Annotated in this window: 37 protein-coding genes and 1 tRNA gene; 16 read left to right on the top strand and 22 right to left on the bottom strand. The window is 71.9% G+C overall.

Annotated features, from left to right (window positions below):
• The first annotated feature begins 179 nt into the window (after positions 1-179).
• Positions 180-3,059: a SpoIIE family protein phosphatase gene (locus ACYF6T_RS37120; protein WP_461702153.1), complete on the top strand. Its 2,880-nt coding sequence runs from the start codon at positions 180-182 to the stop codon at positions 3,057-3,059.
• A 91-nt stretch (positions 3,060-3,150) separates the two neighbouring features.
• Positions 3,151-8,613: a CHAT domain-containing protein gene (locus ACYF6T_RS37115; protein ID WP_461702151.1), complete on the top strand. Its 5,463-nt coding sequence runs from the start codon at positions 3,151-3,153 to the stop codon at positions 8,611-8,613.
• A gap of 80 nt (positions 8,614-8,693) precedes the next feature.
• Here the strand turns inward: ACYF6T_RS37115 and ACYF6T_RS37110 are convergent, their stop codons facing one another.
• Positions 8,694-9,098 (bottom strand): pyrophosphohydrolase domain-containing protein, encoded by a 405-nt coding sequence (locus ACYF6T_RS37110; protein WP_461702149.1) that lies wholly within the window; start codon positions 9,096-9,098, stop codon positions 8,694-8,696.
• 120 nt (positions 9,099-9,218) lie between these two features.
• On the opposite strand from ACYF6T_RS37110, the gene ACYF6T_RS37105 reads away from it, so the two are divergent.
• Positions 9,219-10,217, top strand: a complete 999-nt coding sequence (locus tag ACYF6T_RS37105) for a TAXI family TRAP transporter solute-binding subunit (protein ID WP_461702147.1) — start codon at positions 9,219-9,221, stop codon at positions 10,215-10,217.
• Here ACYF6T_RS37105 and ACYF6T_RS37100 read toward each other — a convergent pair.
• Both ACYF6T_RS37100 and ACYF6T_RS37095 read right to left on the bottom strand, forming a co-directional pair.
• The gene (locus ACYF6T_RS37100; RefSeq protein ID WP_461702145.1) at positions 10,207-11,610 is read right to left on the bottom strand and encodes a sensor histidine kinase; all 1,404 of its coding nucleotides are present in this window, start codon (positions 11,608-11,610) and stop codon (positions 10,207-10,209) included. The genes ACYF6T_RS37105 and ACYF6T_RS37100 overlap by 11 nt on opposite strands.
• A gap of 10 nt (positions 11,611-11,620) precedes the next feature.
• On the bottom strand, positions 11,621-12,307 hold the full coding sequence (locus ACYF6T_RS37095; RefSeq protein ID WP_461702144.1) for a response regulator transcription factor: 687 nt from the start codon (positions 12,305-12,307) through the stop codon (positions 11,621-11,623).
• Positions 12,308-12,593: 286 nt separating this feature from the next.
• Between ACYF6T_RS37095 and ACYF6T_RS37090 the strand changes: the two genes are divergently transcribed.
• From ACYF6T_RS37090 to ACYF6T_RS37060, 7 genes are all read left to right on the top strand, one after another.
• A complete protein-coding gene (locus ACYF6T_RS37090; protein WP_461702142.1) occupies positions 12,594-13,373 on the top strand; it encodes an amino acid ABC transporter ATP-binding protein in 780 nt (259 codons plus the stop codon).
• Between the two features lie 65 nt (positions 13,374-13,438).
• Positions 13,439-14,278 (top strand): glutamate ABC transporter substrate-binding protein, encoded by an 840-nt coding sequence (locus tag ACYF6T_RS37085; protein ID WP_461702140.1) that lies wholly within the window; start codon positions 13,439-13,441, stop codon positions 14,276-14,278.
• A 111-nt stretch (positions 14,279-14,389) separates the two neighbouring features.
• Positions 14,390-15,055 (top strand): amino acid ABC transporter permease, encoded by a 666-nt coding sequence (locus tag ACYF6T_RS37080; RefSeq protein WP_461702139.1) that lies wholly within the window; start codon positions 14,390-14,392, stop codon positions 15,053-15,055.
• Complete coding sequence (locus ACYF6T_RS37075; RefSeq protein WP_461702138.1) at positions 15,052-15,954, top strand: amino acid ABC transporter permease; 903 nt, start codon at positions 15,052-15,054, stop codon at positions 15,952-15,954. Before ACYF6T_RS37080 ends, ACYF6T_RS37075 begins: the two co-directional genes overlap by 4 nt.
• A gap of 180 nt (positions 15,955-16,134) precedes the next feature.
• On the top strand, positions 16,135-17,739 hold the full coding sequence (locus tag ACYF6T_RS37070) for an FAD-dependent monooxygenase (protein ID WP_461702137.1): 1,605 nt from the start codon (positions 16,135-16,137) through the stop codon (positions 17,737-17,739).
• A 277-nt stretch (positions 17,740-18,016) separates the two neighbouring features.
• Positions 18,017-18,550 (top strand): cupin domain-containing protein, encoded by a 534-nt coding sequence (locus ACYF6T_RS37065; protein WP_461702135.1) that lies wholly within the window; start codon positions 18,017-18,019, stop codon positions 18,548-18,550.
• Positions 18,541-18,948, top strand: a complete 408-nt coding sequence (locus ACYF6T_RS37060) for a rhodanese-like domain-containing protein (RefSeq protein WP_461702157.1) — start codon at positions 18,541-18,543, stop codon at positions 18,946-18,948. Before ACYF6T_RS37065 ends, ACYF6T_RS37060 begins: the two co-directional genes overlap by 10 nt.
• 30 nt (positions 18,949-18,978) lie before the next feature.
• On the opposite strand, the gene ACYF6T_RS37055 is transcribed toward ACYF6T_RS37060, so the two are convergent.
• The 3 genes from ACYF6T_RS37055 to recA all read right to left on the bottom strand — a co-directional run bounded on the left by ACYF6T_RS37055 (position 18,979) and on the right by recA (position 22,601).
• On the bottom strand, positions 18,979-19,905 hold the full coding sequence (locus tag ACYF6T_RS37055; RefSeq protein ID WP_461702156.1) for a sugar ABC transporter substrate-binding protein: 927 nt from the start codon (positions 19,903-19,905) through the stop codon (positions 18,979-18,981).
• Between the two features lie 652 nt (positions 19,906-20,557).
• Positions 20,558-21,469: a recombination regulator RecX gene (recX, locus tag ACYF6T_RS37050; protein WP_461702134.1), complete on the bottom strand. Its 912-nt coding sequence runs from the start codon at positions 21,467-21,469 to the stop codon at positions 20,558-20,560.
• A gap of 4 nt (positions 21,470-21,473) precedes the next feature.
• The gene (gene recA / locus ACYF6T_RS37045) at positions 21,474-22,601 is read right to left on the bottom strand and encodes a recombinase RecA (protein ID WP_461702133.1); all 1,128 of its coding nucleotides are present in this window, start codon (positions 22,599-22,601) and stop codon (positions 21,474-21,476) included.
• 315 nt (positions 22,602-22,916) lie between these two features.
• On the opposite strand from recA, the gene ACYF6T_RS37040 reads away from it, so the two are divergent.
• Positions 22,917-23,756 (top strand): hypothetical protein, encoded by an 840-nt coding sequence (locus tag ACYF6T_RS37040; RefSeq protein WP_461702131.1) that lies wholly within the window; start codon positions 22,917-22,919, stop codon positions 23,754-23,756.
• A gap of 21 nt (positions 23,757-23,777) precedes the next feature.
• On the opposite strand, the gene ACYF6T_RS37035 is transcribed toward ACYF6T_RS37040, so the two are convergent.
• Together ACYF6T_RS37035 and ACYF6T_RS37030 are read right to left on the bottom strand one after the other, a co-directional pair.
• Positions 23,778-25,253: an AI-2E family transporter gene (locus tag ACYF6T_RS37035; RefSeq protein WP_461702129.1), complete on the bottom strand. Its 1,476-nt coding sequence runs from the start codon at positions 25,251-25,253 to the stop codon at positions 23,778-23,780.
• A gap of 60 nt (positions 25,254-25,313) precedes the next feature.
• Positions 25,314-25,508 (bottom strand): DUF3046 domain-containing protein, encoded by a 195-nt coding sequence (locus ACYF6T_RS37030; RefSeq protein WP_461702128.1) that lies wholly within the window; start codon positions 25,506-25,508, stop codon positions 25,314-25,316.
• An 80-nt stretch (positions 25,509-25,588) separates the two neighbouring features.
• On the opposite strand from ACYF6T_RS37030, the gene ACYF6T_RS37025 reads away from it, so the two are divergent.
• A complete protein-coding gene (locus ACYF6T_RS37025; RefSeq protein ID WP_461702126.1) occupies positions 25,589-26,533 on the top strand; it encodes a prenyltransferase/squalene oxidase repeat-containing protein in 945 nt (314 codons plus the stop codon).
• Between the two features lie 10 nt (positions 26,534-26,543).
• Here ACYF6T_RS37025 and ACYF6T_RS37020 read toward each other — a convergent pair whose 3' ends face one another.
• From ACYF6T_RS37020 to ACYF6T_RS37010, 3 genes are read right to left on the bottom strand one after another with little or no spacing between them, the layout of a single operon-like run.
• Positions 26,544-26,852 carry an AzlD domain-containing protein gene (locus ACYF6T_RS37020; protein ID WP_461702124.1) on the bottom strand — a complete coding sequence of 103 codons (309 nt, stop codon included), beginning with the start codon at positions 26,850-26,852 and terminating at the stop codon, positions 26,544-26,546.
• Positions 26,849-27,598, bottom strand: coding sequence for an AzlC family ABC transporter permease (locus ACYF6T_RS37015; protein ID WP_461702122.1), 750 nt, complete (start codon positions 27,596-27,598; stop codon positions 26,849-26,851). Before ACYF6T_RS37015 ends, ACYF6T_RS37020 begins: the two co-directional genes overlap by 4 nt.
• A 10-nt stretch (positions 27,599-27,608) precedes the next feature.
• Positions 27,609-28,457, bottom strand: a complete 849-nt coding sequence (locus ACYF6T_RS37010) for a helix-turn-helix transcriptional regulator (RefSeq protein ID WP_461702120.1) — start codon at positions 28,455-28,457, stop codon at positions 27,609-27,611.
• 287 nt (positions 28,458-28,744) lie between these two features.
• Between ACYF6T_RS37010 and ACYF6T_RS37005 the strand changes: the two genes are divergently transcribed.
• From ACYF6T_RS37005 to ACYF6T_RS36995, 3 genes are read left to right on the top strand one after another with little or no spacing between them, the layout of a single operon-like run.
• Entirely contained in the window at positions 28,745-33,829 is a 5,085-nt protein-coding gene (locus tag ACYF6T_RS37005) for an ATP-dependent helicase (protein WP_461702118.1), read from the top strand.
• Positions 33,830-33,854: 25 nt separating this feature from the next.
• Entirely contained in the window at positions 33,855-34,679 is an 825-nt protein-coding gene (locus tag ACYF6T_RS37000; RefSeq protein WP_461702116.1) for an Fpg/Nei family DNA glycosylase, read from the top strand.
• Between the two features lie 32 nt (positions 34,680-34,711).
• On the top strand, positions 34,712-35,476 hold the full coding sequence (locus ACYF6T_RS36995; protein WP_461702114.1) for an SDR family NAD(P)-dependent oxidoreductase: 765 nt from the start codon (positions 34,712-34,714) through the stop codon (positions 35,474-35,476).
• Here the strand turns inward: ACYF6T_RS36995 and ACYF6T_RS36990 are convergent.
• The 9 genes from ACYF6T_RS36990 to ACYF6T_RS36950 form a co-directional block, all read right to left on the bottom strand.
• Positions 35,424-35,693 (bottom strand): hypothetical protein, encoded by a 270-nt coding sequence (locus tag ACYF6T_RS36990; protein WP_461702112.1) that lies wholly within the window; start codon positions 35,691-35,693, stop codon positions 35,424-35,426. The two genes, ACYF6T_RS36995 and ACYF6T_RS36990, sit on opposite strands and share 53 nt — an antisense overlap.
• 259 nt (positions 35,694-35,952) lie before the next feature.
• Positions 35,953-36,333, bottom strand: a complete 381-nt coding sequence (locus ACYF6T_RS36985) for a helix-turn-helix domain-containing protein (RefSeq protein ID WP_167997591.1) — start codon at positions 36,331-36,333, stop codon at positions 35,953-35,955.
• 109 nt (positions 36,334-36,442) lie between these two features.
• Positions 36,443-36,988: a CinA family protein gene (locus tag ACYF6T_RS36980; protein WP_461702109.1), complete on the bottom strand. Its 546-nt coding sequence runs from the start codon at positions 36,986-36,988 to the stop codon at positions 36,443-36,445.
• Positions 36,985-37,707 (bottom strand): CDP-diacylglycerol--glycerol-3-phosphate 3-phosphatidyltransferase, encoded by a 723-nt coding sequence (pgsA, locus tag ACYF6T_RS36975; RefSeq protein ID WP_461702108.1) that lies wholly within the window; start codon positions 37,705-37,707, stop codon positions 36,985-36,987. Before pgsA ends, ACYF6T_RS36980 begins: the two co-directional genes overlap by 4 nt.
• Positions 37,704-39,173: a 30S ribosomal protein S12 methylthiotransferase RimO gene (gene rimO, locus ACYF6T_RS36970; RefSeq protein WP_461702106.1), complete on the bottom strand. Its 1,470-nt coding sequence runs from the start codon at positions 39,171-39,173 to the stop codon at positions 37,704-37,706. Before rimO ends, pgsA begins: the two co-directional genes overlap by 4 nt.
• 94 nt (positions 39,174-39,267) lie before the next feature.
• Entirely contained in the window at positions 39,268-40,107 is an 840-nt protein-coding gene (locus ACYF6T_RS36965) for a helix-turn-helix domain-containing protein (protein ID WP_461702104.1), read from the bottom strand.
• Positions 40,108-40,353: 246 nt separating this feature from the next.
• Complete coding sequence (locus ACYF6T_RS36960; RefSeq protein ID WP_461702102.1) at positions 40,354-43,056, bottom strand: DNA translocase FtsK; 2,703 nt, start codon at positions 43,054-43,056, stop codon at positions 40,354-40,356.
• A gap of 124 nt (positions 43,057-43,180) precedes the next feature.
• Positions 43,181-43,861, bottom strand: a complete 681-nt coding sequence (locus ACYF6T_RS36955; protein ID WP_461702100.1) for a response regulator — start codon at positions 43,859-43,861, stop codon at positions 43,181-43,183.
• Positions 43,862-44,105: 244 nt separating this feature from the next.
• The gene (locus ACYF6T_RS36950) at positions 44,106-49,568 is read right to left on the bottom strand and encodes a HAMP domain-containing protein (RefSeq protein WP_461702098.1); all 5,463 of its coding nucleotides are present in this window, start codon (positions 49,566-49,568) and stop codon (positions 44,106-44,108) included.
• A gap of 378 nt (positions 49,569-49,946) precedes the next feature.
• Between ACYF6T_RS36950 and ACYF6T_RS36945 the strand changes: the two genes are divergently transcribed.
• A complete protein-coding gene (locus tag ACYF6T_RS36945) occupies positions 49,947-52,697 on the top strand; it encodes a SpoIIE family protein phosphatase (RefSeq protein ID WP_461702096.1) in 2,751 nt (916 codons plus the stop codon).
• 61 nt (positions 52,698-52,758) lie between these two features.
• Here the strand turns inward: ACYF6T_RS36945 and ACYF6T_RS36940 are convergent.
• Positions 52,759-52,831 (bottom strand) — tRNA-Thr (locus tag ACYF6T_RS36940).
• 76 nt (positions 52,832-52,907) lie between these two features.
• Positions 52,908-53,570 (bottom strand): DegT/DnrJ/EryC1/StrS family aminotransferase, encoded by a 663-nt coding sequence (locus tag ACYF6T_RS36935; RefSeq protein ID WP_461702154.1) that lies wholly within the window; start codon positions 53,568-53,570, stop codon positions 52,908-52,910.
• Positions 53,571-53,684: the final 114 nt, after the last annotated feature.

The raw sequence follows: 53,684 nt of genomic DNA, 5'->3' as shown, positions 1-53,684 counted from the left end.
CAGGCCCATCCAACTCAGGCACCAACGTCGCCAACCTGGTCACTTACCCGTAGAGTCCACCAACCCGCCTGCCGCCTCCACTAGTTGGCTCGGAGACAGATCCATGGAGGTGACGGAAGCGGTCTGTGAGAATGCGGGAAACAGGTTTCGAGTCAAAACAGGAACGATAAGTTCCCAGCATGGACGCACGGCTCGCTCTCCTGAACACGGTGGCCCCCGGAGTCACGGAGAGCGAGGTCTTCCGGCTGGCGCTCCAGCACGCGGTCGGAGAACTGGGCGCCCTCGGCGCGACCGTGCACCTGCGGGGTCCGATGTCCGCACTGCGCCTGGTCTCCTCGGCGGGCCTTCCGCCGGCCCTGGTGCGTGACTGGGAGATCGTCGACCAGGAAAGCCCGCTCGCCCCGGCCCACGCGCTGCGCCAGGGCCGGGCCGTGTGGCTGCCGCTGCCCGAGCGGGACGCCGACCGGCCGGGCAGCGGTCTGGCCGCCCTGCCGCTGCTCAGCGGGCGGCGCAGCATCGGCACGCTGACCGTTCTGACGGGCGAGCGGGGCGAACCCGCGCCGGAACAGTGGGACTTCCTGCGCCGGGTCGTCGCCTGGACCGAGGACCGCATGGCCCAGGCCCCGCCCCCGTCCGGCCCCGGCCACACCGGCCTGCGCGGCGAGCGGCTGCGGCAGGCCCTGAAGGAGGTCCGCGTCGGCTCCTGGGACTGGGACCTGCGCACCGGCGCCCTGATCTGGGACGAGGCGGCGCTGGCCCTCTACGGCACCCGGCCGGCCGACTTCACCGGCAGGATCGACGACTGGATGCGCAGCGTCCACCCCGACGACCTCGCCCCCACCCTGGCGGCGCTCCAGCGGGCGATCACGGAGCGCACGGTCTACGAGGCCGAGTTCCGGGTGCGGCGCCTGGACGGCACGTACGGCTGGACGCAGGCGCGCGGCCGGGCGACGTACGACGAACACGGCGAGCCGTTGCGGATGATCGGCGTGGGCTGGGAGAGCAACGAGTCGCGGACCGCCCGGGACACGCTCAGCCGGGCCCTGCGGCACATGAGCGACGGCTTCCTCGCGGTCGACGACGAGTGGCGGATCACCTTCGCCAACCTGGAGGCGGAGCGCTTCCTGGGCTTCTCCGAGGAGGAGTTGTTCGGGCGGCTGCTGTGGGACGTGCCCTCGGTGCGGCAGGTGCCCGGCATGGAGAGCCGCTGCCGGCACGCCTCGGTCGAGGAGAAGCCCACCGGTTTCGACGTGTCCATACCGAGCTGCGGCAAGCGGCTCCATCTGCGGCTGGTGCCCGGCCCCGACGGGCGCACCCTGTACTTCACCGACGTCACGGACAAGCGCCGGCTGGCGGAGGAACGCCAGGCGGCGGAGCACGCGGCGGCCGAACGGGCAGTGCGGATAGCGGACCTGACGACGGAGCTGGCCAAGGCGACGACCTCGGCGGACGTGGTGGAGGCGGTGGCCCGCCGGGTGCTGCCGCCGTTCTCGGCGACCGGCCTGGTGGTGCAGGTGCGCGAGGACGACCGGCTGCACCACGTCGGTTCCGTCGGCTACCCCGACGGCTTCCTCCACGTCCTGGAGAGCCGCGCACAGCACAGCCCCAACCCGTTCTGGGACACGATCCTCACCGGCACCCCCCAGTTCCTGTCCTCCCCGCGGGAGTTCGCCGACCGCTACGCCAGCCGGTCCGACCTGCCCGACTACGCCGGCAAGCAGTCCTGGGCGTTCCTCCCGCTGACCGCGTCGGGGCACACCTTCGGTGTCTGCGCCGTCTCCTTCGACCACCCGCGCCGCCTCTCCGACGAGGAACGCACGCTGCTGACCACCATCAGCGCCCTCGTCGCCCAGTCCCTGGAGCGGGCCCGCCTCTACGACGCCGAGCACACCCGCTCCCGCGAACTCCAGCGCAGCCTGCTCCCCCAGGGCCTGCCCGACCTGCCCGCGTGCACGGCCGCCGCCCGCTATCTGCCGGCCGGGCACGGCACCGACGTGGGCGGTGACTGGTACGACATCATCCCGCTGTCCGGCGGGCGGGTCGCGCTCGTCGTCGGCGACGTCATGGGCCACGGGCTGCCGGAGGCGGCCACCATGGGCCGGCTGCGCACCGCCGTGCACACCCTGACCGACCTCGAACTGCCGCCCGACGAGATCATGGGACACCTCAACGACATCGTCTCCGGCATGGGCGAACTGTCGTACGTCACCTGCCTGTACGCGATCTACGACTCCACCACCCGCACCTGCTCCCTCGCCCGGGCCGGCCATCCGCCGCCCGCCCTGGTCCGCCCCGACGGCAGCGTGCACTTCCCCGGAGCGGATGCCGACCCGCCGCTCGGCGCCGCCGAACCGCCCTTCGAGACGACCGAGTTCGAGGTGCCGGACGGCAGCCTGCTGGTGCTGTACACCGACGGTCTGGTCGAGTCGTCGAAGCGGGAGATCGACGAGGGCATGGCCCAGCTGGCCCGCCTCCTGCGCACGGCCCACGAGGACGGCACGGCGGCGGACCTGGAGGGCCTGTGCGACACGCTGACGGCCGGTCTGCTGCCGGCCGACGCGGCCGACGACGCGGCGTTCCTGGTGGCCCGGCTGCACGCGCTGGCGGAGGAACGGATCGCCTCCTGGTGGCTGCCCGACGACCCGAAGGCGGCCGGCCGGGCCCGCCGGTACGTCCGCGAGCAGCTCGCCGTGTGGGGCCTGCCGTCCCTGGCTCCCACCGCCGAGCTCCTGGTCAGCGAGCTCGTCGGCAACGTCGTCCGGCATGCCAGGAGCCCGGTGCGGCTGCGGCTGCTGTACGGCGCCGAGTTGACCTGCGAGGTCTTCGACGGCAGCCAGACGATGCCCAGGATCCGCCGGGCCAAAGAGACCGACGAGGGCGGCCGGGGTCTGCAGTTGATCTCGGCGCTGTCGGCCCGCTGGGGCGCGCGCTACACGCCGACCGGCAAGTGCATCTGGACCGAGCAGCCCCTGCTGTGCTCGGAGAGCGCGGAGGAGCAGCTGACCGCCCTGTTCCTGAACGCGGCCGAGCTGGACGGGGACTGGGACACGATCATCTGACGTGCGGGCGCCCACCGCAGTTGTCCACAGCCCTCCACGCGCACGAACACGCTCTGCCACACTGGCGGCACGTCGAGTGCACGGGGGACTCATGACGCAACGGGACGAATTGCTCACCGCGGTACGGACGCGGCTGCAACGGGTGGGTGAGACGAGGTCGTTGGCGGCGGCGCTGGAGCCCGCCGCCGGGACGGAGGCACGCGCGCTCACCGAGGCGGTGGGAGACACGCCGGATCCGCAGGCGGCGTTCGCGCTCGGCTGGCTGCACTGGTACCGGCACCGGGGACTCGCCGACGACGCCGAACTCGACGCGTCGGCAAACTGGTTGACGCAGGCGTTCGTCGCCGGAGCGGGCGTCGACCACCTTCCGCGGCCGCTGCTGCCGACGCTGGCCGAACGCGCCTACGAGGTCGCCTCGGCCGAGCTGTTCAGGCTGTCCGACGCCTACGACCGGGAACAGGTCGCCGCGCTGATCGCCCTGTGGCAGCGCATCGTCCAGGCCACGCCGGACGACCAGACGCGCAAGTGGACCTGCCTGGCCAACCTGGGCGGGGCGCTGCGCCTGCAGTTCACCGGCTCGGGCGTGCTCGCCGACCTCGACTCGGCGATCGTCGCGACCGAGGCGGCGGCGGCCGGCATGCCGTCCGACGCTCCGGCCAAGTGGGGCGTCACGGCCAACCTGGGCGTCATGCTCCAGGGGCGGTACGAGCGTTCGGGCGTGCCGGCGGACCTGGACCGGGCGATCGCCGCGCTGGAGGAGGCGGCGGCGCTCGCGGGAGAGGCGGCGGACACCGGTGTCGACGGAGTCCTGGTCAGCCTCGGCAACGCGTTGCGCATCCGCTACGACCGCGACGGCGCGGAGGCCGACCTGAGCGCGGCGATGGCCGTCACCGAGCGGGTGCTGGCCCGCAGTCCGTCCGACGCGTCGGCGCTGGGCAACCTCGGGATCATGCTCGGGGCCCGGTTCGAGCGCCACGGAGCGCCGGCCGACATCGACCGGTCCGTGGAACTGCTGCGCTCCGCGGTCGCGGCGACCCCGGCGGGCTTCCCGAACCGCTGCGGACGGCTGGCGAGCCTGAGCAACGCGCTGCGGCTGCGCCACTCGTACAGCGGATCGCCGCGCGATCTGGACGAGGCGATCGAGGTGGGGCGCGCCGCCGTGGACGCGGTGGCGAGGACGGACCCCAGCCGGGGGATGTTCCTGTCGAATCTGGCCGCCTTCCTGCAGATCCGGGCCGACCGCACGGGCAGCGCCGACGACCTGGACCGCGCGATCGAGGCCGCCGAGGCCGCCGTCGCGGTCCTCCCCCACGACAGCCCGCACCGCCGGGGAGCCGTCACCAACCTCGGCCGGATGCTCAGGGACCGCTCCCGGCGCGGTGGTTCGCCGGACGACCTGGACTCCGCGATCGCCCTGCTCGAACGCTCGGTCACCGCGGCGGGCAGCGCGCGGGAACGCGCGCGTGCCCTCGGCGACCTTGCCATGATGCTGAGCCGGCGTGCGCAGGCGACCGGGTCCGGCGCCGATCTGGACCGGGCGATCGAGTCGGCGCGCACCGCCGCGCGGACGGCGCCCGACGAGGACCCCGACCGGGCCGAGCATCTCTCGCGGCTGGGCGTCCTGCTGCGCGACCGCTACCTGACGGCGGGCGTCGAGTCCGACCTGGACGAGGCCGTCGAGGCGAGCCGGGCCGCCGTCGACACCGGGCATCCCGACGCCCGCACACAGGCCAACCATCTGTCGAACCTCGCGGCCATGCTCGACACCAGGTTCCAGCGCACGGGCGCGCCCTACGACGTCGAGGAGGCCATGACGGTGGCCAGGGCGGCGGTGGACCTCGCCCCCGCGGACGATCCCCACCGGCCGGTGTACCTGTCCAATCTCACCGCCATGCACCAGTCGCGCTTCGACCTCGGCCAGCCGGTCGGCGACCTGGACTCCGCGATCGACTCCCTCTCCACCGTGCTGGAGACCACGTCCCGCACGGACTCCCAGCGGTCCGTGTACGTGCGCAACCTGGCGGCACTGCTCGACCTGAGGTACGGGCGGACCCGGTCGAAGGCCGATCTCGACGACGCGATCGCGCGGATCGAAGCGGTCGCCGACCTGGTCCCCGCGGAGGTGACGACGTTCCCCGAGGGCGGTGACGACGCGACGGCGACGCAGGTCGCCGCGCTGCTGCGGGACGAGCACGCGGTGCGGGCCCGGCAGACCCTGGCCAGGCTCCACCTCCTCCGGGGCGGCGAGGCCGACCGGGAAGCCGCAATGTGCCTGTACCGCGTGTGCTTCCTCGCGGGTGCCACCGACATCCCCACGTCGATCGCCACCTGGGTCGCGGAGTTCTTCCAGCGCGTGCCCCTCGCCCTGCTGGCACGGGCTTTCCAGGGCGAGGCGCCGCCGCATGTCCTGGAGGCGCTCCCGGACATGTGCCGGCGGATCGTCGACGCCCTGCCCGCCGACCACGCGACCCGTGGGGAGGCCGTGTACCGCACGGCCATGGCCCACTTCGCGCGGTTCCAGTTCGGCGGCTCGCTGCCGTCGCTGGACACGGCGATCGACACGCTGCGGGACCTCCTCGACTCGATGCCCCCGGACGATCCCGACCGGGCCGGCCGGCTCAGCATGCTGGGCAACCTCTACGGCGCACGCTACGAGCGGACCGGCGACATCGCCGACCTCACCCCGGCGGTGGACGCGGCCCGGGCGGCCGCCGAGGCCACCGGGCAGGTCGACCACCTCTACGCCCTGGTGGCGGCGCTGCAGAACCGCTACCAGGGCAGTGGCTCGTCCGCCGACCTGGACGAGGCCGTCGACATCAGCCGCGAGATCCTGCGCCACACCCCGGACGACGACACACACCGGCTCCGGCGCCTCACCATGCTGGCCGACCTCCTGCGCCACCGCTACGAGCACCGGGTGGAGCGGGCCGACCTGGACGAGGCCATCGCGCTCGGGCAGCGCCTCGCACGGGAGTACCCGGACGACGGTGCACAGGCCGAGTACCTGGGCGACCTGGCGAAGGCCCTGGAGGACCGGTACGAGCTCACCGGTGACCTCGCGGACCTCAACCTGGCCGTGGAACACCGCCGGACCTGTGTACGGCTGGCCGCCGGCCGCCAGGTCCGCGCCGGGGCCCTGTCGGGTCTGGGTTCCTGCCTGCGTCTGCGCTTCCGGCGGACCGGTTCGACGGCCGACCTGAACGAGGCGATCGACGCGCTGCGCACGGCGGTCGGCACGACTCCCTCCGACCATCGGCTGTACGCGAGCCGGTTGTACCGGCTGGCGATCGCGCTGCGTCTGCGGTTCGAGCGCACCGGGGCGCTGACCGACGCGGACGAGGCCGTGGAGCTGGCCCGCAGCGCCGTGGAGCGCACTCCGCCGGGGGACACCGACACCGGGCTGCATGTGTCGGGCCTGGGCACCGCCCTCCTGATGCGCTATCTGCGCGGGGGAGCCGACAGCGATCTGGACGAGGCGATCGAAGCACACGAACGGGCCCTGGCGGACACCCCGCCCGGTCGCCTCAACCACGCCCGGTTCGTCTCCAACCTGGCCATGGCCCTGTGGGCGCGCTACGAGCGCACCCGCGAGCCGGCCGACCTCTCGGCGGCGATCGACAGCGCGCGCACGGCGCTGGCCGCCACACCGCCGGGCTCGCCCGACCACCCCTGGCAGGCGGCCAACCTGGGCGAGGCGCTGCGCAGCCGCTACCGGCTCACCCGGGACCCCGCCGACCTGGACGCCGCGATCGACCAGTTGCGCACCGCCGTCGACGGCACTCCGAGCGACCACCCGCAGCGCACGGTGTACCTCTGTGTCCTGGCGGACCTCCTGCGCCACCGCGACGGCCAGGCCGCACCGGCCCTCTCCCTCTACGAGGAGGCGGCCAGGAGCGTCTCGGCGACACCGTCCCTGCGGGTGAAGGCCGCCGCCTCCGCCGCTTCCCTGCTGGGCCTCGCCGACCCCGCCCGCGCCGCCGCCCTCCTGGAGGACGCCGTACGGCTCCTGCCGGAGGTGGCGCCGCGCCATATGCGCCGCAGCGACCAGCAGTACGCCCTCCAGGGCACCTCCGGACTCGCCGCCGACGCCGCCGCGCTGACCCTGGCCGCCGGCCACGAGGCCGGTCGCGGCGCGGACCGGGAGACGGCCGAACGCGCGTTGCGGCTGCTGGAGGCGGGCCGGGGCGTGCTGCTCAGCCAGGTCCTCGACACCCGCCGCGACCACACCGACCTGCGCGCGAGCCATCCCGGACTGGCGGACCGCTACGAGCGGCTGCGCGACCTGCTCGACCAGCCGCTGGACGAGGGGCCCGCCGCACCGCAGGAGCGGCACCGGCGGGCCGACGAGTTCACGGCGCTGCTGGAGGAGATCAGGGCCCAGGACGGGTTCGCGTCGTTCGGCCTGCCGCCCACCGTCGATGAACTGCTCGCCGAGACGGCGCACGGCCCGGTCGTGGCGTTCAACGTGAGCCGCTACCGCAGCGACGCCCTGCTGCTGACCCGGGACGGCATCACCGCCCTCGCCCTGCCGGGCCTCGACCAGGACACCCTGGCCGAGCAGGTCGACTCCTTCTACGCGGCGCTGCGCGGGTGTACCGACCCGGACGCCGACCCGACGTCGCGCCGGGCTGCCCAGGCGCGCATCCACGAGGTGCTGGCCTGGCTGTGGGACAGCGCCGCCGAGCCGGTGCTGCGGGCGCTCGGCCACACCTCCTCCCCCGGCGCCGACGACGCCTGGCCGCGCGTGTGGTGGATGCCCGGCGGCCTGCTCGGGCTGCTTCCGCTACACGCGGCCGGGCATCACCGGGCCGAGCCGCGGCGTACGGTCATGGACCGGGTGATCTCCTCGTACACCCCCACCGTCCAGGCCCTGCGCCACGCCCGCCGCCGTCCGAGCGCGCCGCCGGGGCCGCCCGGACCGCCGAGGGCCCTCATCGTGGCGATGCCGACCACGCCCGAGGTCCCGGGGCAGCTGCGGCACGTGCCGGCGGAGACGGCGATGCTGAAGGAGGAGCTGTTCCATCCGGTGCTGCTGGAGGAGCCGGCGCCCGGCACGACGGCCTCCGCTCCGCTGCCGACCAAGGCCAACGTCCTGGCGCGGCTGCCCGGTTGTCCGATCGCGCACTTCGCCTGCCACGGGGCCAGCGACCCGGCGGATCCCTCCCGCAGCCGGCTGCTGCTGCACGACCACGACAGCGATCCGCTCACGGTGGCCGGCCTGGCGCCCGTCCGGCTCGACCACGTGCAGCTGGCGTACCTGTCGGCCTGCCGCACGGCGGTCACCGACATCGCCGACCTGGCCGACGAGTCCATCCATCTGACGTCGGCCTTCCAGCTCGCCGGGTATCCGCACGTGATCGGCACGCTGTGGGAGATCAACGACATGATCGCGGTGGAGGTCGCCGGGCGTTTCTACCGGGCCCTGCACGCGGGACGCTCGGTGCCCGACGTCTCCGACGCGGCGGACGCCCTGCACCACGCCGTGCGCGCGGTGCGCGACAAGTACCCGGCGCTGCCGTCCCTGTGGGCCGCGTACCTGCACGCCGGGGCGTGAAGCCGGCCGGCCGTCGGCGGCGCGCCACGGACCGGGATGATGGCCGCGGGCCGCCCTCACGGCCGGTCATACCCCGCGGCTCATGCCCCGCCCGGTATCCACCCCTGCCGCCGCAGCACCGCCGACACGTCCGGGGCCTCGTAGTGCTCGCCCTTGAGGATCTTGCCGTCGGCGCGGCGGACGACGCGGCCGTCGGGGCCCACCTTGGTCATGTTGGAGCGGTGGATCTCGGCGATGACGGCGTCCAGGTCGATGCCGTGCACGAGGGCCGTGCCGTAGGCCACGTAGACGACGTCGGCCAGTTCGTGCGCGAGCCTGTCCAGCGGCCCGGTGACCGACACCTCGACGACCTCCGCGGCCTCCTCGGCGAGCAGTTCGCCGCGGTGGGCGGCCAGCTCGGGCGCGACCACGGTGGGGGAGGCGCGGGCGTCGAGGCCGACGGCGAGGTGGAAGGCGCGGACGAGTTCGGCGGGCGATGAGCTCATACGGCGACTGTATCGGCCGCCACTGACAGTGACCGCCGGCCCGCGGACGGGCGGCCACGGGCGGCGCCCGGTGCGCTCCGCCCTGGTCAGGACCGTGCACCGGCTGGCAGGATCGCCCGCATGTCCTCGTTGTTCCCCCGGATCGGCAGACGCCGGGCCCTGCAGGCCGCCGCGGCCGGCTTCGTCGCGTTCGGCCTGCTGCTGTGGTGGCTGCTGCCCCTGGGCGAGGACCCGCCGGGCGGGACGATCGAGTTCAGCACGGGCACGAAGGCCGGGGTCTACCAGCAGTACGGCCTGCTCCTGCGCCACGCGCTCGACCAGGACATGCCCGACCTGACGGTGCGGCTGCAGACCTCCCACGGCTCCCAGGAGAACGTGCGCCGGGTGGCGACCGGCAGGTCGGACTTCACGATCGCCGCGGCCGACGCGGTGGAGACCTACGAACTCGACCACGCCCCCGGCGCCGCCGCGCTGCGCGGAGTGGCCCGGCTGTACGACGACTACGTGCAGCTCGTCGTCCCGCGCGACTCGGCCGTCACCTCCGTCGCGGACCTGCGCGGCAAGCGGGTGGCCGTTGGGCCCGCCGGCTCGGGTGTGCGGCTGATCGCGGAGCGGGTGCTCAAGGCGGCCGGCATCGACGCGAAGAAGGACATCACTCCCGAGGCCGACGGGATCGACACCGGGCCCGAGCGGCTCAGGAAGCACCAGATCGACGCGTTCTTCTGGTCGGGCGGGCTGCCGACGGAGGGACTGCAGCAGCTGTCGGAGAGCTTCACCTTCCGGTTCGTGCCGATCGAGGCGAGCCTCGTCGCCAAGCTGCACGAACAGGGCGGCGCCACCCGCTACTACCGCGCCACCAACATGCCGGAGTCGGCCTACCCCAGCATCCAGAACGGCCTCGCCGTGCCGACGATCGCGGTGGCCAACCTCCTGATGACCCGCGCGGACGTCGACTCCCGGCTGACGGAGTGGGTCACGCGCGCCGTGATCAAGAGCCGGGACCACATCGGCAAGGAGGTCCACTCCGCCCAGCTCGTCGACCTGCGCACGGCGATCTACACCGACCCCCTGACCCTGCACGAGGGCGCCCGGCGCTACTACCGCTCGGTCAAGCCGTAGGACTGTTCCTCGGCACCGACACCGTCACCGTCAGCCCGTGCGGCTCGTGATGGGCGTAGGAGAGGGAGCCGCCGCCCGCCGCGAGCAGGACCCGGGAGATAGACAGGCCGAGGCCGGAGCCCTTGATGTTCTGGTGCCGGCCACTGCGCCAGAAGCGGTCGCCGATGCGGGCGAGTTCCTCGTCGGTCAGACCGGGGCCGTGGTCGCTGACGACGACGGTCGAGGTCTCGCCGTCGGCCGCGACGCTCACCTCCACGCGCTCGCCCTCGGGGGTGAACTTGACGGCGTTGTCGATCACCGCGTCCAGGGCGCTGGAGAGGGTGATCGGGTCGGCCCAGGCGGTGGTCGGCGGGCAGTCGCCCACCAGCCGTACGCCCTTGGCCTCGGCGGTCGGCGTCCAGGCGGCGACGCGCTCGGCGGTCAGCGCGCCGATGTCGGTGACCCTCAGGTCGGCCTCGGTGTGCTCGGCCAGGGCGAGGTCGAGCAGGTCGTCGAGCACCTCGGCCAGGCGCTTGCCCTCGGTGCGGACGGATGCGATCTCCTCGTTGTCCTCCGGCAGTTCGAGTGCGAGCAGTTCGATGCGCAGCAGCAGCGCGGCGAGGGGGTTGCGCAGCTGGTGCGAGGCGTCGGCGACGAAGGCGCGCTGCTGCTCCAGCACGTCCTCGACGTTGTCCGCCATCTCGTTGAACGAGCGGGCCAGGCGTCTGAGTTCCGGGGGCCCGCCGGCGGCCGCGACCCGGGACTTGAGCCGGCCGCTGGCGATGGCGTGGGTGGTGGCGTCCAGGACGCGTACGGGACGGAGGACCCAGCCGGTCAGGCGCAGGGCGGCGCCGACGGCCAGCAGCATCGCGGCGACCTCGCCCGCGCCGATGACCAGCCAGCCGTGCAGGATGCGCGCACGCATCGGCCCGGTGGGCGAGTCGGTGACGACGACCGCGACGACGTCGCCGTCCCGGATGACGGGCGAGGCGACGACGAGCCGGTTGCGCTGCCAGGGCCACACCTGTTTCGGGTCGTGGCTGCGGCGGCTGAGCAGCGCCTCCGCGAACGCCTCGCGCACCACCCCCGAGTTGGGCAGGAAGAAGCTCGCCGGTGCCTGGGCCATGGGGATGTCGGTGCGGCAGAACACGCCGGCGCGGATGCCGTAGACGTCGTGGTAGCTGACGAGTTCGCTCTGCAGGGTCTCCAGGCGCTCGTCCGTGGAGGTGCGCGTGGAGCTGCAGGCGTCGGTGACGAACTGGGCGAGGGCGGCGAAACGGGCGGTGTCGTCGATGCGGTCGACGACGACCTTCTGCTGCTGGGCGGCGGCCACGCTGACGGCGAGCGGGATGCCGAGGGCCAGCAGCACCGCCGCCATCAGGACGATGAGCAGCGGAAGGAGACGTGTACGCACCCCGTGCCCGCTAGGCGGCCGGGGCGACGAGCCGGTAGCCGACGCCGCGCACGGTCTCGATCAGCGCCGGCATGCGCAGCTTGGCGCGCAGTGAGGCGACGTGCACCTCCAGGGTGCGCCCGGTCCCCTCCCAGCTGGTGCGCCACACCTCGCTGATGATCTGCTCGCGGCGGAAGACGACCCCGGGGCGCTGCGCGAGCAGGGCGAGCAGGTCGAACTCCTTGCGGGTCAGTTGGACGACCGAACCGTCGACGGTGACCTGCCGGGTGGGCAGTTCGATGACCACGGAGCCCAGGCGCAGCGCGCTGCCCTCGCCGTGCGCTGCGTCCTCGTGGGCGGTGCGCCGGCTGACGGCGTGGATGCGGGCGAGCAGTTCCCCGGTGTCGTACGGCTTGACCACGTAGTCGTCGGCGCCGAGGTTGAGGCCGTGGATGCGCGAGCGCACGTCGGAGCGGGCGGTGACCATGATCACCGGGGTGCTGGTGCGCTTGCGGATCTTGCCGCAGACCTCGTAGCCGTCCTGGTCGGGCAGGCCCAGGTCGAGGAGGACGACGCCGAAGCCGTTGCCCTCCGGGACGAGCGCCTGGAGGGCCTCCTCGCCGCTGCGCGCGTGGGTGACGTCGAAGCCGTGCCGCGCCAGGACCGCGGACAGAGCGGCGGCGACATGGTTGTCGTCCTCGACGAGGAGCAGTCTCATCCGGGCCCCCTTCGGTTCATCGGCCGTACGAACAGGATCGGTACGCACGCGTGCCCACGCGCGCGTGCACCATGGCAGTCACGCTGATGGACGACGACGCCGTCAAGTGGGTTCCGGTTGCGGACCGCTTCCGTTACCCGGCCGATACGCACCTGGTGACCTCTGCTACGACACGTGTCCGATTGCTATCGGATCGTGATGCTCAGATCTCCCTCAGATGTAATGACGCTGGTGGAAGCGGGTCACTACTGTCCTCGGAAACCGAGCAGGACGGAGCCCGATAGCGATGACCGAAGTGTCGGTGGCCAAGGAAGACGCGGTACCCCAGGCCGGAGAACTGGTCGTCCTGAAGAGCGTCAACAAGCACTTCGGCGCGTTGCACGTGCTCCAGGACATCGATCTGACGATCGCCCGCGGGGAGGTCGTCGTGGTCATCGGGCCGTCCGGGTCCGGCAAGTCCACCCTGTGCCGGACCATCAACCGGCTGGAGACGGTCGACTCGGGCACGATCACGATCGACGGCAAGCCGCTGCCCCAGGAGGGCAAGGAGCTGGCCCGGCTGCGGGCCGACGTCGGCATGGTCTTCCAGTCCTTCAACCTCTTCGCGCACAAGACCGTGCTCGACAACGTGATGCTGGGCCAGATCAAGGTCCGCAAGGCGGACAGGAAGCAGGCCGAGGAGAAGGCCCGCGCGCTGCTCGACCGGGTGGGCGTGGGCACGCAGGCCGACAAGTACCCGGCGCAGCTCTCCGGCGGCCAGCAGCAGCGGGTGGCCATCGCGCGGGCCCTGGCCATGGACCCGAAGGTGATGCTCTTCGACGAGCCGACGTCGGCGCTCGACCCGGAGATGATCAACGAGGTCCTCGAAGTGATGCAGCAGCTCGCCCGGGACGGCATGACCATGATCGTCGTCACCCATGAGATGGGATTCGCACGATCGGCTGCAAACCGCGTGGTGTTCATGGCGGACGGCCGGATCGTCGAAGAGGCTGCGCCCGACCAGTTCTTCAGCAACCCGCGCAGCGACCGTGCCAAGGACTTCCTGTCGAAGATCCTGCACCACTGACGTTTCCGGGCCGGCTTCCGTCACCGCAGGCCATTTCTCTCTTCACCACCCGAAGGATGTTCACCATGAAGCTCCGCAAGGTCACCGCCGCCTCGGCCGCCGTGCTCGCCCTCGCCGTGGCCGCCACGGCGTGCGGGTCCAGCGACGACAACGACAGCGGCTCCTCCAGCGGCGGCGGCAAGATCAAGGTCGGCATCAAGTACGACCAGCCCGGTCTGGGCCTGAAGGAGCCGGACGGCTCCTTCTCCGGCTTCGACGTGGACGTGGCGACGTACGTGGCCGGCAAGCTCGGCTACAAGCCCAGCCAGATCGAGTTCGTCGAGACCAAGAGCGCCGACCGCGAGAACGCCCTGCAGCGCGGTGACGTCAAGTTCATCGCGGCCACCTACTCCATCACCGACGAGCGCAAGCAGAAGGTCGACTTCGCCGGTCCCTACCTGCTGGCCCACCAGGACCTGCTGGTCAAGAAGGACTCGGACATCTCCAAGGGCACGGACCTCAACGGCAAGAAGCTGTGCTCCGTGACCGGCTCCACCTCGGCGCAGAACGTCCAGAAGACGATCGCCCCGAAGGCCAACCTCAAGGAGTACAGCGGCTACTCGGAGTGCATCGCGGCCCTGCAGAGCGGTGCCGTCGACGCCGTGACCACCGACGACTCGATCCTCGCGGGCTTCGCCGCGCAGGACAAGTACAAGGGCCAGTTCAAGCTCGCCGGGCTGAAGCTCAGCAACGAGAACTACGGCATCGGTGTGAAGAAGGGTGACACCGCGACCGTCAACAAGATCAACGACGCGCTGACGTCGATGGTCAGCGACGGCTCCTGGCAGAAGGCGGTCGACAAGAACTTCGGTCCGGCCGACTACAAGAACGAGCCCGCGCCGAAGATCGGTCAGATCGTCAAGTAAGGCAGGGCCGGCTCCCCAGGGTTCCCCGGTGCGCGCCGTCGCCTCGCGCGATCACGGCGACGGCGCGCCGGGCCCTTCTCGTACGCCATCCACCCGGAAGCGCGGGACATCGTGTTCGACTTTCTCCAAGGCTATGACGTCCTAGGGGCGTTCTGGATGACGGTGAAGCTCACCGTCCTCTCCGCCGTCGGCTCCCTGGTCTGGGGCACCCTGCTGGCCGCGATGCGGGTCAGCCCGGTTCCGCTGATGCGCGGGTTCGGCACCGCCTACGTCAACATCGTGCGGAACATCCCCCTCACGGTCATCATCCTGTTCACCTCGCTGGGCCTGGCCGACATCTTCGGCGTGACCATGGGCGCCTCCGACTTCAAGGTGCAGGGCTTCCGGCTGGCGGTGCTCGGTCTGGTCGCCTACACCGCGGCCTTCGTCTGCGAGGCCCTGCGGTCCGGCATCAACACCGTGCCGCTGGGCCAGGCCGAGGCGGCCCGGGCCATCGGGCTGAGCTTCAGCCAGACGCTGCGGCTGATCGTGCTGCCGCAGGCGTTCCGCTCGGTCATCGGCCCGCTGGCCAACGTGCTGATCGCCCTGACCAAGAACACCACTGTGGCGGCCGCGATCGGCGTGGCCGAGGCCGCCTACCTGATGAAGTCGATGATCGAGAACGAGGCGCAGACCCTGCTGATCGGCGCGGTCTTCGCCTTCGGGTTCGTGGTGCTGACCCTGCCCACCGGGCTCTTCCTGGGCTGGCTGGGCAAGCGACTGGCGGTGAAGCGATGACCTCCGTCCTCTACGACGCTCCCGGCCCCCGGGCCCGGCGGCGCAACGTCGTCCTCTCGGTCGTCTTCGTCGTCCTGCTCGCCCTGCTGCTGTGGTGGGTCTGGAACACGATGGACGACAAGGGCCAGCTGAAGTGGTCCCTGTGGCAGCCGTTCACCACCTCCGAGGCGTGGACGACGTACCTGCTGCCGGGCCTCGGCGACACCCTGAAGGCCGCCGCGCTGTCCATGGTCATCGCGCTTCCGCTGGGCGCGGTCTTCGGCATCGCCCGGCTGTCGGACCACCGGTGGGTGCGCATCCCGGCCGGCGTCGTGGTCGAGTTCTTCCGCTCGATCCCGGTCCTGCTGCTGATGCTGTTCGCCAACGAGTTCTACGCCCGCTCCACCAGCGTCGGCAGCGAGGACCGGCCGCTGTACGCGGTCGTCACCGGCCTGGTGCTCTACAACGCCTCGGTGCTCGCCGAGATCGTGCGGGCCGGCATCCTCGCGCTGCCCCGCGGCCAGACGGAGGCCGCGTACGCGATCGGGCTGCGCAAGGGCCAGACGATGACCAGCATCCTGCTGCCGCAGGCGGTCACGGCGATGCTGCCAGCCATCGTCAGCCAGCTCGTGGTGATCGTGAAGGACACCGCGCTGGGCGGTGTGATGATCGGCTACACCGAGCTGCTCAACACGCGCAGCACCCTGGCGGCCAACTACGCCAACGTCATCCAGAGCTTCGTCGTGGTGGCGATCATCTACATCGTCGTCAACTTCCTCCTCACCAGCTTCGCCAGCTGGCTGGAGGGAAGGCTGCGGCGGAGCAAGCGCGGCACGGGCGCGGTGGTCGGCGTCGGAGACGTCGAGGAACTCAACGCGGCCGAGGTCGGCGGCGGCTACGGGACCGGCGCCGCGGCCTGATCTGATGATCGGTCAACCCGCTTGACCCACACGGAGGCAGTGGCGTGATCGCCACTGCCTCCGTCACTTGACGCAAGCACCGGCAATGGGTTGCATACGTTCTGTGATCGTGCACCCTGCTCCAACTTCCTGTTCACGTACGTCCTTCAGGACACCGCCGCGGGCAGGGGGCGCCACGCCGTGGACCCGGTGATCATCGTCGGAGCGGGGCCCGTCGGGCTCACGCTCGCCCTGGCTCTGGCGCGCCAGGAAGTGCCCTCGGTCGTGCTCGACGAGGGTCCCGGCAAGGACGAACCCCGCCTCGCCCGCACGGTCGTCCTGCGCGAGGACACCGCCGCCCTGATGCAGCGGCTGACCGGTCTGGACATGGACGAGGCCGGTGTGCGCTGGGCCGGATGGCGGTCCCTGCGGCGCAAGCAGGTGATGCGCGAGATCATCTTCGACGACGACACCGACCCCGCTCCGCTGCACATCGCCCAGCACGTCCTGACCGACGCCCTGCGCCAGGCCCTGGTCCACGAGCGGCTGGCCAAGGTCGCCGTGGACAGCCGCCTCGACGGCATCGAGCAGGAGCCCTCCGGCGTCACCGCCCACACCCGCGGCCCGAAGGGCACCTGGTGGCGCGGCAGTTACCTGGTCGGCTGCGACGGCCCCCGCTCGACGGTCCGCAAACTCCAGGACATCCGCTTCCCGGGCCGTACGGCGGTGGAGCGACACGCCGTGGCCGCACTGCGCACGGAACTTCCGTGGGACCGCGAAGCGTTGCTCCATCGGATGCCGCCGTGGCGGACGTCGGGACCCTCGGGCGGGGAGGTGGCCGGACGCCCGCTCCCGGACGGGGTGTGGCGCCTGGACTGGCTGCTGCCGCCGGGCAAGGACCTGGTCACGCCCGAGCTGCTGGTCGCCCGCATCCGAGAGACCCTGGCCGGCTGGACGGAGGGCGCCACACCGTCGTACGAACTCCTCGACACCGGCGTCCACACCGTGCACCACCGGCTGGCCCGCCGCTGGAGGGCCGGCCGGGTCTTCCTCGCCGGGGACGCCGCGCATCTGCTCGGCGCGCTCGGCACGCAGGGGCTGGACGAGGGGCTCCGGGATGCCGACAACCTCGCCTGGAAGCTGGCCTCGGCCTGGCACCACGGGCCGCACGAGGCGCTGCTCGACAGCTACCAGGCGGAGCGGCGCGCGGTCGTCGCCGCCCGGTTGCGCGCCGCCGACCAGGCCCTGCCGATGCTGCGCGGCGGCGGAGGGCTGCGCGCCTACGTCCCCGGGACGGCCCGGGGCCACGACGCGCTGCTCACGGACGGTCACCTGGGGCGCGGGGTGCTGGGCGCGCCGGGGGCGTACGCCGCCTCGCCGCTGGCGCCGCGGCACCTGGAGGGAGAGGTGCCCTTGGGCACGGAGCCGGGGGCGCCCGTCGCCGATGTGCGGGTGACCGCGGAGGACGGCTCCTTCGTCCGGCTGCGGGACCGGCTGGGCCGGGGGGCGCTGCTGGTGGTGCTGATCGCGCCGGGCACGGGCGTGTGGGACCGCAAGCACTGGGTCACCGCCGGGGTCATGCCCCGGCTGGCGGCGGCGGTCACCGCGCTGCCGCGGCCCGCCGAACTGCTGGTCGCCGAGAGCTATCCGGGGGCGGCGGCCCACACCGTGTTGCTGGTACGGCCGGACGGTCACCTGGTGACGGCACTGGCCGGCGTCCGCCCGGCCGATCTGTACGCGGCGGCGGAGGCGGCGCTGGGAGGACCGGCGACGGAGGGGGCCGAGGCGGGGGCCGGGGCGCGTTGAAGCCGCGTACGGCTGTCGTTCGTCTGCCCGCCGTACTCACCGTCACCGTGCGGTCCACATAGTGACGGTGAGTTGACCGTTCCTGGCCGTCATGGTGTACTCCGGATCGTGACCGACACCTGTGTGCGCCTGTGGCGGAGGGTCCATCTGGACCTCGTCCGCTACCCCGGCTGCCTGTGTCACGTGTCCTGCTGAATTCGCATCCCCTTCCTCACCCACGCGCGCCGCTTTCCGTCGTCGCGCGTGCTCCGCGAACTCTCTTTCAGGACGGTGTCACGTGTCTGTCTCCCCTGCCGCGTCCGCGACCGCGCCGGTCTCCGTGCCGACGCAGGCCGACCTCCTCGACTTCGTGCGGCGCGTCGCCGCCGACGCCGAGCTGATCGACTCGCTCCCGCTCGACCCGGAAGGCCGCACCTGGGTGCGGCTGGAGGGCCCCGGCGGCAGCGAGGCCTGGCTGATCGGCTGGCCGCCCGGCACGGGCACCGGCTGGCACGACCACGCCGAGTCCGTCGGCGCCTTCGTGACGGCGGCCGGTGAGCTGAGGGAGAACTCCCTCGCCGCGCGGCTGCCCGCGGACGGCTGGAAGACCCTGGAACTGACCGACGGGGTGGACCGGGAGCGGCGGCTGCCGACCGGCAAGGGGCGGGCCTTCGGCCGGCACCACGTCCACGAGGTGTTCAACGAGTCCGCCGACCGGCACGCGATCTCCGTCCACGCCTACTACCCGCCGCTGCCGCAGATCCGCCGCTACAGCCGCGTCGGCCAGATCCTGCGGCTGGAGCAGGTCGAGCGACCGGAGGACTGGCAGTGAGCGACCTGGGCGAACGACCCGTCGGCATCGACGAGTTGCTGGAGCGGGTGCGGGCGGGCTACGCGCGTGTCGAACCGGAGGAGGCGTACGAGGCCGCCCGGGCCGGTGAGGCGGTGCTGGTGGACATCCGGTACGCGGCCCTGCGCGAGCGCGACGGGCTGATCCCCGGTGCCCTCGTCGTCGAGCGCAACGAACTGGAGTGGCGCCTCGATCCGCAGGGCAGCCACCGCCTGCCCGAAGCCACCGGCCATGACCTGCGGATCGTGGTCGTCTGCAACGAGGGCTACGCGTCGAGCCTCGCGGTGGCGTCCCTGCACCAGTTGGGGTTGGGCCGGGCCACCGATCTGGTGGGCGGGTTCCAGGCGTGGCGGGCGGCGGGGCTGCCGGTGACGCCGTAGGCGGTCGGGGGCCGTCGGCCTGGCGGGCGGTCAGAAGTAGCCGTCCGCCTGGCAGTACAGCGGGGCGGTGTCCGCGTTGTCCTTGGTGATCAGCTCGGCCGGCGTCCGCGCGATCTTCTCGGCCTTGCGTCCGCGCAGCAGATCGATCGCGTTGGTCACCGCCAGCTCACCAGTGTCCGCGGCCGAGTTGGATACCGTCGCGGCGAAACGGCCGTCCTTGAGGGCGGCCAGTCCCTCGTCCGTGCCGTTGACGGTGACGATCTTGACGTCCTTGTGGCCGGCCGCGTCGAAGGCCTTGCGGACGGCGAAGCCCATCTCCTCGTTGGCGACGAAGGCGTAGTCGAGGTCCGGGTGGGCCTGGATCATGTTCGCGGCGACGGTCCGGGCCTTCACCGGGTCGAACATGCCGGGCTGGTCGGCGACGACCCGGGCGTTGGCCGGGAGGGCGCCCCTGAAGCCGTTCACCAGCAGGTCGGAGGCGGCGCCCGGGGCACCGGCGACGATGCCGACCTCGACGTCCTTGCCGCCGGCGTCCTGTTGGATCCATCCGGCGTCCAGCCGCCCCACCTTCTTCAGGTCGACGACGACGGCGCCGAGGATGCCGGAGGTGTCCTGCGGCACGACCGAGGTGAGGAAGACCGGTATCCCGGCCTTCTTCGCCCTGGCGATGTCTCCTTCCAGCGCGTTCACGTCGACGGTCTGCACGATCAGCGCGTTCACCTTGCGGGCGATCATGTCGTCGATGTTCGCCAGCTCGGTCGCGGCGTCCTGGTGGGAGTTGGCGGTCCGGATCCGGGCGAGGTTGCTGTTGGCCGCCTCCTCGACGGCCTTGCGCAGGCATGTGTGGAACTCGGTGCCGCCCCCGTTGACGAACCCCAGCGTGATCGTCCCCTCGACCAACGGCTTCGCGTCGTCCCCACCGGGCATCAGCCCGCACCCGCCGAGCAGCAGGACCATGCCGAAGACCGACAGGCTCAGGCGTCCAAGCGAGGTTCTTCGGAACTGGGCTTCGACCACGACGAGGCGCCTTTCGGGGGTGGGAGACCGGGCTCTGGGCAGAGTCGGCTGAGCATTGACGCGGGCGCGGGGGGAAGCACGCGAAGGGGTACTGCACGGATGCGGGGGTACGGCCGCTGGTTGCGGCGCACGTACAGGGCACGCGCAGGACGGCAGCCGGTGAGGCGGCTCCACGACGGCAGCAGACGGTACCCAGGACCGGCGTCGACCGACCCCGCTGGGGGCGCAAGGTAAGAGTGCGCGTCGTGGGGTTGTTGGGACGGAACTCCGGGCGACGGTTCCCGATCCGCTGCCCTTCACACCCCGCCAACTGCTGTGCCGGGCGGAGGCTGGCGTCACCTTGTCTGTACCAAGCCGCGTCCTGTCCGCATGGGGCAGCACCCTGTCTGCACCCAACCGCGCCCTGCAGACGCCCGCCTCACACTCTCGGCGCTCGGCTCATCCGCTCAGCGCTCGGCTCATCCACCCGACGCTTGGCTGACGCTCTCGGCGCTCAGCCGTACCTTCTCGGCGCTGAGCGATACCTTCTCGGCCCTCAGCCCCACCCTCCCTGCGCTCGGCCCCAGCCGTTATGGCGCTCAGCCACGCCCCCTCAGAAGCCCTCGTCCTCCAGGAACTCCGTGTCCTCCCCCTCTTCCTCCAGCGCCCGCCGGACCACGCGCAGGGCCATGCCCTCGGGGTAGCCCTTGCGGGCGAGCATGCCGGCGAGGCGGCGCAGCCGTTTGTCGCGGTCGAGGCCGCGGGTGGAGCGCAGCTTGCGGGCGACGAGCTCGCGCGCCGTCTCCTCCTCCTGCTCGGAGTCGAGCTGCGCGACCGCCGCGTCGATCAGCGTGGAGTCGACGCCCTTGGTCCGCAGCTCCTGGGCGAGCGCCCGCCGGGCGAGCCCCCGGCCATGGTGCCGGGACTCCACCCAGGCGTCCGCGAACGCGCTGTCGTTGATCAGTCCGACCTCCTCGAACCGCGACAGCACCTCCTCCGCGGCCTCGTCCGGGATCTCCCGCTTGCGCAGGGCGTCCGCGAGTTGCTTGCGCGTGCGCGGCGTCCCGGTGAGCAGGCGCAGACAGATCGCCCGCGCCCGCTCCACCGGGTCCGCCGGGGGCTCCTCCCGCTCGGCCCTCGACGAGGAGGAGGGGCCCCCGTCCTCACCGGCCGGCTCTCCGCGACGCCGTTGCCGACGTCCGCGGGAGCCGCCCGCACCACGGGCTCCGCCACGAGCCCCTGGACCACGGCGCGAGCCCTCGCCGGACTCGCCGAACGAGCCGGGGCCGCCCGGCTCGCCGTCGTCCGGCCACGGCCCTTCGCCGAGCGCGTCACCGCTCGGCTCCGTGGCGTCGTACGACCCCCCGTGGCCGTACGACGCCACGCGGCCGTGTCCCCCGTCCGCGCCGTCGCCGTCCCCGTACGCCATGCCGCCCGGCCCGGCGAAACCCCCGTCGCCTGCCGCTCCGCGCTCACGCGCGGCGTCCTGGTAGGCGTACTCGGTCCAGTCGGTTCGCCGTGTCATGCGGTCAGCTCTTGGCAGCCGGGGCCTTGGTCTTGGCCGCCTTGGCGGCCGCCGGGGCCGGCACCGTCTTCGCCGCGTCGTCCGCGGGGACGGTGACCGCGGCGTCCGCTCCCGGCTCCGCGCTCGGCTCCTCCGGCCGCACGCCGACGCCCAGCTTCTCCTTGATCTTCTTCTCGATCTCGTTGGCCAGGTCGGGGTTGTCCTTCAGGAAGTTGCGCGCGTTCTCCTTGCCCTGACCGAGCTGGTCGCCCTCGTACGTGTACCAGGCGCCGGCCTTGCGGACGAAGCCGTGCTCCACGCCCATGTCGATCAGGCCACCCTCGCGGGAGATGCCCTGGCCGTAGAGGATGTCGAACTCCGCCTGCTTGAAGGGCGGCGCCACCTTGTTCTTGACGACCTTGCAGCGGGTGCGGTTGCCGACCGCCTCCGTGCCGTCCTTCAGGGTCTCGATGCGACGGATGTCGATACGCACCGAGGCGTAGAACTTCAGCGCCCGGCCACCGGTCGTGGTCTCCGGGGAGCCGAACATGACGCCGATCTTCTCGCGCAGCTGGTTGATGAAGATGGCGGTGGTCTTGGACTGGTTGAGCGCGCTGGTGATCTTCCGCAGCGCCTGGCTCATCAGGCGGGCCTGCAGACCGACGTGGCTGTCGCCCATCTCGCCCTCGATCTCCGCGCGCGGGACGAGCGCGGCAACGGAGTCGATGACGATGAGGTCGAGGGCGCCGGAGCGGACCAGCATGTCCACGATCTCCAGGGCCTGCTCGCCGTTGTCCGGCTGGGAGAGGATCAGGTTATCGATGTCGACGCCGAGCTTGCGCGCGTACTCGGGGTCGAGGGCGTGCTCCGCGTCCACGAACGCGACCTGGCCGCCGGCCTTCTGGGCGTTCGCCACCGCGTGCAGGGTCAGCGTGGTCTTACCGGAGGACTCCGGTCCGTAGATCTCGACGACGCGGCCGCGCGGGAGGCCGCCGACGCCGAGGGCCACGTCGAGCGCGGTCGACCCGGTCGGGATGACCTCGATGGGCTCCTTGGACCGCTCGCCCATGCGCATGACCGCGCCCTTGCCGAATTGCCGTTCAATCTGTGCGAGCGCGGCGTCGAGGGCCTTCTCGCGGTCGGTTCCTGCCATGGGTTCCACCCGGTTTGCTTGAGTCGATCGCTTCACGTCAAAGACGCTAACGCCTGCCACTGACAATGCGCCCCGACGCCGGTCCGGCCTGTGGATAACTCGGGTACATCCACACCCAAAACTGGGCGAACTCCCCGTCGAGAGCCCCGCCGGAGCCTCCATAAGAATGGATGTTCGATTTTCGTGTCAAGCGCACCACGCGGCACTCCCGAGACTACGTCCGACCGCCCCAAGTCCCGTCTGCTTCGGGGGGCGTACGGCGGATGTCTCCGCCCGGAGGACGACCAGGCTGGTCGTTCTCGGGAGGGTGGAGGCATGGAGACGCAACGGATCCCAGACGCGAGCGGCGGCCCGGCGACGGCGTCCACGGCCCCGGCGCGGTCGTCGGTCCGGGCGGCCCCGGCGGTCCGGTGGCCCGGCACACGTCCTGTTGAGCGCCTGTGCCACGCGACCGGTCTCCTCCTCATCGCCTCCGGCCTGGTGCACCTGGTCGTGTTCGCCGTCGACGGCGGCCCTTGGTACGGCCCCGTCTCCTGGCGCAAGCCCGTCACGTTCGGGCTGTCCTTCGGTGTGACCCTGATGGCGGTCACCTGGGTCACCTCGTATGTGCGCGTCGGACCACGGCTGCGCACCCTCCTGCTCGCCGTGTTCGCCGCCGACTGTGTCGTGGAGGTCGGCGGCATCACCCTCCAGGCGTGGCGGAAGGTGCCCTCGCACCTCGACATGGAGACGCCCTTCGACACCGCGGTGTCGATGACGCTCGCCGTCGGCGGCGGTGTCCTCGTGGTGCTGCTGACCGTGTTCGCTGTGGCCTCGTTCCGGCATCGGCCGACCGGGCCCGCCGGGATGGCGCTCGCCGTGCGGTCCGGGTTCGCGATCCTGCTGGTCGCCCTCGGCTCGGGAGCGGCGATGATCGCGCGCGGGGTGATCCTCACCCGCACCGGTCACCAGGAGGCGGCGTACCACTCGACGGCCCCGCTCAAGCCCCTGCACGGCGTCAGCCTGCACGCGGTGCTGGTCCTGCCGGCCCTGGCCTGGCTGCTGTCCCGCACGTCCTGGAGCGAGCCGGTCCGGCAGCGGGTCGTGACCACGGCGACCGCCTGTTACGCGGTGGCCGTCACCGGCGCGGGAGTGTGGGCGGCCCTCACGTACTGAACCGCGGTCACGGCCCGCGCGTCAGGAGAAGGTCTCCCCGGAGCTCGGGGAATCCGGGGATTCTGGGGAGCCCGGGGATTCTGAGGAGCCCGGGGAATCCGGCACATCCCGGGTATCCGTGCTCGCGGGCGGTCCCGCCTCGCCCCGCGCCTCCGTGCCCGCGGGCGGTCCCGCCTCGCCCCGCGCCTCCGTGCCCGCGGGCCGCCCCGCCTCGCTCCGCGCCTCCGTACCCGCCCCCGGCCGCTGCGCCCCCAGGCGTGTCAAGCGTGCGAACAGCCCACGCCCCGACCTCGTCCCCGTCCTCGCGCCCGTCTCGGCCGCCGACCCCGACCCCCCGCGCCGGTGCCCCTGCACCCGCGGATCGTCCGTGACGGCGTACCGCTTCACATACGCCCCCAGGAACGCCTGCAGCGTGGCGACCGCCGGAATCGCGATCAGGGCGCCGACGGCACCGAGGAGCGCGGTGCCGGCGATGACCGATCCGAAGGCGACGGCGGGATGGATGTCGACCGTCTTGGAGGTCAGCTTGGGTTGCAGCACGTAGTTCTCGAACTGCTGGTAGATCACGACGAAGACCAGCACCCACAGCGCGTACCAGGGCTCCACCGTGAAGGCGATCAGCATGGGCAGGGCGCCCGCGAGGTACGTGCCGATGGTCGGGATGAACTGCGAGACGAGGCCCACCCAGACGGCGAGCACGGGCGCGTAGGGCACGCCCAGCGCCTGTAGCAGGACGTAGTGCGCGACTCCGGAGATGAGTGCCATCAGACCGCGCGAGTACAGGTAGCCGCCGGTCTTGTCGACGGCGATCTCCCACGCGCGCAGCACCTCGGCCTGCCGCGCGGGCGGCAGCACCGAGCAGATGGTCCGCCGCAGCCGGGGGCCGTCCGCGGCGAAGTAGAACGAGAACAGCGCGATGGTCAGCAACTGGAAGAGGCCGCCGAGGACCTGGGCGGACACGTCCAGCACGCCGGTGGCGCTGTTGCGGACGTAGTTGCGCAGCCAGTCGGAGCGCAGCAGGCCCTCCTGGATGTCCACGCGCTTCAGGTCGGTGTGGAAGTGCGTGTTGACCCAGTTGATGACGGAGTCGAGATAGTCCGGGAAGTCCTCGACGATCTTGATGATCTGGCCCGCGAGCATCGAGCCGAGCAGGGTGACGAAACCCGCCGCCATGATCATCACGGCGAGGAAGACCAGGAAGGTGGCAAGCCCCCTGCGCATGCCCCGGGAGGCCATCCAGCTCACCGCGGGCTCGACGGCGAGGGCCAGGAAGAACGCGATGAGGATGTTGATCAGCAGCCCGGTCAGCTGGTGGAAGGCCCAGGTGCCCAGCTGGAAGGCGGCGTAGAGGGCGAGCACGAGCACCACGGCGCGCGGCAGCCAGCGCGGCATACGGCCGCCCGGCCCGGCGCCGTCGGCCGGGGGCCGGTCGGGCGGCGTCGTGCCGAACGGGGATGCGTGCCGGGCGAGCTGCCCGCTCTCGTCAGTCGGTGCCACGATGCAAGTCTCGCCGACGGGACGGACAATCGGCTGCCGTCCTGCGATCTTCGTACGGGCTCAGCGCTTCTCTCCCGGAACGTCCATGACCGTGCAGACCACGCGCCACACGTCTTTGGCGTCCCAGCCGGCGTCCAGCGCTTCGTGAACGGTGCGCCCGCCGAGCTCCGACATCACGTGATCGCGCGCGAAGGTGTCGGCGTACCCCGGACCGAAGTGCTCCGTCATCCGCTGCCAGAAGACCGTCAACCGCATGCCTCCAGTATCCCGCCCCTGGGGGTGGGCCTGAGCCGGGACCGCTTGCCGAGACCGCTTTCCGGCCTACGGTCTGACCCATGTCCGAAACAGGAGCTTCCCCACTCCCCGCTACGCCCCCGGCGCACTCCCCGCTCTTCCGCGCCGAGCACTTCGTGTGGCTCACCGCGCGCGTGCTGGAGCAGCGCCTCTTCGCACACCACTTCCTGAACGGCGGCGCCGACCCGGTGGAGACGGCGCTGGACGCCTACCGCAACGAGGACGGCGGGTACGGCCACGCGCTGGAGCCCGATCTGCGCGGCCCGGTCAGCCAGCCGCTGCACACCGCGCACGCGCTGCGCGTCCTGGACTCCATCGGCCGCTGCGGGGGACAGCGCGTGGAGCGCGTGTGCCGCTACCTCACCTCCGTCTCCACCACGGACGGGGCGCTGCCTGCGATCCATCCCAGCCAGCGCGGCTACCCGGCGGCCCCGTTCATGCCCGTCCTGGACGACCCGCCGAGCGAACTCCTGGCCACCGGGCCGGTGGTGGGTCTGCTGCACCGCAACGAGGTGTGGCACGCCTGGCTGTTCCGGGCCACGGACTTCTGCTGGCAGGCGATCGACTCCCTGGAGAGCTCGCACCCCTACGAGATCGAGGCCGCCGTGGCCTTCCTGGACTCCGCTCCCGACCGCCCGCGCGCGGAGGCGGCCGCCGACCGCCTCGGCCGCATGGTGCGCGCGCACCGGCTGGCCGTACTGGACCCGGACGATCGCGCCGCCTATCCGGTCGCGCCCGGTTACGCCCCCGGCGAGCACCATTTCCCGCACGACTACGCGAAGACGCCGAGTTCGCTCGCGCGCGCGTGGTTCACGGACGACGAGATGGCACGCTCCCTGGACTTCCTCGCCGACTCCCAGCAGGAGGACGGCGGCTGGCCCGTCCGCTGGCGCCAGTGGACACCGGGCATCGCCCTGGAGGCCCGCCCTGTGGTGACGATCGAGGCGCTGCGCGCGCTCAGGGCGCACGGCTGGTCCATCGGCTGACCGGCGGACCTCACCCGCCCATGGCCCGCACCCCCGCGGTCACCACCACGGCCGCCGCGACGACCAGCAGGAAGGGTGCCCGCAGCACCAGCGCGACGGCTGCCGCGGCGAGCCCCGCGACCCGTGCGTCGACGACCAGGGCACGCCCGTCGGCGAAGGTCTGCTGAGCGGTCAGCGCGGCCAGCAGGGCCACCGGCAACAGCGCGGCCAGGCGTCTGACGAGCGGCCTCTGAAGGGTGCCGGCCGGCACCAGCAGACCGGCGAGCTTGACGGCGTAGCAGCCGAGGGCGGTCGCACCGACGGCGATCCAGGTGTTCAACGGACGTCCTCCTCGCGGGTGCGTCGGCCGGACAGGAACAGGACGGCCGGGGCCGCGAGCGCCGCCGCCAGGACGGGCACCCCGGCGGGCAGGACGGGCAGCAGGCCGAGCCCCAGCACCACGGCGAGAGCGGCGACGGCACGTTCCGTGGTGGTCTTCAGCATCGGCGCCAGCAGCGCCAGGAAGACGGCGGGTCCGGCGGCGTCGAGGCCCCACGCGTCGGTGTCCCCGATGGCGTCGGCCCCCAGGGCGCCGAGCAGGGTGGTGAGGTTCCACAGCAGATACAGGCTCAGCCCCGTCACCGCGAACCCGACGCGCGCGCCGCGCCGCGTGGGCTGTGCCAGGGCGACCGCGGTGGTCTCGTCGATGACCCACTGGGCGGCGAACGGCCGCACCGCGCGCGGGAGGGCCAGCACCTGCGAAAGGCGCAGCCCGTAGAAGGCGTTGCGTACGCCGAGGAAGAAGGCGCCGGCCGCCGCGGTGAGCGGGTTCCCGCCCGCCGCCAGCGCACCCACGAGCGCGAACTGGGACGCGCCCGTGAACACCAGCAGACTGAGCGCACAGGTCTGCGGCAACGCGAGCCCGCTGCCGGCGGAGGTCACCCCGAAGGCGAAGCCGGACAACCCCACGGCGACTCCGACGCCCAGGGCGTCCCGTACGACGGCGGAGTCCGGTTTTCCGCCGTCCGGGCCGTCCGGGCCGTCCGGGCCGTCCGGAGAACGTATGTCTGCTACTGCCTCTGCCATGCCTCGGACGTTAGAAGACGCCTCCCCGGCGGTCTTGTACGTTCTTGCGCTCCCGCTGGTAGGCGCCCGGCGGCACGCCGACGATCCGGCTGAAGTGCCGGTTCAGATGCGGCTGGTCGGTGAATCCCACGGCCACCGCGGCCTCCGCCGGCGAGGTCCCCGCGTCCAGCAGCCCCCGGGCCCGCCGCACCCTGGCATCGGTCAGCCACGCGTGCGGGGGCAGCCCGTACGCCTCCCGGAAGGCCCGCAGCAGTGCGAACGGACTGGTCCCGAGCCCGGACGCCAGCGCCTCCAGGCTCGGCGGATCGGCCATCCGCTCCTCCAGCACCTCCCGCGCGCGTGCCGCGATGGCGGCCCCCGCCGTCCGCACGGTCCGCTGCGGCAGCGATCCGCCGTTCAGCCGCAGCAGCCTGGTCACGGCGACCCGCAGCAGCGTGTCGGCGGCCAGCGCGTTGCCCTCGTCGGCGGCCCGCAGCACCTGGTGCACCAGCCCCACGCAGTACGGATCGGCAAGTACGGGACTCGCGAACCCCGGCGTCCCCCGGATCGAGGTGGTCTCGGCGGCGATCGCGGCCACGACCTCCACCCCCGGATACACGGCCCCGTACCGCCACCCCTCCGGCACCCCGGCCCGGCCCGTATGCGCCGTGTCGGGATTGACCAACGCCAGCGCGCCCGCCCCCGCGTACTGATCGGCCCCGCGATGGTGAAAGACCTCGGCCCCGTCCGCGATGGCCGCGATGACGAACCCCTCATGGGTGTGCCGCACGAACTCCTTGCGCACATACCGGGCCCGCAACAGATCGACCCCCGGCAACTCGGCATACCGCCAGTGCCGCGCCTGCTCACGCACACCCATACCCCCATGGTCGCGCAGCCCCCCACGACTGCCGCACCCGCGTACGGCGGCAAGGGGCCGGGGCGGGGAGCCGCCCGCAGCGGCCGGCGTCCATCACCGTCCACTCCCCACCGACGGCCCTGCCCGACCGAGGACGGACACCCCCCCCCGCCCCGGCCCCGCCCCCCACTCACCCACCGCAGGCGCTACGCGAACCCCCACCGGACCCGCGCCTGCGCCGCAGGCATCACCCCGGCCAAAACCCGCAGGTCACCCGCATTGTCAGTGCCCGGGTGCAGGATGGACACATGGTCAGCTCCGCACACCGAGCCCTGGACGGCTTCTCCCCCGCGACCCGCGGCTGGTTCACGGGCGCCTTCTCCGCGCCCACCGCCGCCCAGGCCGGCGCGTGGCGGGCCATCCGCGAGGGCTCGGACGTGCTGGTCGTGGCCCCCACCGGCTCCGGCAAGACCCTCGCCGCCTTCCTGGCCGCCCTGGACCAGCTCGCCTCGACGCCCCCGCCCGCCGACCCGAAGAAGCGCTGCCGCGTCCTGTACGTCTCCCCGCTCAAGGCCCTCGCCGTGGACGTCGAGCGCAACCTCCGCAGCCCCCTGACCGGCATCCGCCAGGAGTCCGTACGCCAGGGCCTGCCCGAGCCCGAGATCAAGGTGGGCATCCGCTCCGGCGACACCCCGGCGGCCGAGCGTCGCGCGCTGTCGACCCGCCCCCCGGACATCCTGATCACCACCCCGGAGTCCCTGTTCCTGATGCTGACGTCGGCCACGCGCGACGCGCTGACGGGCGTGGAGACGGTGATCCTGGACGAGGTGCACGCGGTGGCGGGCACCAAGCGCGGCGCCCACCTCGCGCTCACCCTGGAGCGCCTGGACGAGCTGCTGCCGAAGCCGGCCCGCCGCATCGGCCTGTCGGCGACCGTCCGCCCGGTCGACGAAGTGGCCCGCTTCCTCTCCCCGCGCCGCAAGGTGGAGATCGTCCAGCCGCCGTCGGGCAAGGAGTTCGACCTCTCGGTCGTCGTCCCGGTCGAGGACCTGGGCGAGCTGGGCGGCTCCCCGGTGGCCGACGGCTCGGAGGGCGCGGAACGCCCGTCGATCTGGCCGCACGTGGAGGAGCGGATCGCGGACCTCGTCCAGTCCCACCGCTCCACGATCGTCTTCGCGAACTCCCGCCGCCTCGCGGAGCGCCTGTGCAACCGCCTCAACGAGATCGCGTACGAACGGGCGACGGGCGAGCCCCTGGCCGAGCACCACGCGCCCGCGGAGCTCATGGGCGGTTCGGGGGCCGCCCAGGGCGCGCCGCCGGTCATCGCCCGGGCCCACCACGGCTCGGTCTCCAAGGAACAGCGCGCCCTGGTCGAGGAGGACCTGAAGGCGGGCCGCCTGCCCGCGGTCGTGGCCACCTCCAGCCTGGAGCTGGGCATCGACATGGGCGCGGTCGACCTGGTCGTCCAGGTCGAGTCACCCCCCTCCGTGGCCTCCGGTCTGCAGCGCGTGGGCCGCGCGGGACACCAGGTCGGCGCGGTCTCCACCGGAGTGGTCTTCCCCAAGTACCGCGGCGACCTGGTCCAGGCGGCCGTGGTCACCGAGCGGATGCGCACCGGCGCCATCGAGTCCCTGAAGATCCCCGCCAACCCGCTGGACGTCCTGGCCCAGCAGCTCGTGGCCATGACGGCGCTGGACACCTGGCAGTTCGACGACCTGCTGGCGACCGTCCGCCGCGCGGCCCCCTTCGCCGCGCTCCCCGAGTCGGCCTTCACGGCCACCCTCGACATGCTGGCCGGCCGCTACCCCTCGGACGCCTTCGCCGAGCTGCGCCCGCGCGTGGTCTGGGACCGCGTCACCGGCGCGATCACCGGCCGCCCCGGCGCCCAGCGCCTGGCCGTCACCTCCGGGGGCACGATCCCGGACCGCGGCCTGTTCGGCGTCTTCCTCGCCGGCGCCGACCCCAAGAAGGGCGGCGGCCGGGTCGGCGAGCTGGACGAGGAGATGGTCTACGAGTCCCGTGTGGGCGATGTCTTCACGCTCGGCACGAGTTCCTGGCGCATCGAGGACATCACGCGCGACCGCGTCCTGGTCTCGCCCGCACCGGGCGTGCCGGGCCGGCTGCCGTTCTGGAAGGGCGACCAGCTGGGCCGCCCGCTGGAACTGGGCCGGGCGGTGGGCGCGTTCCTGCGCGAGATCGGCTCGCTGTCCAAGGAGGACGCCCGTCTGCGCCTCCTGACGGCGGGCCTGGACGCCTGGGCCGCCGACAACGTCCTCGCCTACCTCGACGAGCAGCGCGAGGCCTGTGGCCACGTCCCGGACGACCGCACCATCGTCGTCGAGCGCTTCCGCGACGAGCTCGGCGACTGGCGGGTCGTCGTCCACTCCCCTTTCGGCGCCCAGGTGCACGCCCCGTGGGCGCTCGCCCTCGGCGCCAAGCTCTCCGAGCGCTACGGCATGGACGCCCAGGTCATGCACGCCGACGACGGCATCGTGCTGCGCCTGCCGGACGCCGACCTGATGGGCCTGGACCTGCTCGACCAGGAGCCGGCGAAGGGGGGCAGCGAGTACGACGCCGAGCAGGCGCCGGTCGGTGCGGCGGACGTCGTCTTCGACAAGGGCGAGGTCGACCAGGTCGTCACCGACCAGGTCGGCAGCTCGGCGCTGTTCGCCTCCCGCTTCCGCGAGTGCGCCGCCCGCGCGCTGCTGCTGCCGCGCCGCAACCCGGGCAAGCGCACCCCGCTGTGGCAGCAGCGCCAGCGCGCCTCCCAACTGCTGCAGGTGGCCAGCGAGTTCGGCTCCTTCCCGATCGTCCTGGAGGCGGTCCGCGAGTGCCTCCAGGACGTCTTCGACGTCCCGGGACTGGTCGAGTTGATGGGCGACCTGGAGTCCCGCAAGGTGCGCCTGGTGGAGGTGACCACACCGGAGCCGTCCCCCTTCGCGCGTTCCCTGCTCTTCGGTTACGTCGCCCAGTTCCTGTACGAGGGGGACTCGCCGCTCGCCGAGCGCCGCGCCGCCGCCCTGTCGCTGGACTCCCGGCTGCTGGCCGAGCTGCTCGGCCAGGCGGAGCTGCGCGAGCTGCTGGACGCGGACGTGCTGGCGGAGCTGGAGAAGGAACTGCAGTGGCTCACCGAGGACCGCCGCGTCAAGGACGTTGAGGGCGTGGCGGACGTCCTGCGCCTCCTCGGCCCGCTCACCGACACCGAGCTGGCCGAGCGGGGCGCCGAGCCGCAGTGGGCCCAGGACCTGGCCGCGGCCCGGCGCGCGATCCGCGTCCGCATCGGCGGCGCCGACCACTGGGCGGCGATCGAGGACGCGGGCCGCCTGCGCGACGCGCTCGGCACGGCGCTCCCGGTGGGTGTCCCGGAGGCCTTCACGGAGCCGGTCAAGGACCCGCTCGGCGACCTCCTCGCCCGCTACGCCCGCACCCACGGCCCCTTCACCTCGGCCACGGCGGCGGCCCGCTTCGGCCTGGGCGTCGCCGTCACGGAGGGCGCCCTGCACCGCCTGGCCGCGAGCGGCCGTGTCGTCCAGGGCGAGTTCCACCCGGCGGGCATCGGCCAGGAGTGGTGCGACGCGACCGTGCTGCGCCGCCTGCGCCGCCGTTCGCTGGCGGCCCTGCGGCACGAACTGGAGCCGGTGCCGCCGGCCGCGCTCGCCCAGTTCCTGCCCCAGTGGCAGCACATCGGCAAGGGGCACGGGCTGCGCGGCATCGACGGGCTGGTGCGTGCCGTGGAGCAGTTGCAGGGCGCGTCCGTGCCCGCGTCGGCCCTGGAGAAGCTGGTCCTGCCGTCCCGCGTGGCGAACTACACGCCCGCGATGCTCGACGAGCTCACGGCGGCCGGCGAGGTGGTGTGGGCCGGCGCGGGCGCCCTGCCCGGCAAGGACGGCTGGCTCTCCCTCTATGTGGCGGACGCGGCCCCGCTGCTCCTGCCGCCGCCGCATCCCCTGGAGCTGACCGCGCTGCACCAGTCCGTCCTGGACGCCCTCTCCGGCGGCTACGGCCTGTTCTTCCGCCAGATCGCCGACCAGGTCCGCGCGACCACCCACCCGGACGTCACCGACCCCCAACTGGCCGACGCCGTCTGGGACCTGGCCTGGTCCGGTCACCTGACGAACGACACCCTCGCGCCCATGCGCTCCCTCCTGGGTTCGGGCCGCACCGCGGGCTCCACCGCCCACCGCGCCAAACGCGCCGTCCCGCGCGGCCGCTACGGCTCCCTGACGGCTGCCGCCCGCCCCGCCTCCCGCAGCGGCCCGCCCACCGTCGCCGGCCGCTGGTCCCTGCTGCCGGCCCGCGAACCCGACCCGACGGTGCGCGCCCACGCCCTGGCCCGCACGCTCCTCGACCGGCACGGCGTGGTCACCCGGGGCGCCGTCGCCGCGGAGGGCGTCGAGGGCGGCTTCTCGGCGACGTACCGCATCCTGTCCGCCTTCGAGGAGAGCGGTCAGGCCCGGCGCGGCTATGTGGTGGAGGGGCTCGGCGCGGCCCAGTTCGCGATGGACGGCGCGGTGGACCGGCTGCGCGCGGTGTCCAACGCCCGCGACCGGGGCGAGGCCCTGCCCCGGCCGCCGGCCCCGGGCCCGCAGGACCCCTTCGGCTCCCCGCACGCCTTCGCCGCGCCCGGCGACGGCACGCCCGACGGCGACTCCCCCCTCGGCCACACCGCCGAGGGTGCCGACTTCGCCGACGCGTTCGACTGGACCGGCGGCTTCGACGCGGCCGGCGACGCTCCCCGGGGCGGTGCCCGAGCCCGCGGCAACGGCTCCGGGCACGACGTCACCGGCTTCGACGACTTCGGCCCCCCACCCACCCGGGCCTCCCGCGACGAGTACGTCTCCCCGCGCGACCTCGCCTCCCCCGGCGCGGGCGGCCCCCGCGGCGGCTCCGGCTCCCCGTACGACTCGCATGACCCGTACGGCTCGTATGGTTCCTACGGCCGGTACGGCGCGTACAGCTCACATGGCGCCTTCCCGCAGCGCGGCAACCGGCCCGCCCCCGACTCCCGGGCCGTGGTGCTGGCCGCCGCCGACCCGGCGAACGCGTACGGCGCGGCCCTGCCCTGGCCGGAGCCCCCCACCGGCGCGGGCCACAAACCGGGGCGCAAGGCGGGCTCCCTGGTGGTCCTGGTGGACGGTGAGCTGACGCTCTACATGGAGCGCGGCGGCAAGACCCTGCTGGCCTGGCCGGCCGACCCGGACGGTGCGGCCACCGACGACCCCAGGCTGAGGGCGGCCGCCGAAGCCCTCGCCACGGCTGCCCGCGCGGGCTCGCTGGGCACGGTCACCGTGGAGCGGGTGAACGGCGCCCAGGCCCTGACCTCCCCCATCGGCACCCTCCTGGAAGGAGCGGGCTTCATCGCGACCCCGCGCGGGCTTCGTCTGCGAGCCTGACGCGGGCACGTGCCACCCTTGACCCATGCCCGAAGGAGACACGGTCTGGCAGACCGCGAGACGGCTGCACCTCGCCCTCGCGGGCACGGTGCTGACCCGCAGCGACCTGAGGGTGCCCAAGTTCGCCACGGCCGACCTCACGGGCCGTACGGTCCTGGACGTCACTCCCCGCGGCAAGCACCTGCTGACCCGCATCGAGGGCGGCCTCACCCTCCACTCGCACCTGCGGATGGACGGCGCCTGGAAGGTGTTCGACAACGGCCGGCGCTGGACCGGCGGCCCCGCCCACCAGATCCGGGTGATCCTGGGCAACAGCGAGCGCACCGCCGTCGGCTACCGCCTGCCGGTTCTGGAGCTGTTGCGCACCTCCGACGAGCAGCGCGCCGTCGGCCATCTCGGTCCCGACCTCCTCGGCCCCGACTGGGATCCCGACCAGGCCCTGGCCAACCTCCTGGCCGATCCGGCGCGCCCCCTCGGCGAGGCCCTGCTCGACCAGCGCAACCTCGCCGGCATCGGCAATGTCTACAAGTGCGAGCTCTGCTTCCTGCTCGGCGTCACCCCGTGGCTGCCGGTCGGCGCCCTGCCCGCCGAGCGGGCCGCGAAGCTCCCCGCGCTCGCGAAGAAGCTCCTGGAGGACAACCGCGACCGCCCGGTCCGGCGCACCACGGGCCGGCGCGGGCCGGACCTGTTCGTGTACGGCCGCGCACCCCGCCCGTGCCTGCGCTGCCACACCTCGATCCGCGTGGCCGACCAGGGCGACGGCTCCCGCGACCGCCCCACCTACTGGTGCCCCGGCTGCCAGACGGGCCCGGCCCCGGTCCGCGGCGCCTCACGCCGCACGACTAATTGACGGGTCGTCAGATCCTCTCGTACGGTCCCTTCATGCCCGTCACGGCGTACGACCTCACCGGACGCACCGCATTCGTCACCGGGGCCGCCGGCGGCATCGGCCGCGCCTCGGCCGTCCTGCTGGCCGAGGCCGGCGCCGCCGTCCACTGCGCCGACCGTGACGCCCAGGGCCTGCACGAGACGGCCACCCTGATCAAGGCCGGCGGCGGCACCGCCCGCACCCACCACCTCGACGTCACCGACCGCACCCAGCTCCGCCAGGCCATCGCCTCCTGCGAGCGCCTGGACGTGCTGGCCGCGATCGCCGGGATCATGCACAGCAGCCCGGTCCTGGAGACCCGGGACGAGGACCTCGACCGCGTGCTCGGCGTCAACTTCAAGGGCGTCCTGTACGCCTGCCAGGAGGCGGCCCGCGTGATGCTGGCCCGCGGGATCGCCGGGAGCATCGTCACCATGGCCTCCAGCGCCGTCGACACCGGCCGCCCCGGCCTGCTCGCCTACGGCGCCGCGAAGGCGGCCGTGGTGCAGCTGACGAAGACGCTGGCGAGCGAGGTCGGCCGGGAGGGCATCCGCGTCAACGCGGTCGCGCCGGGCTGGACCCGCACCCCCATGACCGACCGCCACGACCCCGAGGAGCAGGCCCGCACGGAGGCGCTGATGGCCCGCATGTCCCCGCTGGGCCGGGTCGGCGAGCCGGAGGACGTCGCCCACGCCGTGCTCTATCTGGCCTCCGACGCCTCGGCCTTCATGACGGGTCAGATCCTGCGTCCGAACGGCGGGGTGGCGATGCCGTGGTAGCCCGCAGCGCCCGCCGCCAGCGTCCCCGCTCGACGGCTCCCGCGGCCCGCGCCTTGGGCACGCAGTGCACCGGCAACAGGCTCAGACCCCACCCGCCGGCCGCGACAGCGCCCTCCAGCGCCCCCGCGTGAGGCGACAGCGCGAGCCGCAGTACGGCCCACCACCACAGCGCCCCGAGCCCGACAACGGCCCCCCAGCGCACTATCGGCCGTGCCATGGGCCACCTCCAGCCCCGAAGCTAGACCGCCGCCCTCACCCGCCGGGAGGGCGCACCGACGGCACACGGACGCACCGCGCCCCTCCACCCTGACCGCCCGATGCCACCCCGGCAAACGCAGCCGGCTCCGAGGAACCGGCCCCGAGGAACACGAAAACCCCGACGACGCCTCCCCGGGTCTCCCCGGAAAAGCCCCGGTCGGGGCACGTGCATGTTCCCGGCGCCGGTCGGCGCGTCGTCGGTCTACACCCGCGTGAGGCTAGGCCGCGACCACGTCCACCGCTTCGGCGGGTGCCTTGATGGTCACCCGTTCCGGTGGCACACCGGTCACCGAGACGGAACCCAGCATCGGTCGTACCGGTGTGGGCACAGGCTCGCTGGGGGTGGCCGCAGCAGACTGGGCCAGCTCGGCGAGGGCGAGTTCGTCGCTCACTTCCCGCATGAGCTCGGACATCCGTACGTCCAGCGCGTCGCAGATGGCGGCGAGCAGTTCGGAGGAAGCCTCCTTCTGCCCCCGCTCCACCTCGGAGAGATAGCCGAGTGAGACTCGGGCGGACGAGGAGACTTCGCGCAGAGTACGGCCCTGGCGTTGGCGCTGCCGACGCAGCACGTCACCCAGCAGGCGACGGAGCAGAATCATCGGTGGCTCCCTCCTCGGACCGCGTAGCCGCATCCTTCTCGCCCCACCGTACCGCCTCGCGCCGCGGCCGTGCGGGGAGCGATGTCGTGTTCACTCAGGGCTGCAAACATCAAAACCCCCCGTTCTGTTCCGTATCCTGTGCCCGCTCATTCCCAGTGTGTTCGCTCGCAAGCTCCCTCAGAAGCAGTGCGAGTACGCTCCGTACACTCTCTCTACGAATTTCCGCGCGGTCGCCGTTCAACCGCAGGCCCTCCACTTTTCCGCCAGCGGCAGAACCGGAACCAGGGCCGAACGGCCCGTCCACGGCCACGAAAACCGTCCCGACGGGCTGGCCGTCCTGGGGATCGGGCCCCGCGACCCCGGTGGTCGCGATGCCCCAGTCGGCGCCGAGCGCCTTGCGGACGCCGACCGCCATCTGGGCCGCGACCTGCGGATCCACCGCTCCCTGCCGCGCCAGCAGGGTGGCGTCGACGCCGAGCAGTTCGTGCTTGAGTTCGGTGGCGTAGGCGGTCACCGAGCCGCGGAAGGCCCTGGACGCTCCCGGGGTCGCCGTGAGATCCGCCGCGACCATCCCGCCGGTCAGCGACTCGGCGACAGCGAGCGTCTCGCCCCTCACCGTCAGTAGTCGCACCACGTCGGCGGCCTGGGAACTCACGCTTCCGCCTCCTCCAACGCCGCCTTGCGCTCGGCGATTCCCCGCCTGCGCAGCACAATGGCCTGTCTCACATAGTCCAGCCCGGTCGCCACGGTCAGGACGACCGCCACGGCCATCACCCAGAACCTCAGCGTCGCCAGCCATCCCGTCAGCGCCAGGACGTACATCCCGACGGCCACGCCCTGTGTGAGCGTCTTCAGCTTGCCGCCGCGGCTCGCCGGGATCACGCCGTACCGGATGACGAGGAAACGCAGCAGGGTGATTCCGAGTTCCCGGCCCAGGATGACGATCGTCACCCACCACGGCAGATCACCGAGGCCGGAGAGACAGATCAGCGCCGCCCCCATGATCGCCTTGTCGGCGATGGGGTCGGCGATCTTGCCGAAGTCGGTGACGAGGTCGTAGGTGCGGGCCAGATGACCGTCGAACAGGTCGGTGATCATGGCGATGGCGAAGGCCGCCCAGGCGAGCGAGCGCCAGGCCGGGTCGTAGCCGCCGTCGGCCAGCATGAGCGCGACGAAGCCCGGCACGAGGAGCAGCCGGAGCATGGTCAGCAGGTTGGCGACGTTCCAGACGCTCGCCTGGTTGACGGCCGCGGCCGCCAGCTTCCCGCCCCGCGCGGGCCTCGCGTCGCCCGCCGTCTCGGAACCGGCGCCGTCCGCCCTGACGGGGTCCGCCTTGGAGGAGCCGTTCGCCGCCGATGCCGGCACTCCGGTCATCTGCCCGCCTCCTCACTGCCTCCGAGCGAGCCCGTCACGGGCTCCGCCACCAGGTCGACACCCTCCGTACCGACCACCTTCGCCTCGACCATACGGCCGACCGTCAGGCCCTCGCCGCTCGTGAGCAGCACCTGGCCGTCCGTTTCGGGCGCCTGGTGCGCCCCGCGGCCGTATACACCCTCCTCGTCGACGGACTCCACCAGTACGTGCACGGTCTCACCGAGGCGCTCCTCGGCGCGCTGCGAGACCAGTTCCTCGGCCAGTCGCGAGACACGTGCCAGCCGCTCGGCGACGACGTCCTCGTGCAGCTTGCCGTCGTAGGTGGCCGCCTCGGTGCCCTCCTCGTCGGAGTAGCCGAAGACACCGATGGCGTCCAGCCGCGCGCCGTTCAGGAACCGCTCCAGTTCGGCCAGGTCGGCTTCGGACTCGCCGGGGAAGCCGACGATGAAGTTCGAGCGCACGCCGGCCTGCGGGGCCTTGGCGCGGATGGTGTCGAGCAGCTCCAGGAAGCGGTCGGTGTCGCCGAAGCGGCGCATCGCGCGCAGCACGTCCGGGGCGGAGTGCTGGAAGGACAGGTCGAAGTACGGGGCGATCTTCGGCGTGGCGGTGAGCACGTCGATGAGGCCCGGGCGCATCTCGGCCGGCTGGAGGTAGCTGACGCGCACCCGCTCGATGCCGTCGACCTCGGCGAGCTCGGGCAGCAGCGACTCCAGCAGGCGGATGTCGCCGAGGTCCTTGCCGTAGGAGGTGTTGTTCTCGGAGACCAGCATGATCTCCTTGACGCCCTGCTCGGCCAGCCACCGCGTCTCGTTCAGCACGTCGCTCGGGCGGCGTGAGATGAAGGAGCCGCGGAAGGACGGGATGGCGCAGAAGGTGCAGCGCCGGTCGCAGCCGGAGGCCAGCTTCACCGAGGCGACCGGGGAGCCGTCGAGTCGGCGGCGCAGGGGCGCGCGGGGGCCGGAGGCCGGGGCGAGGCCCTCGGGGAGGTCGGCGGGGGCGTGGCCCGGGAGGGCGACGGAGGTGGCCGACTCCTGGCGCTCGGCCGGGCTGATCGGCAGCAGCTTGCGGCGGTCGCGCGGGGTGTGGGACGCGTGGATGCCGCCGTTGAGGATGGTCTGCAGGCGGTCCGAGATGTCGGCGTAGTCGTCGAAGCCGAGCACGCCGTCGGCCTCGGGGAGGGCCTCGGCGAGTTCCTTGCCGTACCGCTCGGCCATGCAGCCCACCGCCACGACGGCCTGGGTTCTGCCGTGGCCCTTGAGGTCGTTGGCCTCCAGGAGGGCGTCGACGGAGTCCTTCTTGGCGGCGTCGACGAAGCCGCAGGTGTTGACGACGGCGACGTCCGCGTCCTCGGCGTCCTCGACGAGCTCCCAGCCGTCCGCCTCCAAACGGCCTGCGAGCTCCTCCGAGTCCACCTCGTTACGGGCGCAGCCAAGGGTGACGAGTGCGACGGTACGGCGTTCAGGCATGCGCTCAAGACTACTTTGTCTCACTGACAGCCCACGTCGACGGGGCTGGCGATCTTCGCCAGCCCCGCGGTGTCCAACATCAGGTTCCGGGTCCTCAGCCGACCTGGGGGTCGCCCTTGGTGTACGTCAGGCGCTCGACGGCGCCGGGCTGGAAGTCGTCCTCGATCTTCTTGCCGTTGACGTAGAGCTGGATCGCGCCCGCGTCACCGAGGACGAGGTTGATCTTGTCGCTGTCCTGGAAGGTCTTGGAGTCGCCCTGCTGGAGCAGTCCGTCGAACAGGAGCCGGCCGTTGTGGTCCTTGGCGGAGATCCAGCTCTTGCCGTCGGCGGCGCTGACCTGGACGGTGACCTTGTCCTGGGGCGCGGCCGCGATGGCGCTGTCGGAGGGGTCGGACTTCGGGGTGGCGGACTTGCTGTTCTTGGGCGTCGGCGAGGCCGACTTGCTGACCGTGGGCGTGGAGCCCTCGGCCACCTGGGACTTGGCGCCGCCGTCGTCACCGCCCTTGAAGGCGGTGAAGCCGACGAAGCCGACCACGGCGACGATCGCGGCGACCATGGCCGCGGTCCAGTTGGGCCCGCGCCGCTCGGGACGGATGCGTTCCGCCTCGAACAGGGGGGCGGCCGGGGTGGGGGCGGGGCGGCCGCCGTGGTCGGCGTCGAACTGCGCGAGCAGTGGTGCCGGATCGAGGTGGACGGCCTTGGCCAGGGTCCGGATGTGGCCGCGTGCGTAGACGTCCCCGCCGCAGGGGGCGAAGTCGTCCGCCTCGATGGCGTGCACGATGGCGATGCGGACCCGGGTGGCGTTGCTGACGTCGTCGACGGTCAGCCCGGCTTCGATGCGCGCCTGTTTCAGGGCGCGGCCGACGGAGAGGCGGGCTTCCTCGCGGTCGTCTTCGAACGGACGCTCGTCTTCAGGGGAGTTGCCGATGGACACGGGGGCGCCTTTCGAGCGTTTAAGCCACCTGTGCTGGAGGTTCAGTCTATGGGGGGTGCGAAAGGGTGGGGCAACCGGGCGGTGGAGCTTGTTAGCCCATCGGTATGGCCGGACACGCCGATGGTGGAGCACGCGCTTGTCGCTTCCCTCAACTTGACGTACGCCGAAGGGAAACGGTTGCTCAATGATCCCTTACGGGTGAGTCACGATCGGACATCGGTGGCCGCACCCGTTCGGGGCCTCTTCTCAAGCCTCCCCGCGGATCACCGCGAGCACGCCGTCCAGTTCGTCAGCCTTCACAAGAACGTCACGGGCCTTCGAGCCCTCGCTCGGTCCGACGATCCCCCGCGACTCCATGAGGTCCATCAGCCGCCCGGCCTTGGCGAAACCGACCCGCAGCTTGCGCTGGAGCATGGAGGTCGACCCGAACTGCGTGGAGACCACCAGCTCGGCCGCCTGGCACAGCAGGTCGAGGTCGTCGCCGATCTCCTCGTCGATCTCCTTCTTCTGCTTGGTGCCCACGGTGACGTCGTCCCGGAAGACGGGCGCCATCTGGTCCTTGCAGTGCTGGACGATCGCCGCGACCTCTTCCTCGGTCACGAAGGCGCCCTGCATACGGGTGGGCTTGCTGGCCCCCATCGGCAGGAACAGGCCGTCGCCCTTGCCGATCAGCTTCTCGGCGCCGGGCTGGTCGAGGATGACGCGGCTGTCGGCGAGGGAGGAGGTGGCGAAGGCGAGCCGCGAGGGCACGTTGGCCTTGATCAGGCCGGTGACGACGTCGACCGAGGGCCGCTGGGTGGCGAGGACCAGGTGGATGCCGGCCGCGCGCGCGAGCTGCGTGATGCGCACGATCGCGTCCTCGACGTCGCGCGGGGCGACCATCATCAAGTCGGCGAGCTCGTCGACGATCACCAGCAGGTACGGGTACGGCTGGAGCTCGCGCTCGCTGCCCTCCGGGGGCTTCACCTTGCCGCTGCGGACGGCTTCGTTGAAGTCGTCGATGTGCCGGTAGCCGTACGCCGCGAGGTCGTCGTAGCGCAGGTCCATTTCGCGTACGACCCACTGGAGCGCCTCGGCGGCGCGCTTGGGGTTGGTGATGATCGGCGTGATCAGGTGCGGGATGCCCTCGTAGGCGGTCAGCTCGACGCGCTTGGGGTCGACGAGGACCATGCGGACGTCCTCGGGGGTCGCCCGGACCATGATCGACGTGATCAGGCAGTTGATGCACGACGACTTGCCGGAACCGGTGGCTCCGGCGACGAGGACGTGCGGCATCTTCGCCAGGTTGGCCATCACGTAGCCGCCCTCGACGTCCTTGCCGAGCGCGACCAGCATCGGGTGGTCGTCCTCGGCGGCCGCCGCGAGACGCAGCACGTCGCCGAGGTTGACCATCTCGCGGTCGGTGTTCGGGATCTCGATGCCGACCGCGGACTTGCCGGGGATCGGCGAGATGATCCGCACGTCCGGGCTGGCGACGGCGTACGCGATGTTCTTGGTCAGCGCCGTGATCCGCTCGACCTTCACGGCGGGGCCGAGCTCGACCTCGTAGCGCGTGACCGTCGGCCCGCGCGTGAAGCCGGTGACGGCGGCGTCGACCTTGAACTCGGTGAAGACGTTGGTGAGCGCGGCGACTATGGCGTCGTTGGCGGCGCTGCGCGCCTTGCCGGGGCCCCCGCGCGTGAGGAGGTCCAGCGAGGGCAGCGCGTAGGTGATGTCGCCGGAGAGCTGGAGCTGTTCCGCGCGCGCGGGCAGGTCGCCCGGCGCCTCGGGCGCGGGCTTGGTGCGGTCGGCGACCTCGACCTTCAGCTTCTCCTGCTTGGGCCGCGCGGCCGGCACCGGCGTCGGCGTGGGGGTGGGCGTGGTCTCCTCGCGATCGCCGACGCCGACGCCCTGGGTGAGGTCGGCGACGACCGGCGAGGGCGGCATGCCGTGCAGGACCGCGCCGTCGAGCGCCGCCGCGGCGGCCGCCGCGACGTCCACGGCGTCCATGGGGCGCCCCATGTCGGGCTGGGGCACCGCGGAGCGCCTGGGCCGCCCACGGCGCCGGGAGAGGGCCTCCTGCTCCGCGCTGTCGGGGTCGTAGGCCTCCGGGGCGGGAGAGCGCCGGCGCGTGCGCGGGGGCAGCGCCTCGCGCCACTGCTCGTCGTAGCGCTCGTCGTCCTCGGTGTACTCGTCCGCCTGCGGGTCGTCGACGATCCCGAGCTTCACGCCGAGCAGCCGCAGCCGCTGCGGGATGGCGTTGACCGGGGTGGCCGTCACGACGAGCAGACCGAAGATCGTCAGCAGGACGAGCAGCGGTACGGCGAGGACGTCGCCCATGGTGTACGTCAGCGGGGTCGCCGCTCCCCAGCCGATGAGGCCGCCGGCGTCCCTTATGGCCTGCATGCCGTCGCTGCGGGCGGGCGCGCCGCAGGCGATGTGGACCTGGCCGAGGACGCCGATGACGAGCGCGGACAGGCCGATGACGATACGGCCGTTGGCCTCGGGCTTCTCGGGGTGCCGGATGAAGCGCACGGCGATCACCGCGAGCAGTATCGGCACCAGCAGGTCCAGGCGCCCGAAGGCGCCGGTGACCAGGATCTCGACCAGGTCGCCGACGGGGCCGCGCAGGTCGGCCCAGGTGCCCGCGGCCACGATCAGGGCGATGCCGAGCAGGAGCAGGGCGACGCCGTCCTTGCGGTGGGCCGGGTCGAGGTTCCTGGCACCCTGCCCTATGCCGCGGAAGACGGCGCCGACGGCGTGCGCGACACCGAGCCAGAGGGCGCGTACGAGCTTGTAGATGCCGCCGGTCGGGCTGGGTGCCGGCTTCGGCGGCGGCGCGGACTTCTTCGCCGCGGTCCTCTTGGCGGGCGCCTTCTTCGCCGGAGCCTTCTTCGCGGCGGCCTTCTTCGCCGGTGCCGCCGCCTTCTTCGCGGGCTGCTTCTTGGCAGCGGAGGGACGTGAGGCCATAGAGGTGAGGTTACCGGTGGAGACGACAGCGGACACGTGTGCCCACTGCTTCACCCGTTCGTGTCGCCGTTGCGGACATGGGGAGCTGACGCGGACTCATCGGGCAACGGGGCCCGCCCTCGGGTCAGTTCTGCGAGGACACCGACGACGTGCTGCCCGTTCCCGGCTCCAACGCGTCCAGGGCGCGCCGCAGTCCGGTGAGTTTGCGCTCCAGGTGGGCCGCCGTGGCGACGGCCGCCGCGTCCGCGGACTCGTCGTCGAGCTGCTTGGACAGCGCCTCGGCCTGCTCCTCGACCGCCGCGAGCCGGGCCGACAGCTCGGCCAGCAGGCTCGCCGGTTCCTTGGTGTCGCCGACCGCGGCCTTGCCGCCGCCCTCCAACTGGAGCCGCAGCAGCGCCGCCTGCTCACGCAGCTGGCAGTTCTTCATGTACAGCTCGACGAACACCGACACCTTGGCGCGCAGCACCCAGGGGTCGAACGGCTTGGAGATGTAGTCCACCGCGCCCGCCGCGTAGCCGCGGAAGGTGTGGTGGGGGCCGTGGTTGATCGCGGTGAGGAAGATGATCGGGATGTCCCGGGTCCGCTCGCGCCGCTTGATGTGCGCGGCCGTCTCGAAACCGTCCATGCCCGGCATCTGAACGTCCAGCAGAATGACCGCGAAGTCGTCCGTGAGCAGTGCCTTGAGCGCTTCCTCCCCGGACGATGCCCGCACCAGCGTCTGATCGAGCGCAGAGAGGATGGCCTCCAGCGCCAGCAGATTCTCCGGCCGGTCATCGACCAGGAGGATCTTGGCCTTCTGCACCATGGCCCGCCCTCCTCGCCCCGGATGTGCACCGGGCGCCGCCCCTGGGGACGACTCCCTTTCGCCGCCCGTCCTTGTGCCGGTCATCGTAGCCGCACCCCGCCTGTCGCCACACCCTGTCACCGTGATGTCACTGTGCACGTAGCAGAAACGTAGCGGGAGACCAGAAGGTTCCCCGAATCCCGTACTTCTACACGGCATCGGCCACACTGAGTCAGCAACTCCGCGTGAACATCCATGATTCCCGTCACTGGCCCCGCATCCACTGTTGCATGACCGCCAGCAGGTGATCGGGGTCGACCGGCTTGGTGACGTAGTCGGAGGCGCCCGACTCGATCGCCTTCTCCCGGTCGCCCTTCATCGCCTTCGCGGTCAGCGCGATGATCGGCAGGCCCGCAAACTGCGGCATCCTGCGGATCGCCGTCGTCGTCGCGTATCCGTCCATCTCGGGCATCATGATGTCCATCAGGACGACCGCCACGTCGTCGTGCTGTTCCAGCACCTCGATGCCCTCGCGGCCGTTCTCGGCGTACAGCACGGACAGGCCGTGCTGCTCCAGGACGCTGGTGAGGGCGAAGACGTTGCGGATGTCGTCGTCGACGATCAGCACCTTCTGCCCGCCGAACCGGATGCCCCGGGAGCCCTGTGCCGCCTCGCTCTGCTCGGCGTCCGCCCACGGCTCCTGTCCCGCGGCGCGGTGCTCGGCGTCCGGTCCGGGCCGCCGGCGGCGCCGGAAGAGCGCCGCGGCGCCGTTCTGCGTCTCGTGGTACGACTTCACCTCGGCCGGCGTCTCGATCTCCACCTGGGACAGCTCGGACAGGTCCGAGGCGGCCACCAGGTCACCGGCCCCGAGGGCGGCCACGGGCTGCTGGTAGCCCTGCGGCGGCAGCTCGCTCGGGTGCAGCGGCAGGTACAGCGTGAAGGTGGAGCCGCGGCCCGGCTCGCTCTGGGCGTGGATCTCGCCGCCGAGCAGCTGGGCGATCTCCCGCGAGATCGACAGCCCCAGCCCGGTGCCGCCGTACTTGCGGCTGGTGGTGCCGTCCGCCTGCTTGAACGCCTCGAAGATCACCCGCATCTTGCTGGCCGCGATGCCGATGCCGGTGTCGGTCACCGAGAACGCGATCAGCGGCGCGTCCGGATCGGTGAGCGACCCCGCCTCCAGCAGCTGCTCCCGGATGGACTGCGGCACGTCCGTGCCGGCCGGTCGGATGACGAGCTCGACGGAGCCGGAGTCGGTGAACTTCACCGCGTTGGACAGCAGGTTGCGCAACACCTGGAGCAGGCGCTGTTCGTCGGTGTGCAGCGTCGCGGGCAGCTCCGGGGAGACCCGTACGGACAGGTCCAGGCCCTTCTCGGCGGTCAGCGGCCGGAAGGTGGCCTCCACGTAGTCGACGAGCTGGACGAGCGCGATGCGCGTCGGGGAGACGTCCATCTTGCCCGCCTCGACCTTCGACAGGTCCAGGATGTCGTTGATCAGCTGCAGCAGGTCGGAGCCGGCGCCGTGGATGGTCTCGGCGAACTCGACCTGCTTCGGGGAGAGGTTGCCCTCCGCGTTGTCGGCGAGCAGCTTGGCCAGGATCAGCAGCGAGTTCAGCGGCGTACGCAGCTCGTGCGACATGTTGGCGAGGAACTCGCTCTTGTAGCGCATCGACACGGCGAGCTGCTCGGCGCGCTCCTCTAGGACCTGCCGGGCCTCCTCGATCTCGGTGTTCTTCACCTCGATGTCGCGGTTCTGCTGGGCGAGCAGCTCGGCCTTCTCCTCCAGTTCGGCGTTGGACGCCTGGAGGGCCTTCTGCCGGTTCTCCAACTCGGCCGACCGCTCACGGAGTTGCTCGGTCAGCTCCTGCGACTGCTTCAGCAGCTGCTCGGTCTTGGTGTTGACCGAGATGGTGTTGACGCTGGTCGCGATCATCTCGGCGATCTGGTTGAGGAAGTCCTTCTGGATCTGGGTGAACGGCGTGAAGGAGGCGAGCTCGATGACGCCGAGCACCTTGCCCTCGAACAGTACCGGAAGGACGATCACCTGGGCGGGCGGGGCCTCGCCGAGCCCGGAGGAGATCTTCAGGTAGCCGCTGGGCGCGTTCTCCACGAGGATCGTGCGCTTCTCCTGCGCGGCGGTCCCGATGAGCGCCTCGCCGGGCCTGAAGGACGTCGGCATGGAGCCCATGGAGTAGCCGTACGAGCCCAGCATGCGCAGCTCGTACTCGTCCCCGTCGGCGCCGTCCGCGTCGGCCGGGGGCATCGCCAGGAAGAACGCGCCGTGCTGCGCGGCCACCAGGGGCGGCAGTTCGCTCATGATCAGCGAGGCCACGTCCTCCAGGTCGCGCCGGCCCTGCATCAGGGCGGACACGCGCGCGAGGTTGCCCTTGAGCCAGTCCTGCTCCTTGTTGGCGATCGTGGTGTCGCGCAGGTTGGCGATCATCTTGTTGATGTAGTCCTGCAGTTCCTGGATCTCGCCGGACGCGTCGACGTCGATCTTCAGGTTCAGGTCGCCCCGGGTCACCGCGGTCGCCACGCGCGCGATGGCGCGCACCTGGCGGGTGAGGTTTCCTGCCATCTCGTTCACGGACTCGGTCAGGTCGCGCCAGGTGCCGTCGACGTCCCGCACGCGTGCCTGGCCGCCCAGCTGGCCCTCGGTGCCCACCTCGCGGGCCACGCGGGTGACCTCCTCGGCGAAGGAGGACAGCTGGTCGACCATCGTGTTGATCGTCGTCTTCAGTTCGAGGATCTCGCCGCGGGCGTCGATGTCGATCTTCTTGGTCAGGTCGCCCTTGGCGATGGCCGTGGTGACCATGGCGATGTTGCGCACCTGGCCGGTCAGGTTGGACGCCATCTGGTTCACGGACTCGGTGAGGTCCTTCCAGGTGCCGGCCACGCCGGGCACGTGCGCCTGGCCGCCGAGGATGCCGTCCGTGCCCACCTCGCGGGCCACCTTGGTGACCTGGTCGGCGAACGAACTCAGCGTCTTCACCATGGTGTTGAAGGTGTCGGCGAGCTGCGCGACCTCGCCGCGCGCCTCGATCGTCACCGTCCGCGTCAGGTCGCCGTTGGCGACCGCGTTCGCCACCTGGGAGATGTTGCGCACCTGCATGGTCAGGTTCTTGGCCATCAGGTTCACGTTGCCGCTGAGGTCCTTCCAGATGCCCGTGACACCCGGAACGTGCGCCTGCCCGCCCAGGATGCCCTCCGTGCCCACCTCGCGGGCCACCCGGGTCACCTGCTCGGCGAAGGACGACAGCTGGTCGACCATCGTGTTGACGGTCGTGACGAGCTCAAGGATCTCGCCCTTGGCGTCGACGGTGATCTTCTTCGACAGGTCGCCCTTGGCGACCGCCGTCGTGACCTCGGCGATCTGGCGCACCTGGATGGTCAGGTTGTTCGCCATGAAGTTCACCGACTGCGTGAGGTCCTTCCAGGTGCCGGAGACGCCCTGCACCTCGGCCTGACCGCCGAGCTGGCCCTCCGTGCCCACCTCGCGGGCGACCCTGGTGACCTCCTCCGCGAACGACGACAGCTGGTCGACCATCGTGTTCAGGGTGTTCTTCAGCTCCAGGATCTCCCCGCGCGCGTCCACGGTGATCTTCTGGGACAGGTCACCGCGCGCCACCGCGGTGGCGACCTGGGCGATGTTGCGCACCTGGGCGGTCAGGTTGCCCGCCATGCCGTTCACGGAGTCGGTCAGGTCCCGCCACACGCCGGCCACGCCGGGCACCTGCGCCTGACCGCCGAGACGGCCCTCGGTGCCCACCTCGCGGGCCACCCGGGTCACCTGCTCGGCGAACCCGGAGAGCTGGTCGACCATCGTGTTGATGGTGTTCTTCAGCTCCAGGATCTCCCCGCGCGCGTCGACGTCGATCTTCTGCGAGAGGTCGCCCTGGGCCACCGCCGTGGTCACGTAGGCGATCTGCCGCACCTGCGAGGTCAGGTTGCCCGCCATGAAGTTGACGGAGTCGGTGAGTTCCTTCCACGTACCGGACACGCCCGGTACGACCGCCTGACCGCCCAGGCGGCCCTCCGTGCCCACGTCCCGGGCCATCCGCGTCACCTGGTCGGCGAAGGACGACAGCTGGTCCACCATCGTGTTCACGGTGTTCTTCAGCTGGAGCATCTCGCCGGAGACGTCCACGGTGACCTTCTGCGACAGGTCGCCGTTGGCCACGGCGGTCGTCACCTGGGCGATGTTCCTGACCTGTCCGGTGAGGTTGCGGAACGCGGTGTTGACGGAGTCCGTCAGGTCCTTCCAGGTGCCGGCCGCGCCCGGGACCTGCGCCTGACCGCCCAGCTCGCCCTCGACACCGACCTCGCGCGCCACGCGCGTGACCTCGGAACCGAAGGACTGCAGCTGGTCCACCATCCCGTTGACGGTGTTCTTCAGCTCCAGCATCTCGCCGGCCACGTCGACCGTGACCTTCTGCGACAGGTCGCCGTTGGCCACGGCCGTGGTGACCGCGGCGATGTCCCTCACCTGGATGGTCAGATTCCGGAACACCGTGTTGACGGAGTCCGTCAGGTCCTTCCAGGTGCCGGCCGCGCCCGGCACGTTCGCCTGGCCGCCCAGCTGTCCGGCCGCGCCGACCTCGTTGGCCACGCGGGTGACCTCGTCCGCGAAGATCCGCAGCGTCTCGGTCATCTGGTTGATCGTGTCCGCGAGCTGCGCGACCTCACCGCGTGCGGAGACGGTCACCTTCTGCGACAGGTCACCGTTGGCGACCGCCGTGGTGACCTGCGCGATCCCGCGCACCTGGGCAGTGAGGTTTCCTGCCATCAGGTTCACCGAATCGGTGAGGTCCTTCCACACGCCGGCCACGCCGGGCACCTGCGCCTGACCGCCCAGCTCGCCCTCGGTGCCGACCTCACGGGCGACACGGGTCACCTCGGAGGAGAAGGACGACAGCTGGTCCACCATCGTGTTGACGGTGTTCTTCAGCTCCAGCATCTCGCCGGCGACGTGGACGGTGACCTTGCGGGACAGGTCGCCCTTGGCGACCGCCGTGGTCACCAGCGCGATGTCGCGCACCTGGGCCGTGAGCCGGTACGCCATCGTGTTGACCGAGTCCGTGAGGTCCTTCCACGAACCCGACATGCCACGCACGCGTGCCTGACCGCCCAGCTTGCCCTCGGTGCCCACCTCGCTGGCCACCCGGGTGACCTCGTCGGTGAACGTCGACAGCTGGTCGACAAGGTTGTTTACAGTCCGTCCGACCTTGAGGAACTCCCCGCGCAGCGGATGCCCGGTCCCGTCCGGGGCCTGCGACCGCAGCTCCATGCGCGGCGACAGATCGCCCTCGGCGACGGCCGACAGCACCCGGCTGACCTCGGAGACGGGCCGTACGAGGTCGTCCACGAGGGCGTTGGAGGCGTCGATGGCGGCCGCCCAGGAGCCCTCACAGGCGCCCGTCTCCAGCCGCTCGGTCAGCTTGCCCTCGCGCCCGACCATGCGCCGCACCCGCGACAGCTCCCCGGTCAGATGCAGGTTGCGGTCGGCCACCTCGTTGAAGACCGCCGCGATCTCCGACATCACGCCGTCCCCGGACACCGTGAGCCGCTTGCGGAAGTTCCCGTCCCGCATCGCCACCAGGGCCGCCAGCAGTCGGTTCAGGGACGCGGTGTCCACCGCGGTGGTCCCATTGCGTGGATTGCGCTGATTGCTCAGGGACTGTCCGCCTTTCGCGCGCGTCTTAGTGCCCCGCGTCGCTGCGCCAGACTCCACTTGTCCCTCCCGCAGGGGTCGACCGTTACTGCTGTGCTCGGGTACTGCGTTTCGGCGTACCAGTTACTGCTGCGTATTTCTGCCCGATGTAATCAGGCCACACCAAGGGGCTGCTGCCCGCTGTACAGAGAAGACACCCAGCCTGCCCGGACCTTCACCAGAAGCTTGCCCAGTGTTTCATCCTGCCTGAACCAGGCCATAACAGTTCGGCAGCTTCGCACATCGTCCGCACACCCTCCGGACGGAAACACTGCAGACCGGCATCCGCATGGCCGTCGAAGGTAAGTAACCTTGCATGCGGCTGTCCAGCCGCACCGGTCCGTCCGGCCTGGGCGGTGGCACGAGAACGAGCGGGCATCGGAGGGGCGGCCGCACAACATGACCACCGGACTGATCCCCGGGGGACAGCCCCCGGACCCCCGGCCGACGGGCGGCCTGCCGCATCAGCGGCACGAGCCGGTCGGCCACGGAGCCCTGCACGTCGACAACCGGACGAGGAGTTCTGTGATCACCGCGCGCGCGGCCGCCAGTTTCGAGCCCGTCGGGCGATCGGTCGCGAGCGCCCGCTCCTTCGTCCGCGACACGCTCCAGGGCTGGGGCTTCGCGGACATCGTCGACGACGCGGTGGTCCTCACCAGCGAGCTGGTCACCAACGCCGTCGTCCACGCGGGCACCTCCGCGGACCTGCTGTGCCTGCGCTGCGACGACGGCGTGCGCATCGAGGTCGCCGACCGCTACCCGGAGCGCGAGATCCCCCTCCAGGGCTCCCCCGTCAACATGGGCAGCCCCGACCGCGAGGGCGGCCGCGGTCTCCAGCTGTGCGCGGCCCTGGCCACCCGCTGGGGCGTCGAGTACACGCCGACGCACAAGCAGGTCTGGTTCCAGCTGGACCTGCCCGAGCGCCCGGTGGGCACCAGAGCGGCCGGGCCGTCGCTGCCCGCCGACCTCCTCCCGCTCGCCGACGGCAGGGTCCGCGTCGCGGTGGTCCAGATCGACCGGGGCGGTTCCATCACGTCGTGGAACGAGGACGCGGAGGAACTCTTCGGCTATGCGGCCGAACAGGTGATCGGAAAGCCTCTTACCGATCTCGCCGCCTGGCCGCACACCCCCGGCACCAGCACCGGCATCGCCGAGGCCCTCCAGCTCTCCCGCTGGGAGGGCAGCTACGGCATAAGGGGTGCCAACGGCCGGGTCACCCCGGTGTACGCCTCCCACCTCCGCGTCCGCGACACGGGCGGCGAGCCCTCCACGGTCTGCCTCCTGGTCCGCGACCACGAGCGGGCCGTCCTGCAGACCCCGCTGCGCGTTCCCGCCTCGGACACGGCCACCGGCGAGGGCCAGAGCACCGACCCCTTCGAGGTGTTCATCGGCTCCCCCGCCCCGGACGACCTCGACGGCCTGCTGCAGCGCACGGTGGAGCGCGCCCGCGACATGCTCGACGGCGACTCCGCCTTCCTGCTGCTCGCCACCGACGACGAGACGGAGCTGGAGGTCCGCGCCTCCACCGGCCTGCCCTCGGCCCGCCAGCGCTTCGCGCGCGTGCCCGTCGAGGCGGGCCCCGGCCGCTACGGCTCGGCGCGCATGCCGGCGGTCCACGACGACCTGTCGGCTGTCCCGGGCGCCGTACCGCTGCTGAGCGGCACCGGCATGCGCTCGGTCGTCACGGTCCCCCTGAAGGTCGAGGGCCGCCTCACCGGCTCCCTCGGCGTCGCCGCGGAGGCCCCCGGCCGGTACTCCAACGAAGAGGCTCTGCGCCTCCAATTCGCCGCCGACCGCATCGCCTTGGCGGTGGAATCGGCCCGCCTCGGCGAACTCGAACGCCTGCGCCGCGGCTCCCTCAGCTTCCTCGTCGAGGCTTCCGACCTGCTCGCCGGCACCCTGGACCGCGACCAGACACTGGCCCTGATGGCCCAGATGACGGTCCCGACGCTGGCCACCTGGTGCGCGGTCTACACGATCGCCGACCAGGCCTCCGAGCCCTACCTGTCGTACGTCCTGCACGAGGACGAGGAACTCATCGACGGCATCAAGTCGTTGTTGTCGAAGATCCCCCCGCCCGACCCGGTACCCACGCCCGGCGCCCGTGTCTGGTCCGCCCCCGGCGAGGTGGCCCACCAGGCCGCCCTGCGCAGCTCCATGCGCAGCCTGGGCCTCAGCGGCGGCCCGACCCACCAGATCGCCTCCGGCATCGGCCCGACCCTCGCCACCGCCTCGGCGGTCGGCGGCGAGACCGTGGTCCTTCCCCTGGTCGCCCGCAACCGCGTCATCGGCATGCTGACCCTCGGCAAGCCCACGGACGAACACTTCCGCCAGGAAATCCTGGAACTGGCCGAGGACTTGAGCCGCCGAGCCGCCCTCGCCCTCGACAACGCCCGCCTGTACTCGGAGCGCACGGCCATCAGCCAGTCCCTCCAGCGCAGCCTCCTGCCGCCGGAGCTCCCCGAGATCGACGGCGTCGAGGTCGAGGTCATCTACCGCGCGGCCGGCGAGGGCAACGAGGTCGGCGGCGACTTCTACGACATCTTCCCGATCAGCGAGGGCGCCTACGGTTTCGCCATCGGCGACGTCTGCGGCACGGGCCCGCACGCGGCCGCCGTCACGGGCCTGGCCCGCCACGCCCTCAGGCTGCTCGCACGGGAGGGCCTGAGCGGCCCGGCCGTCCTGGAGCGCCTCAACTCGGCCATCCTCGACGAGGGAGCCCGCAGCCGCTTCCTGACCCTCCTGTACGGCGAGATGCGGCCCCAGGAGGACGGCAGCGCGGAACTGAAGGTGGTCTGCGCCGGTCACCCGCTCCCCCTGCGCCTGCGCCAGGACGGCACGGTCGAGCCGGCCGCCGAACCGCAGCCGCTCCTCGGCGTCATGGACGATCTGGAGCTCTACGAGCAGACCGTCACCCTCGACCCGGGCGATGTCCTCCTCTGCGTCACCGACGGCGTCACCGAGCGCCGCGAAGGCACCCGCATGCTGGGCGACGACGGCCTCGCCGACGTCCTCACGACCTGCACGGGCCTGACGGCCGGCGCGGTGGCGGCCCGGATCATGCGCGCCGTCGAACGCTTCGCGTCGGACGCCCCGTCCGACGACATGGCGATCCTGGCGATGCGCGTCCCCGGACTCCACAAGGACTGAAGCCGGCCGCACAGCGCACGAATAAGCCCCCCGCCCAAAAGGACGGGGGGCTTATTGTCAGAGCCCCCAAACGGAATCGAACCGTTGACCTTCTCCTTACCATGGAGACGCTCTGCCGACTGAGCTATAGGGGCCGGTCGCCTTTTCGGGGTTTCCCCCGCGGCAACGAAATAGATCATACCCCGAACGGACCTGTGCTCCCAACCACGCTCAGAAGGCGGGCTGCAGCAATCCGCCCAACGCATTGCAGGCGCCCACGATCCGCTGCATGTCCCGTTTCGTCAACGAGGCGTCCACCGGCAGCGCGAGCGTCTCGTCGGCGGCACGCTCGGTCTCCGGCAGCGACACACAGCGCCGGAATTCCGGCAGCCGGTGCACCGGCGTCTTCACAGGCACCCTGCACTCGACACCCCGGGCCCGCACGGCCCTCGCGAAGGCGTCACGGTCCGGCCGCCCGTTGCCGGGCACGCGCACCACGTACTGCTGATAGGTGTGCCCGTCACCACCGTCCGGCGTGCGCACGCCCCTCAACTTGGCGTCGAGATAGGCGGCCCGCTCCCTGCGCTGGGCGATCTCGTCGTACGGCGCCTCGGACTCACCCTGCTCCAGCACGAGCAGCCCGTGCCGCTGTCCGATGCCGTGCATCCGCGCGATGTCGGCGGGCCGGCCGAAGCGGTGTACGACGACCACGGCCGCCGTACGCGGAGAGACGGCTGCCTCCACGGCGGACGCGTCGAGGCAGTACGTCACCGGGTCTATGTCGGCGAACACCGGCAGCGCCCCGGCCATGGCCACGGCCTCAGCGACCTCGACGTTCCCGAAGGCCGGCACCACGACCTCGTCGCCGAGCCCTACGCCGGCGGCCCTGAGCATTGCAGCAGTACCCATGCCCGGGATGGTTGTTGCGGAACGTGAACTTCAAGTGACGCAGAACAAAAAAGGGTTGGACCCCGAACCGAAGTTCAGGATCCAACCCTTTGAATAATC

It is taken from the genome of Streptomyces sp. 7R007 (assembly GCF_054850255.1).
This window is presented reverse-complemented; position numbering and strand designations above follow the sequence as displayed.

Bases quoted from the DNA above. Each gene is read 5' to 3' on its own strand.
- ACYF6T_RS37095 (WP_461702144.1), bottom strand. From the start codon at position 12,307: ATGAGACTGCTCCTCGTCGAGGACGACAACCATGTCGCCGCCGCTCTG.
- ACYF6T_RS37105 (WP_461702147.1), top strand. From the start codon at position 9,219: ATGTCCTCGTTGTTCCCCCGGATCGGCAGACGCCGGGCCCTGCAGGCC.
- ACYF6T_RS37040 (WP_461702131.1), top strand. From the start codon at position 22,917: ATGGAGACGCAACGGATCCCAGACGCGAGCGGCGGCCCGGCGACGGCG.
- ACYF6T_RS37015 (WP_461702122.1), bottom strand. From the start codon at position 27,598: ATGGCAGAGGCAGTAGCAGACATACGTTCTCCGGACGGCCCGGACGGC.
- ACYF6T_RS36990 (WP_461702112.1), bottom strand. From the start codon at position 35,693: ATGGCACGGCCGATAGTGCGCTGGGGGGCCGTTGTCGGGCTCGGGGCG.
- recX (WP_461702134.1), bottom strand. From the start codon at position 21,469: ATGACACGGCGAACCGACTGGACCGAGTACGCCTACCAGGACGCCGCG.
- ACYF6T_RS36935 (WP_461702154.1), bottom strand. From the start codon at position 53,570: ATGCTCAGGGCCGCCGGCGTAGGGCTCGGCGACGAGGTCGTGGTGCCG.
- ACYF6T_RS37000 (WP_461702116.1), top strand. From the start codon at position 33,855: ATGCCCGAAGGAGACACGGTCTGGCAGACCGCGAGACGGCTGCACCTC.
- ACYF6T_RS37025 (WP_461702126.1), top strand. From the start codon at position 25,589: ATGTCCGAAACAGGAGCTTCCCCACTCCCCGCTACGCCCCCGGCGCAC.
- ACYF6T_RS36955 (WP_461702100.1), bottom strand. From the start codon at position 43,861: ATGGTGCAGAAGGCCAAGATCCTCCTGGTCGATGACCGGCCGGAGAAT.
- ACYF6T_RS37030 (WP_461702128.1), bottom strand. From the start codon at position 25,508: ATGCGGTTGACGGTCTTCTGGCAGCGGATGACGGAGCACTTCGGTCCG.
- ACYF6T_RS37010 (WP_461702120.1), bottom strand. From the start codon at position 28,457: ATGGGTGTGCGTGAGCAGGCGCGGCACTGGCGGTATGCCGAGTTGCCG.
- rimO (WP_461702106.1), bottom strand. From the start codon at position 39,173: ATGCCTGAACGCCGTACCGTCGCACTCGTCACCCTTGGCTGCGCCCGT.
- ACYF6T_RS37110 (WP_461702149.1), bottom strand. From the start codon at position 9,098: ATGAGCTCATCGCCCGCCGAACTCGTCCGCGCCTTCCACCTCGCCGTC.
- ACYF6T_RS37055 (WP_461702156.1), bottom strand. From the start codon at position 19,905: ATGGTCCTGCTGCTCGGCGGGTGCGGGCTGATGCCCGGTGGGGACGAC.
- pgsA (WP_461702108.1), bottom strand. From the start codon at position 37,707: ATGACCGGAGTGCCGGCATCGGCGGCGAACGGCTCCTCCAAGGCGGAC.
- ACYF6T_RS37090 (WP_461702142.1), top strand. From the start codon at position 12,594: ATGACCGAAGTGTCGGTGGCCAAGGAAGACGCGGTACCCCAGGCCGGA.
- recA (WP_461702133.1), bottom strand. From the start codon at position 22,601: ATGGCAGGAACCGACCGCGAGAAGGCCCTCGACGCCGCGCTCGCACAG.
- ACYF6T_RS36985 (WP_167997591.1), bottom strand. From the start codon at position 36,333: ATGATTCTGCTCCGTCGCCTGCTGGGTGACGTGCTGCGTCGGCAGCGC.
- ACYF6T_RS37005 (WP_461702118.1), top strand. From the start codon at position 28,745: ATGGTCAGCTCCGCACACCGAGCCCTGGACGGCTTCTCCCCCGCGACC.
- ACYF6T_RS37120 (WP_461702153.1), top strand. From the start codon at position 180: ATGGACGCACGGCTCGCTCTCCTGAACACGGTGGCCCCCGGAGTCACG.
- ACYF6T_RS37115 (WP_461702151.1), top strand. From the start codon at position 3,151: ATGACGCAACGGGACGAATTGCTCACCGCGGTACGGACGCGGCTGCAA.
- ACYF6T_RS36960 (WP_461702102.1), bottom strand. From the start codon at position 43,056: ATGGCCTCACGTCCCTCCGCTGCCAAGAAGCAGCCCGCGAAGAAGGCG.
- ACYF6T_RS36995 (WP_461702114.1), top strand. From the start codon at position 34,712: ATGCCCGTCACGGCGTACGACCTCACCGGACGCACCGCATTCGTCACC.
- ACYF6T_RS37075 (WP_461702138.1), top strand. From the start codon at position 15,052: ATGACCTCCGTCCTCTACGACGCTCCCGGCCCCCGGGCCCGGCGGCGC.
- ACYF6T_RS36945 (WP_461702096.1), top strand. From the start codon at position 49,947: ATGACCACCGGACTGATCCCCGGGGGACAGCCCCCGGACCCCCGGCCG.
- ACYF6T_RS37085 (WP_461702140.1), top strand. From the start codon at position 13,439: ATGAAGCTCCGCAAGGTCACCGCCGCCTCGGCCGCCGTGCTCGCCCTC.